This is a genomic window from Nocardiopsis sinuspersici (assembly GCF_001998325.1).
Taxonomy (GTDB): Bacteria; Actinomycetota; Actinomycetes; order Streptosporangiales; family Streptosporangiaceae; genus Nocardiopsis; species Nocardiopsis sinuspersici.
The window spans coordinates 5,957,982-6,003,997 of sequence record NZ_MCOK01000001.1 but is presented as its reverse complement, the minus strand read 5'-3'; the positions used below and the strand labels follow the sequence as shown (position 1 = coordinate 6,003,997).

At 70.6% G+C, this 46,016-nt stretch carries 37 protein-coding genes and 1 rRNA gene (1 of these 38 only partly in view); 16 read left to right on the top strand and 22 right to left on the bottom strand.

What is annotated here, in order from left to right; genetic code table 11:
• Nucleotides 1–98: 98 nt before the first annotated feature.
• Together NOSIN_RS26110 and pcrA are read right to left on the bottom strand one after the other, a co-directional pair.
• Nucleotides 99–1,630 (bottom strand): 16S ribosomal RNA (locus NOSIN_RS26110).
• A gap of 578 nt (nucleotides 1,631–2,208) precedes the next feature.
• Nucleotides 2,209–4,554 carry a DNA helicase PcrA gene (pcrA, locus tag NOSIN_RS26105; protein ID WP_077693265.1) on the bottom strand — a complete coding sequence of 782 codons (2,346 nt, stop codon included), beginning with the start codon at nucleotides 4,552–4,554 and terminating at the stop codon, nucleotides 2,209–2,211.
• A 178-nt stretch (nucleotides 4,555–4,732) separates the two neighbouring features.
• Between pcrA and NOSIN_RS26100 the strand changes: the two genes are divergently transcribed.
• Nucleotides 4,733–5,662, top strand: a complete 930-nt coding sequence (locus NOSIN_RS26100; RefSeq protein ID WP_077693264.1) for a nucleoside hydrolase — start codon at nucleotides 4,733–4,735, stop codon at nucleotides 5,660–5,662.
• A 172-nt stretch (nucleotides 5,663–5,834) separates the two neighbouring features.
• On the opposite strand, the gene NOSIN_RS26095 is transcribed toward NOSIN_RS26100, so the two are convergent.
• Nucleotides 5,835–6,524 carry a response regulator gene (locus NOSIN_RS26095; protein ID WP_218908737.1) on the bottom strand — a complete coding sequence of 230 codons (690 nt, stop codon included), beginning with the start codon at nucleotides 6,522–6,524 and terminating at the stop codon, nucleotides 5,835–5,837.
• Nucleotides 6,525–6,726: 202 nt separating this feature from the next.
• On the opposite strand from NOSIN_RS26095, the gene NOSIN_RS26090 reads away from it, so the two are divergent.
• Both NOSIN_RS26090 and NOSIN_RS26085 read left to right on the top strand, forming a co-directional pair.
• Nucleotides 6,727–7,203 (top strand): DUF2975 domain-containing protein, encoded by a 477-nt coding sequence (locus NOSIN_RS26090; protein WP_077693262.1) that lies wholly within the window; start codon nucleotides 6,727–6,729, stop codon nucleotides 7,201–7,203.
• Nucleotides 7,203–7,436, top strand: a complete 234-nt coding sequence (locus tag NOSIN_RS26085) for a helix-turn-helix domain-containing protein (protein WP_077693261.1) — start codon at nucleotides 7,203–7,205, stop codon at nucleotides 7,434–7,436. The genes NOSIN_RS26090 and NOSIN_RS26085 overlap by 1 nt, the downstream gene beginning before the upstream one ends.
• Before the next feature lie 169 nt (nucleotides 7,437–7,605).
• Here NOSIN_RS26085 and NOSIN_RS26080 read toward each other — a convergent pair whose 3' ends face one another.
• Complete coding sequence (locus NOSIN_RS26080; RefSeq protein ID WP_077693260.1) at nucleotides 7,606–8,811, bottom strand: ATP-binding protein; 1,206 nt, start codon at nucleotides 8,809–8,811, stop codon at nucleotides 7,606–7,608.
• 229 nt (nucleotides 8,812–9,040) lie between these two features.
• Here NOSIN_RS26080 and NOSIN_RS26075 point away from each other — a divergent pair, with 229 nt between their 5' ends.
• Together NOSIN_RS26075 and NOSIN_RS26070 are read left to right on the top strand one after the other, a co-directional pair.
• The gene (locus NOSIN_RS26075; protein WP_227015171.1) at nucleotides 9,041–10,462 is read left to right on the top strand and encodes a PspC domain-containing protein; all 1,422 of its coding nucleotides are present in this window, start codon (nucleotides 9,041–9,043) and stop codon (nucleotides 10,460–10,462) included.
• A complete protein-coding gene (locus NOSIN_RS26070; protein ID WP_077693258.1) occupies nucleotides 10,449–10,688 on the top strand; it encodes a hypothetical protein in 240 nt (79 codons plus the stop codon). The genes NOSIN_RS26075 and NOSIN_RS26070 overlap by 14 nt, the downstream gene beginning before the upstream one ends.
• A 3-nt stretch (nucleotides 10,689–10,691) precedes the next feature.
• Here NOSIN_RS26070 and rsmA read toward each other — a convergent pair whose 3' ends face one another.
• A complete protein-coding gene (gene rsmA, locus NOSIN_RS26065; protein WP_077693257.1) occupies nucleotides 10,692–11,579 on the bottom strand; it encodes a 16S rRNA (adenine(1518)-N(6)/adenine(1519)-N(6))-dimethyltransferase RsmA in 888 nt (295 codons plus the stop codon).
• 95 nt (nucleotides 11,580–11,674) lie between these two features.
• On the opposite strand from rsmA, the gene NOSIN_RS26060 reads away from it, so the two are divergent.
• From NOSIN_RS26060 to NOSIN_RS26050, 3 genes are all read left to right on the top strand, one after another.
• Nucleotides 11,675–12,769 carry a CaiB/BaiF CoA transferase family protein gene (locus tag NOSIN_RS26060; protein ID WP_077693256.1) on the top strand — a complete coding sequence of 365 codons (1,095 nt, stop codon included), beginning with the start codon at nucleotides 11,675–11,677 and terminating at the stop codon, nucleotides 12,767–12,769.
• Nucleotides 12,770–12,910: 141 nt separating this feature from the next.
• Nucleotides 12,911–15,331 (top strand): hypothetical protein, encoded by a 2,421-nt coding sequence (locus NOSIN_RS26055; RefSeq protein WP_077693255.1) that lies wholly within the window; start codon nucleotides 12,911–12,913, stop codon nucleotides 15,329–15,331.
• Between the two features lie 541 nt (nucleotides 15,332–15,872).
• The gene (locus tag NOSIN_RS26050) at nucleotides 15,873–16,226 is read left to right on the top strand and encodes an STAS domain-containing protein (RefSeq protein ID WP_077693254.1); all 354 of its coding nucleotides are present in this window, start codon (nucleotides 15,873–15,875) and stop codon (nucleotides 16,224–16,226) included.
• Between the two features lie 153 nt (nucleotides 16,227–16,379).
• Here NOSIN_RS26050 and NOSIN_RS26045 read toward each other — a convergent pair whose 3' ends face one another.
• Nucleotides 16,380–17,075: a M50 family metallopeptidase gene (locus NOSIN_RS26045; RefSeq protein WP_077693253.1), complete on the bottom strand. Its 696-nt coding sequence runs from the start codon at nucleotides 17,073–17,075 to the stop codon at nucleotides 16,380–16,382.
• A 269-nt stretch (nucleotides 17,076–17,344) separates the two neighbouring features.
• Between NOSIN_RS26045 and NOSIN_RS27415 the strand changes: the two genes are divergently transcribed.
• Entirely contained in the window at nucleotides 17,345–17,758 is a 414-nt protein-coding gene (locus NOSIN_RS27415) for a hypothetical protein (protein ID WP_170293741.1), read from the top strand.
• Between the two features lie 240 nt (nucleotides 17,759–17,998).
• Here NOSIN_RS27415 and NOSIN_RS26035 read toward each other — a convergent pair whose 3' ends face one another.
• From NOSIN_RS26035 to ectA, 11 genes are all read right to left on the bottom strand, one after another.
• Complete coding sequence (locus NOSIN_RS26035) at nucleotides 17,999–18,442, bottom strand: SRPBCC family protein (protein WP_077693252.1); 444 nt, start codon at nucleotides 18,440–18,442, stop codon at nucleotides 17,999–18,001.
• Between the two features lie 54 nt (nucleotides 18,443–18,496).
• Entirely contained in the window at nucleotides 18,497–19,507 is a 1,011-nt protein-coding gene (locus tag NOSIN_RS26030; RefSeq protein WP_227015175.1) for an NUDIX hydrolase, read from the bottom strand.
• Nucleotides 19,508–19,509: 2 nt separating this feature from the next.
• Complete coding sequence (locus tag NOSIN_RS26025) at nucleotides 19,510–21,621, bottom strand: RNA degradosome polyphosphate kinase (protein ID WP_077693250.1); 2,112 nt, start codon at nucleotides 21,619–21,621, stop codon at nucleotides 19,510–19,512.
• Between the two features lie 223 nt (nucleotides 21,622–21,844).
• A complete protein-coding gene (locus tag NOSIN_RS26015) occupies nucleotides 21,845–22,777 on the bottom strand; it encodes a CPBP family intramembrane glutamic endopeptidase (protein ID WP_171986641.1) in 933 nt (310 codons plus the stop codon).
• Nucleotides 22,778–22,951: 174 nt separating this feature from the next.
• On the bottom strand, nucleotides 22,952–23,776 hold the full coding sequence (gene ehuA / locus NOSIN_RS26010; RefSeq protein WP_077693248.1) for an ectoine/hydroxyectoine ABC transporter ATP-binding protein EhuA: 825 nt from the start codon (nucleotides 23,774–23,776) through the stop codon (nucleotides 22,952–22,954).
• Nucleotides 23,763–24,401: an ectoine/hydroxyectoine ABC transporter permease subunit EhuD gene (gene ehuD, locus NOSIN_RS26005; protein ID WP_077693247.1), complete on the bottom strand. Its 639-nt coding sequence runs from the start codon at nucleotides 24,399–24,401 to the stop codon at nucleotides 23,763–23,765. The genes ehuA and ehuD overlap by 14 nt, the downstream gene beginning before the upstream one ends.
• A complete protein-coding gene (ehuC, locus tag NOSIN_RS26000) occupies nucleotides 24,398–25,123 on the bottom strand; it encodes an ectoine/hydroxyectoine ABC transporter permease subunit EhuC (protein ID WP_077693246.1) in 726 nt (241 codons plus the stop codon). The genes ehuD and ehuC overlap by 4 nt, the downstream gene beginning before the upstream one ends.
• Nucleotides 25,124–25,130: 7 nt before the next feature.
• Entirely contained in the window at nucleotides 25,131–25,982 is an 852-nt protein-coding gene (ehuB, locus tag NOSIN_RS25995) for an ectoine/hydroxyectoine ABC transporter substrate-binding protein EhuB (protein WP_077693245.1), read from the bottom strand.
• Between the two features lie 654 nt (nucleotides 25,983–26,636).
• The gene (locus NOSIN_RS25990) at nucleotides 26,637–27,026 is read right to left on the bottom strand and encodes an ectoine synthase (RefSeq protein WP_077693244.1); all 390 of its coding nucleotides are present in this window, start codon (nucleotides 27,024–27,026) and stop codon (nucleotides 26,637–26,639) included.
• A 129-nt stretch (nucleotides 27,027–27,155) separates the two neighbouring features.
• Entirely contained in the window at nucleotides 27,156–28,421 is a 1,266-nt protein-coding gene (gene ectB, locus NOSIN_RS25985) for a diaminobutyrate--2-oxoglutarate transaminase (protein WP_077693243.1), read from the bottom strand.
• Nucleotides 28,422–28,508: 87 nt separating this feature from the next.
• On the bottom strand, nucleotides 28,509–29,009 hold the full coding sequence (gene ectA / locus NOSIN_RS25980) for a diaminobutyrate acetyltransferase (protein ID WP_077693242.1): 501 nt from the start codon (nucleotides 29,007–29,009) through the stop codon (nucleotides 28,509–28,511).
• An 812-nt stretch (nucleotides 29,010–29,821) separates the two neighbouring features.
• Here ectA and NOSIN_RS25975 point away from each other — a divergent pair.
• The 3 genes from NOSIN_RS25975 to NOSIN_RS27405 all read left to right on the top strand — a co-directional run bounded on the left by NOSIN_RS25975 (nucleotide 29,822) and on the right by NOSIN_RS27405 (nucleotide 31,571).
• Nucleotides 29,822–30,091 carry a WhiB family transcriptional regulator gene (locus NOSIN_RS25975; RefSeq protein WP_077693241.1) on the top strand — a complete coding sequence of 90 codons (270 nt, stop codon included), beginning with the start codon at nucleotides 29,822–29,824 and terminating at the stop codon, nucleotides 30,089–30,091.
• 188 nt (nucleotides 30,092–30,279) lie between these two features.
• A complete protein-coding gene (locus NOSIN_RS27410) occupies nucleotides 30,280–30,858 on the top strand; it encodes a copper resistance protein (protein WP_170293740.1) in 579 nt (192 codons plus the stop codon).
• 29 nt (nucleotides 30,859–30,887) lie between these two features.
• Nucleotides 30,888–31,571: a copper resistance CopC family protein gene (locus NOSIN_RS27405; protein ID WP_170293739.1), complete on the top strand. Its 684-nt coding sequence runs from the start codon at nucleotides 30,888–30,890 to the stop codon at nucleotides 31,569–31,571.
• 279 nt (nucleotides 31,572–31,850) lie between these two features.
• On the opposite strand, the gene NOSIN_RS25965 is transcribed toward NOSIN_RS27405, so the two are convergent.
• Nucleotides 31,851–32,612: a PP2C family protein-serine/threonine phosphatase gene (locus tag NOSIN_RS25965; RefSeq protein ID WP_077693240.1), complete on the bottom strand. Its 762-nt coding sequence runs from the start codon at nucleotides 32,610–32,612 to the stop codon at nucleotides 31,851–31,853.
• 824 nt (nucleotides 32,613–33,436) lie between these two features.
• On the opposite strand from NOSIN_RS25965, the gene NOSIN_RS25960 reads away from it, so the two are divergent.
• Nucleotides 33,437–34,714 carry a glycosyltransferase gene (locus NOSIN_RS25960; protein WP_077693239.1) on the top strand — a complete coding sequence of 426 codons (1,278 nt, stop codon included), beginning with the start codon at nucleotides 33,437–33,439 and terminating at the stop codon, nucleotides 34,712–34,714.
• Between the two features lie 131 nt (nucleotides 34,715–34,845).
• On the top strand, nucleotides 34,846–35,820 hold the full coding sequence (locus NOSIN_RS25955; RefSeq protein WP_077693238.1) for an anti-sigma factor RsbA family regulatory protein: 975 nt from the start codon (nucleotides 34,846–34,848) through the stop codon (nucleotides 35,818–35,820).
• Here the strand turns inward: NOSIN_RS25955 and NOSIN_RS25950 are convergent.
• Nucleotides 35,810–36,157, bottom strand: a complete 348-nt coding sequence (locus NOSIN_RS25950; RefSeq protein WP_077693780.1) for an STAS domain-containing protein — start codon at nucleotides 36,155–36,157, stop codon at nucleotides 35,810–35,812. The genes NOSIN_RS25955 and NOSIN_RS25950 overlap by 11 nt on opposite strands.
• Before the next feature lie 96 nt (nucleotides 36,158–36,253).
• The gene (locus tag NOSIN_RS25945; RefSeq protein ID WP_077693237.1) at nucleotides 36,254–37,024 is read right to left on the bottom strand and encodes an ANTAR domain-containing response regulator; all 771 of its coding nucleotides are present in this window, start codon (nucleotides 37,022–37,024) and stop codon (nucleotides 36,254–36,256) included.
• Nucleotides 37,025–37,135: 111 nt separating this feature from the next.
• Here NOSIN_RS25945 and NOSIN_RS25940 point away from each other — a divergent pair, with 111 nt between their 5' ends.
• Nucleotides 37,136–38,305 (top strand): GAF domain-containing protein, encoded by a 1,170-nt coding sequence (locus NOSIN_RS25940; protein WP_077693236.1) that lies wholly within the window; start codon nucleotides 37,136–37,138, stop codon nucleotides 38,303–38,305.
• A gap of 159 nt (nucleotides 38,306–38,464) precedes the next feature.
• Here NOSIN_RS25940 and NOSIN_RS25935 read toward each other — a convergent pair whose 3' ends face one another.
• Both NOSIN_RS25935 and NOSIN_RS25930 read right to left on the bottom strand, forming a co-directional pair.
• On the bottom strand, nucleotides 38,465–39,103 hold the full coding sequence (locus NOSIN_RS25935) for a response regulator (protein ID WP_077693235.1): 639 nt from the start codon (nucleotides 39,101–39,103) through the stop codon (nucleotides 38,465–38,467).
• Between the two features lie 6 nt (nucleotides 39,104–39,109).
• On the bottom strand, nucleotides 39,110–43,534 hold the full coding sequence (locus tag NOSIN_RS25930) for a HAMP domain-containing protein (RefSeq protein WP_077693234.1): 4,425 nt from the start codon (nucleotides 43,532–43,534) through the stop codon (nucleotides 39,110–39,112).
• 472 nt (nucleotides 43,535–44,006) lie between these two features.
• On the opposite strand from NOSIN_RS25930, the gene NOSIN_RS25925 reads away from it, so the two are divergent.
• Nucleotides 44,007–46,016, top strand: the 5' portion of a protein-coding gene (locus tag NOSIN_RS25925) for a SpoIIE family protein phosphatase (protein WP_077693233.1). Its footprint extends 159 nt past the window's final position; 2,010 of the gene's 2,169 nt are visible here — the first part of the coding sequence; the start codon lies at nucleotides 44,007–44,009; its stop codon lies off the right edge, out of view.

Sequence of the window (46,016 nt, the reverse complement as noted above, 5' to 3'; positions counted from 1 at the left end):
TACCAGGGCAGCCACTCCCGAGCACCCCAGAGGGTGACGGGTCCACTTTTGAGTCCGGCCGACCATAGGAAACAGTCGGCCTGCAAAAGACTCCTTAGAAAGGAGGTGATCCAGCCGCACCTTCCGGTACGGCTACCTTGTTACGACTTCGTCCCAATCGCCAGCCCCACCTTCACTCACTCCCTCCCCGAAGGGTTAGGCCGCAAGTTTCGGGTGTTGCCGACTTTCATGACGTGACGGGCGGTGTGTACAAGGCCCGGGAACGTATTCACCGCGGCGTTGCTGATCCGCGATTACTAGCGACTCCACCTTCATGGGGTCGAGTTGCAGACCCCAATCCGAACTGAGACCGGCTTTTAGGGATTCGCTCCACCTTGCGGCATCGCACGCCCATTGTACCGGCCATTGTAGCATGTTTGCAGCCCAAGACATAAGGGGCATGATGACTTGACGTCATCCCCACCTTCCTCCGAGTTGACCCCGGCAGTCTCCCATGAGTCCCCACCATTACGTGCTGGCAACATGGAATAAGGGTTGCGCTCGTTGCGGGACTTAACCCAACATCTCACGACACGAGCTGACGACAGCCATGCACCACCTGTCACCCGCCAACTAAATGACCCCACATCTCTGCAGGTCCACGGGTGATGTCAAACCTTGGTAAGGTTCTTCGCGTTGCGTCGAATTAAGCAACATGCTCCGCCGCTTGTGCGGGCCCCCGTCAATTCCTTTGAGTTTTAGCCTTGCGGCCGTACTCCCCAGGCGGGGCGCTTAATGCGTTAGCTACGGCGCGGAAACCGTGGAAAGTCCCCACACCTAGCGCCCAACGTTTACGGCATGGACTACCAGGGTATCTAATCCTGTTCGCTCCCCATGCTTTCGCTCCTCAGCGTCAGGTAAGGCCCAGAGACCCGCCTTCGCCACCGGTGTTCCTCCTGATATCTGCGCATTTCACCGCTACACCAGGAATTCCAGTCTCCCCTACCTACCTCTAGCATGCCCGTATCCACTGCAGAACCGGGGTTAAGCCCCGGTCTTTCACAGCAGACGCGACACGCCGCCTACGAGCTCTTTACGCCCAATAATTCCGGACAACGCTCGGACCCTACGTATTACCGCGGCTGCTGGCACGTAGTTAGCCGGTCCTTATTCCCCACCTACCGTCAACCCCCAGAGAACCGGGAGCCTGCGTTGGTGGTAAAAGAGGTTTACAACCCGAAGGCCGTCATCCCCCACGCGGCGTCGCTGCGTCAGGCTTTCGCCCATTGCGCAATATTCCCCACTGCTGCCTCCCGTAGGAGTCTGGGCCGTGTCTCAGTCCCAGTGTGGCCGGTCGCCCTCTCAGGCCGGCTACCCGTAATCGCCTTGGTAGGCTGTTACCCCACCAACAAGCTGATAGGCCGCGAGCCCATCCCCGACCGAAAAACTTTCCACCCACGGTCAGGAGACCATGGGTCGTATCCGGTATTAGACGGCGTTTCCACCGCTTATCCCGGAGTCAGGGGCAGGTTGCTCACGTGTTACTCACCCGTTCGCCGCTCGTGTACCCCGAAGGGCCTTACCGCTCGACTTGCATGTGTTAAGCACGCCGCCAGCGTTCGTCCTGAGCCAGGATCAAACTCTCCATAAAGGTCACTCAACCCTGCCCGGCGCGAGGCCTGGGCGGGTAAACCTAGAAGTAATCCTGACCAACCGGGTTGCCCCGGTTCATCAAAGGAACCCTCCACACCGAAGTGTGGTGGGGCCAAAACAAACATGGCTTAAAGAAAATCAAACACGCGCTGTTGAGTTCTCAAGAAACAACCGCTCATCCCGTACAAGCCCGACCCCTGCGGGTCTGTCGCTTTTCCGTGGAAGGCGCTGTTGTGCGTTTCCGCTTTGTTGTGTCTTCACTTTATCAGGTGTTCCGCATTCCGCCAAACCGGCGGTTTGTGTGTTCCTGATCGGGGTAAAGCCCGTTTCGCTTCCGCGTTTCCGTGGAGGCGCCCTCCGAGCTTACCGGCCCGAAAGCAGTGCTCGAACCAGTCAGTCAGAGGAAGAAGTGAACCGGCCCGTCCGCGGGAATCCGCGTCCGTCTCGCTCGGTCTGCCCCAACTCTACCCCCGCGGGGAAGTGCTTGGGACACCTTTGCCGAACCTTGCCGGTGTCGTGCCTTACACGGTCCGCCCCTAACGGGACGGACCGCCGCACAACCGGCAGTGGAACGGGTCAGAGCTTTTCGATCGGGGCGTACTTGACGAGGAAGTCCTTCTCCCCGATGTCCGCGCCGAAGTCGATCCGGGCCTTGGTCTTGTCGCCGGCGCCCTCCACCAGCTCCACGCGGCCCATGCCGAAGGAGTCGTGGTTGACCAGGTCGCCCACACTCAGCGTCGGAGCCTCCTTGGCCCCGCCGCGCGAACGCGGGCCTTTGCCACCGCCGAAGGTGCTGCCGAAGCCGCCTCCGCCGAAACCTCCCCGGCCTCCGCCGATACTGCGGCTGGGCGGAGCTCCCAGCGTGGACTCGGCCCGGCGCCAGTCCACCAGGGACGAGGGGACCTCGTCCAGGAAGCGGGAGGCGGGGTTGTAGGTCGGGGTCCCCCAGGCGCTGCGCACCGCGGCGCGGCTGACGTACAGCAGCCGCTGGGCCCGGGTCAGGCCCACGTAGGCCAGGCGGCGCTCCTCTTCCAACTGCGTCTTGTCGCCGAGCGTGCGGGTGTGCGGGAATATCCCGTCCTCCATGCCGGTGAGGAACACCGCGGGGAACTCCAGTCCCTTGGCGGCGTGCAGGGTCATCAGCGTGACCACTCCGCCCTCGTCGTCCGCGTCGGGGATCTGGTCGGTGTCCGCGACCAGGGAGATCCGCTCCAGGAAGTCGACCAGTGTGGGCGCGCCCGGGTCGACCGCTCCCGCGGCGGCGTCCCCGTCCTGGTCCTCGTCCGGGGGCTCCTCCTCCAGGAGGGCGGCGAAGGTGTGCTCGAACTCGCGGGCGACGTCGACGAACTCCTCCAGGTTCTCCACCCGGCTCTCGTCCTGGAGGTCCTTGGACTCGGCCAGCTCGGACAGGTAGCCGGTCTTGCCCAGCACCGCCTCGACGATCTCCGCCGGCGTGCCCCCGGGAACCGTCTCCGCGAGCTCGTCCATCAGCGCGTTGAAGTTGCGCACCGCCTTGACCGACCGGGTCGCCATCCCCGGGACCTCGTCCACGCGCCGCAGCGCCCGGGCGAAGGAGATGCGCTCGCGGGCGGCGAACAGCTCCACCGCCTCCTCCGCGCGCGCACCGATCCCGCGCTTGGGCACGTTGAGGATGCGCCGCAGGCTGACGGTGTCCTCGGGGTTGGCCAGGACGCGCAGGTAGGCGAGGACGTCGCGGATCTCCTTGCGCTCGTAGAAGCGCACGCCGCCGACGATCTTGTACGGCAGCCCGGTCCTGATGAACACGTCCTCGAAGACGCGGGACTGGGCGTTGGTCCGGTAGAACACCGCCACCTGGCTGGGGGTGAGCGTCCCGTCGTCGGTGAGCTTGTCGATCTCCCCGGCCACGAACGCGGCCTCGTCGTGCTCGTTGTCGGCCACGTAGCCGGTGATGGCCGGCCCCTCGCCCTGCTCCGACCACAGGCTCTTGGCCGGGCGGCCCTCGTTGCGGTCGATGACCGCGTTGGCCGCGGAGAGGATGGTCTGGGTGGAGCGGTAGTTCTGCTCCAGCAGGATCGTGCGCGCCTTGGGGAAGTCGCGCTCGAACTCCAGGATGTTGCGGATGGTGGCGCCGCGGAACGCGTAGATGGACTGGTCCGCGTCGCCGACCACGCACAGCTCCGCGGGCGGCACCACGCTGGTGTCGGAGTCCTCGGCCGCGCCCACCAGTTCGCGGATGAACGCGTACTGGGCGTGGTTGGTGTCCTGGTACTCGTCGACCATGACGTGCCGGAAGCGGCGCCGGTAGTACTCGGCGACGTCGGGGAACATCTGGAACAGGTTGACGGTGAGCATGATGAGGTCGTCGAAGTCCATGGCGCCCGCCTCGTGCAGGCGGCGCTGGTAGAGCTGGTACGCCTCGGCGAGCTTCTTCTCCTGCTCGCTCTGGGCCTGCCCGGCGAACGTGTCGTAGTCGACCAGCTCGTTCTTGAGGTTGGACACCTGGGCGGAGAAGGACTTGGGCGGGAACCGCTTGGGGTCCAGGTCCATCTCCTTGCACACCAGCTGCATCAGGCGCGCGGCGTCGGAGGAGTCGTAGATGGTGAAGCTGCTCGGGTAGCCGAGCCGGGACGCCTCCCTGCGCAGGATGCGCACGCACGCCGAGTGGAAGGTCATGGTCCACATGCTGTTGGCGGCGCGCACGCCCAGCAGTGCCTGGATGCGCTCGCGCATCTCCGCGGCGGCCTTGTTGGTGAAGGTGATCGCGAGGATCTCACCGGGGCGCACGCCGCGTTCGGCCATGAGGTGGGCGATGCGGTGGGTGAGGACACGGGTCTTCCCGGACCCGGCACCCGCCACGATCAGGAGCGGAACACCGCTGTGGGTGACGGCGTCGCGCTGGGGACCGTTCAGACCTTCGAGGAGCTGTTCTTGGGAGGACACGCCATCCAGGTTACGGCCGCCCGGTGACGGCACCGTCCCGTCCACAGGACGGTTCGCCGGGTCGGCCCGGATCGGCCCGACCCTCTGGTCGAAAACGCCCTGATCGGCGAATTACGCTGTTTCGGTACGGGTCCCCACCAGGGGACCGTCTCGTGTCTCTCTGGGAGTTTCCTTGACCATGCGTGTGTTCGTCGACTGCGACCCGGGGATCGACGACGCCGTCGCGCTCGCCTATCTGGCCGCGCGACCCGAGGTGGAGATCATCGGCGTCGGCACGGTGTTCGGCAACAACAGCGTGGACGTCACGGCGGACAACGCGCTGCGGCTGCTGGAGCTGTACGGCCGCCCGGACACGCCGGTGGCGGTGGGCGCCGCGCGTCCGCTGGTGCAGCCGCCGCGCCTGGCCGCCCACGTGCACGGCGGCAACGGCCTGGGGGACGTGGAGCTGCCCGAGCCCACGGGCAAGCCGGTCGGGGAGACCGCGGCCGAGCTGCTGGTGCGCCTGGTCCGCGAGAACCCGGGTGAGGTCGACGTGCTGGCGGTGGGCCCGCTGACGAACCTGGCGATCGCCCTGGGCCTGGAGCCGGAGCTGCCCCGGCTGGTGCGGCGCCTGGTGGTGATGGGCGGAGCCGTGCGCGTCCCGGGCAACGTGTCCTCGCACGCCGAGGCCAACATCGCCAACGACCCCGAGGCGGCGGAGGCCGTGCTCGCGGCCGGGTTCGACCTGGACCTGGTGGCGTTGGACATCACCATGAAGACGGTGGCCACCACGGAGTGGCTGGAGGAGCTGAAGACGGTCCCGGGCGAGCGCGCCGAGCGCACGTCGGCGTTCCTGGACTTCTACGCGGACTTCTACGCGGGGCTCTTCGGGGTCCGCCAGTGCGCGATGCACGACCCGCTGGCGGCGGCGGTGCTGGTGGACCCGGACCTGGTGACGGAGGCGTTCGAGGCGCCGCTGCGGGTGGAGCTGGCCGGCACGCTCACCCGGGGGATGACCGTGGCCGACCTGCGCCCCCGTCCGAGGGGCGACGACCGGCGTCCCGCGCGCGTGGTCACGGAGGTGGTCGAGGCCGAGTTCCTCGGGCGGATGCTCGACTCGCTGCGCTGATCGGCTTGGACGCGCTGACCGGGCCGGGGCCGGGTGACCGCGTCGAGGTCGTCCACGGGTCCCGGTGGGGGCCGGCGGCCCTCCCTGGTCCGGTGGTCCCATGTATACGGGGGTTCCCAGGGCCTTCCCGGCCTCGCCGTGCCCGGATCCGCGCACCGGGGCGCCCGGCGGGTCAGACGAGTCTGCGGGCGGTGGCCCAGCGGCTCAGCTCGTGGCGGTTCGACAGCTGGAGCTTGCGCAGCACCGACGACACGTGGGTCTCCACGGTCTTGACGGAGATGAACAGCTCCTTGGCCACCTCCTTGTACGCGTAGCCGCGCGCGATGTGCCGCAGGACCTCGCGCTCGCGCTGGGTGAGCCGGTCGAGCTCGGGGTCCACCGGCGGGGCGTCGGTGGCGGAGAACGCGTCCAGCACGAACCCGGCCAGTCGCGGGGAGAACACCGCGTCGCCGTCGGCCACCCGCACGATGGCGTCGGCCAGTTCCCTGCCGGAGATGGTCTTGGTGACGTAGCCGCGGGCGCCGCCGCGCACCACGCCGATGACGTCCTCGGCGGCGTCGGAGACCGACAGGGCCAGGAAGCGGATCTGCGGGTGCTGGGCCAGGACGCGGCGCAGCACCTCCACGCCCCCGCCGCCGGGCAGGTGGACGTCCAGGAGGACGAGGTCGGGCTGCTTCTCCCCGATGACGTGCACGGCGCTGTCGACGTCCCCGGCCTCGCCGACGACGTCCACGGCCTCTCCCAGCTCACCGCGCACACCGCTGCGGAACAGCCGGTGGTCGTCCACGATCACGACGCGGGGAAGCGCGCCACCGTCACTGAAGCTCGTGCTCTGGTCTGCCACACCGTGGACTCTACCCATGTCCGCGGCGGCCGGGACACCCGCACGTCCAGGTGTCCGCATCCGGCCGGGCCTCCGGTGCCGTTGCCGCCCGGTCCTCTCGGGGACGGTGCGCTCGGTCCCGCGTTCCGTACCGGAGTCCTTCCCTGCGGCTGATCCGATCTCTTGCCATATGTATCGAAAGTCGATAGATTCCCATCGTGATTCGATCGAAGGAGAGACCATGGGGAAACTAACGGTGCTCGCGCTGCGCGTCGTGCTCGTGATGCTGTTCGCCGGTTCGGTGTTCCTGCAGGCGGTGATGGTGCCGCTGCTGGCCGTCGACCTCGGCGAGATCGACCCGGACCTCGCGTTCCCGCGCGCACCGGTCCTCGTGATCGTGGTCCTGGGCATCGTGACGGCCCAGGTCGTCCTGGTCTGCGTGTGGCGTCTGGTGACGATGGTGCGGCGTGAAACCGTGTTCTCCCACGCCGCCTTCCGGTACGTGCACACCGTGATCGGCGCGTTCGTGGCGGCCGCCCTCCTGGTGTTCGCGCTCGCGGTCGTGCTGGCGCCGGGCGAGGCCGTGCCCCCGGGCATCGTCCTCTTGCTGTGCGGGGTCGTCGTGGCCATCCTGGGGGTCGCGCTCGTCGTGCTCGTGCTGCGGATGCTGCTCGCCCAGGCGGTACGGATGCGGGCCGAGCTGAAAGAGGTGATCTGATGCCGATCCGCGTCGACATCGACGTGATGTTGGCCAGGCGGAAGATGTCCGTGGGCGAGCTCGCGGACCGGGTCGGGATCACGCCCGCCAACCTGGCGGTGCTCAAGAACGGCCGCGCCAAGGCGGTGCGCTTCACGACGCTCGCCGCGCTCTGCGAGGCGCTCGGCTGCCAGCCGGGAGACCTGCTGCGCTGGGAGGCCGAGGACACCGCGAAGGACGCCGCGGACGCGTGACGTCAGCGGCGCACCACCTCACCGGTGGCCCGGTCCGGGGCGGTCGGGGGCGGCAGGCCGTGACGGCGCAGGATGCGGTGGCAGGCCGGTGCGGGCGGCCAGGCGTACCGGTCCGATCCGGTGCTCGGTGCGCAGGCGCACCACCTGTTGCCCGATCGGGACGGCACATCTAGGCCTCGGGGATGCGGGGCATGCGCAACTGCACCTCGGTGCCCTCTCCCGGACCGGTGCGGATGCGCGCCGAGCCGCCGTGCCGGTCCATACGGCCCAGGATGGAGCCGCGCACGCCCATGCGGTCCTCGGGGATGTCGTCCATGTCGAATCCCGCGCCGCGGTCGCGGACGAACACCAGCACCTCCTCCTGGTCGACCTCGCCGAACACGGAGATGTTCTTGGTGCCCGCGTACTTGGAGGCGTTGACCATGGCCTCGCGCGCGGCGCGCAGCATCGCGGCCAGTCCGTCGTCCATGGGGCAGTCGCCCACGCACACCACCTCGACGGGGACGCCGTGCTCCTCCTCGACCTCGGCGGCGACGCGTTCGAGCGCGGGCGAGACGGTGGTGTCGGCGTCGGCCGGACGCTGGTAGAGCCAGCTTCGCAGGGCGCGCTCCTGGACGCGGGCGAGGCGCTGCACCTCGCGGGGGTCCTCCGCCCGGCGCTGGATGAGGGTCAGGGTGTGCAGGACGGAGTCGTGGATGTGGGCGGCCAGCTCGGCGCGCTCGGCGTTGCGGATGCGCTCGCGGCGCTCCTGGTCGCGTTCGCGTATCAGGCCGATGATCCACGGGGCGACGATGAGCGCGATGCCCGCGAGCACGGTGAAGGCGAAGGTCAGTCCCGCGCGGGCGTTCTGGAGCTGCTCCTGGAAGACGAGGAAGCCGATGACGCCGACGACGACGAGCAGGACGCCCGCGATGGCGCGCATGATGCCCTTGCCCCCCGCCCCGCCGACCGTGGAGGTCATCCACTCGTCGCGCTGGGAGGGGTTGGCGTGCTGCCAGAGGATGACGCCGCCGAGGGTGCCGAAGACCACGAACCACAGCAGCGGGTCGAAGACGCCGCCGAAGAGCAGGAACAGGACGCCGAGCCCCACGGCGAGGCCGACGTAGGCGACGAGCTGGGACAGGTCGCGGCCCCTGCGGCGGCCGTCCGGTCCGTCGGCCCCCTTCTCCCTCTCCTCGGGGTCGACGGGGACGAAGAAGTACAGGGCGACGTAGACGGCGACGCCGATGCCGCCCACGGACAGCGCCATGAGTGCGAGGCGGACGACCACGGGGTCGAGTCGCAGGTGCCGGGCCAGCCCGGCGCCGACACCGCCGAGGAGTCTGCCCTCCACCGCGCGGGTGAGCCGCGGGGTGTCCGTGGCTGGTGCTGCCACCGCCCGATCACCGCTTCCGTTCGTTACGTTCGCGCGGCGGGGAACACACCGCGCCGCGCCCACAGGTCCTGTGGTGTCCAGGATGCCCTCCCCGGGTGCGTGCGGGCATCGGGGACGCGTCCCTGGTCCTGCCCCGGTTCCGGTCAGGGTGGCTTCAGGGTCGTCCCGGATGTCCTGGCGGGCGGTTACGGGTGACGATGGGCGTGTGAGGAAAGTGCGGTGAGTGACCATGACTGACGACCCGGCACCCGATCCCGGCGGAGCCTCCTCCGTGTCCGGTGCGCCGGAGGCCGGTGCCCCCGGGCGCGAACTGCGCAAGGAGGACGACGACCGGGTCCTCGCCGGTGTGTGCGCCGGCCTGGGCCGGTACACGGGGACCGACCCCGTGGTGTGGCGGACGGCCTTCGTGCTGACCGCGTTCGCCGGGGCGACGGGCCTGCTGCTCTACGTCGCCGCGTGGATGCTGATGCGCGACGCCCAGGGCGGCCCGGCGACGTTCGAGCAGATGCTGGACCGGGGCATCCCGCCCCGGGCGGTGCCCAAGCTGCTCGCGGTGGGGCTGGCGGTCGCGACGGCGCTCAGCCTGGTCGGCGGGTTCGGCTGGTCGACGCTGGTGCTGGCGGTACCGCTCGTGCTGGGGCTGTTGGCCGCGCGCGGCCGGGGTGTGGACCTGCGGGCCGCGTTCGCGGGGCTGCGCGAGGACCTGGGGTCGAGGCGGCCCCCGCCGACGGCGCCGTCCCCCGGGCCGACGCCGACCTACTACAACCCGGCCCAGCCGTGGGCGTCCGCGCCGCAAGGACCGGTGGACCTGGCCGTGGTCGCGGAGCGCTCCACGGCCGGCTCCCCCGGGGACGACGACGGGGAGGACGGCGCGGACCGGTCCGGCGGCGACGGGGGCGGAGGGCTCTCCGGGCACGGCCCCGAGGAGTCGGAACAGGCCTGCCGGAAGGGCGCGCCGCTGTCCTCGCTCGCCCTGTGGACGATCGTGGCCGGGGGCGTCCTGGTCCCCCTCCTCGTGTTCGGCTGGTCGTCCTCGCTGTGGAGCGCGCGGACGGTCGAGCTGCTGTTCGGGCCGGAGACGGGGGTGTTCTTCCTCGCCGGAGCCCTCGCGGTGATCGGCGTGTACGCGCTGGTGGGCACCTGGGCGGGCAACCCGCGGGGACTGGTGTTCCTGGGGCTGGTGGTCGCGCTGGCACTGTCGCTGGCGTCGGTGACCGACCTGACCCGGGTGCGGATCGGGGGCGAGGTCTGGCGGCCGGCCACGGTGGCCGAGGCCGAGGGCGGGGACCACCGGTTCACCCTCGGTTCGGGGGTGCTGGACCTGACCGGGCTGGCGGACCTCTCCCCGGGCGAGACCGTCGACGTCTCCCTGCGGGTGGACGTGGGACACACGAGGCTGGTCCTGCCCGAGGACGCACGCGTCGCCGTGACCTCCCGGGTCGGACTGGGTGTGGTGAATCCCGGCGGGGAGGAACGGGGCGGCGGCATGGCCGGGTACTCCCTGACCTACGAGGAGGTCCACGAGCCCGCGGCGGACTCCGCGGTGGAGGGAAAGCGGCCGGAGGGCGGCGACGGGGCCGGACCGCCGCTGATCAACGTACGCACCGACTCACTGTTCGGTGTCGTGGAGGTGGAGCATGGCGAAGCGTAGGACTGACTGGGGCTCGCTGGTCGCGGGCCTGTTGTTCCTCGGTCTGGCGGTCGCGTTCGTCGTGCGCGGCACGGGTGACTGGGAGTTCAACGTCGTGTGGGTGCTGCCGGTGCTGGCCCTGGGGCTGGGCGCGGCCGGGGTGGCCCGCGCCCTCACCCGGTCCCGGAGGAGGCGGCCGCCGCCGGAACGCGTGTCCGGCCCCGAGGCGTCGGCCCCCGGGGAGTGACGGTCACTCCTTCGGCCGCGGGCGGTGCTCGGCGATGGCCGCGAACGCCGTCACGTCCAGCGACTCCCCGCGTGCGGAGGGGTCGACACCGGCCGCGCGCAGGGCGGCCTCGGCCGCGGGCGCGGAACCGGCCCATCCGGCCAGGGCGGCGCGCAGGGTCTTGCGGCGCTGGGCGAAGGCCGCGTCGATCACCCCGAAGACCTCCTTCCGGTCGGCCTTCGTGTCGGGCTGCGGGCGGCGGACGAGTTCGACCAGGCCGGAGTCGACGTTGGGGGCGGGCCAGAACACGCTCCGGCCGACCGAGCCCGCACGGCGCGCGTGGGCGTACCAGGCGACCTTGGCCGAGGGCACGCCGTAGATGCGCCCGCCCGGGGTGGCGGTGATCCGGTCCGCGACCTCGGCCTGCACCATGACCAGCACCCGCCGCAGGCCGGGCAGCAGTTCGAGCAGGTGCAGAAGGACCGGAACGGACACGTTGTAGGGCAGGTTGGCCACCAGCGCCGTGGGCTCGGGCCCGGGTACCCCGGTGATGCGCATGGCGTCGCCGGGGACGACGGTGAGGCGGTCGGCGAGGTCGGGCGCGTGGTCGGCCACGGTGCCCGGGAGCGCCGCGGCCAGCGCCGGATCGAGTTCGATCGCGGTCACGTGGCGCACGTGCGGAAGCAGTGCCAGGGTGAGCGAGCCGAGCCCGGGGCCGACCTCGACCACGACGTCGGCGTCGGTGACCCCCGCGACCCGGACGATGCGGCGCACGGTGCCGTGGTCGATGACGAAGTTCTGGCCCAGGCTCTTGGTGGGCCGGATTCCGAACCGCTCGGCGAGGGCCCGCACGTCGGCGGGGGTCAGCAGGCGGGAGCGGTCGTCGGGAGCGGGTGTCTGTGTCACCCCCATATCTTGCCAGCTTCCGCCCACCGGACCGCGCAATGAACCGAACGTCGTTCTAGTCTGTGGTCCGTACACGTCCACCGCCTCCTTGGAGACCGCCCATGGGACCCCTCAACGGAATCCGCGTCATCGAGTTCACCGGGATCGGCCCGGCGCCGATGGCCGGGATGCTCCTCGCCGACCTGGGTGCCAGCGTCATCCGCCTCGACCGGCCGGCGGCCGCCGAGGCGATGAACGCCGGTGCCGGCGGCCCGCACATGAGCGAGGGGCGCACCGTCCTGCCCGCCGACCTCAAGTCCGACGAGGGCCGCGCGTTCGCCCGCGACCTGGTCTCACGCGCCGACGTGCTCCTGGAGGGCTTCCGCCCCGGGGTCATGGAACGCCTCGGGCTGGGCCCCGAAACCTGTCTCGAACTCAACCCGCGCCTGGTCTACGCGCGTGTCACCGGCTGGGGCCAGGACGGCCCGCTGGCCCGCGCCGCCGGGCACGACATGAACTACATCTCCGTCAACGGCGCCCTGCACGCCATCGGGCGGGCGGGCGGCCCTCCGGTTCCCCCGATCAACCTCCTCGGCGACTTCGCCGGGGGCACCATGTTCGCGGTCACCGGCGTCCTCAGCGCCCTGGTCGAGCGGCAGTCCTCCGACCGGGGCCAGGTCGTGGACGCCGCGATGGTGGACGGCAGCGCCCTGCTGATGTCGATGGTGCACGAGGACCGCTCGCGCGGCTCCTGGAACGACGAGCGCGGCACGAACTACCTGGACACCGGCGCTCCCTGGTACGACGTGTACGAGTGCGCGGACGGCCGCCACGTGTCGGTCGGCTGCATCGAGCCCCAGTTCTACGCCGCCTTCCTGGAGGGCATCGGCCTGGCCGGGGAGGACCTGCCCGACCAGTGGGACCGGTCGGGCTGGCCGCGGCTGCGCGAGCGCTTCGCCGAGGTCCTGCGCACCCGGACCCGCGACGAGTGGGGCGAGGTGTTCGACGGCGTCGACGCGTGTGTGGCGCCGGTCCTGTCCCTGGATGAGGCTCCCGACCACCCGCACGTGCGCGCCCGCGGCTCGCTCGTGCGCGACGGTGACCGGGTGGTTCCCGGCCCGGCGCCCCGCTTCGACCGCACTCCGGGCGGCGTGACCCGGGGCCGGAGGCTGCCCGACGCCGACGCGACCCTCCGGGAGTGGGGTGTGGACCGCTGACCGGCGCGTACCGTCCCGGGACGGTACGCGCCCGGACGTGCGAATCCCCCTGTCCGGAGCGGAGAATGGCTAGGGTGAGCGACCGGGGCGTGGGTCCGCGGACCACGCCCGAGGCTGAGCGCGCGACGGGGGGAGTCCGCCATGCCACGACGGCTCGTCACACCGGGGGCGCGCTGGGGCGCACGCCTGTGTGCCCTGCTGCTGTCCGCGGCGGTGCTCTCGTGCGCCGCGCTCGCCGCTCCCTCCGCGGCCGGTGTGCCCGCCACCGTCGGCCCCTCCACCGGCGGCCCGGTCGGTGCGTCCACGACCGCTCCGGGCGGCAGCGGACTCGACGTCGTCCGCCCCGACCAGCCCGGCCCCGGGGCCATCGGCCGGCGTAGCGGACCCGTGGTGCTCGTGGGGGTGCCGGGCCTGCTGTGGGAGGACGTCACCTCCGAGAACACCCCGACCCTGTGGAGGATGGCCGAGGAGGGCTCCATCGGCAACGTGTCGATCCGCACCGCCACCTCCCGCACCTGTCCCACCGACGGCTGGCTGTCGGTGTCGGCCGGGCAGCGCGCCCTGTCCATACGGGAGCGCTTCACGGTGTGCGAGGCCGCGCCGGAGCCCGAACGCGACGGCTCGGGCGCGGTCGTCCCCGGGTTCGGCTCCTACGTCCGGCAGAACGCGCGGTCCCCCTTCGGCGCGCCCGTGGGCCTGCTCGGGCAGACGGTGCGCGACGCGGGCGGGACCACGCTCGCCGTGGGCCACGGTGCCGCCCTGGGCGTGGCCGACCGCTCCGGCCGGGTGGACCACTACGTCGACGGGGTACACGGCCTGACCACCGAGCGCCTGGAGGGGGTCTCCCTGGCCGCGGTGGAACTGGCCGAGCTCACCCGGCTCTACCCCGTCTACCCGGACCCGCTGACGCCCGGCCGGGAGGACGATGGGGAGAAGGACGGCGCGGAGGCGCCGGTGGACGGGGAGAAGGACGGGGAGGAGGACGAGGAGCCGCCCGAGCCCGACCCCGACGACGTCCCGGAGTGGGAGCGCGACAAGGCGCTGTCCACCCTGGACGGCCGGCTGCGGGCCCTGGAGAACGTGCTGCCGCCGGGCTCGTCCCTGATGGTCGTCGGAGTGTCCATGGACACCGGCCCCTCCCAGCTCACGGTGGCCCTGTCCGGCGAGATCACCGAGGAGGGGTTCACCGGGGCGGAGTCGTTCCTGGCCTCGGAGTCGACCCGGCGCGCCGGGCTGGTGGTGCTCACCGACATCACGCCGACCCTGCTGACCTCCCTGGGGATGCGGGCGACCGAGCCGACCAGCGGTCGGCCCTGGCACCTGGCCGGACGGCCGCCGACGACCGACAAGGCGGTGGGGCGGCTGGTGGAGTTCAACACCGCCGCGATCGTGGTGGGCGCCGCCATCCCGGGCTTCTTCAGCGGGCTGGTCGCCTTCCAACTGCTCATCTACGCGGCGGCGGCCTGCGCCCTGCACCGGTACTCGAACCGGCAGCGCGGCAAACGCGCGCGCGTGCTGTCCCTGACCCGGATCGTGGCGCTGGCCGGCGCCGCCTTCCCGGTGGCCAGCTACCTGGCCAACCTCGTCCCGTGGTGGACCTCGTCCATACCGCCGCTGGCCCTGCTGGCCTGTGTCCTGTCCGCGGACGCCCTGGTGGTGGCGCTGGCCATGGCGGGACCGTGGCGGCGCACGGTCCTCGGGCCGATGACGGTGGTGGCGGGAGCGACCACCGGGGTGCTCTTCCTCGACCTGTGCTTCGGCGCGGACCTGCAGATGAACTCGCCCACGGGCTACTCCCCGATCGTGGCGGGCCGGTTCTACGGGATCGGCAACATCGCCTTCGCCACGTTCGCGACCGGCATGCTGATGGCGGTGGCGGGGATCTCCCACGAGCTGATCTCCCGGGGACGGCGCGGCGCCGCCGTGGTGACGACCCTGGTCATCGGGTCGGCGACGGTGCTGATCGTCGGCTGGCCGGGGCTGGGCACCGACTTCGGCGGGGTGATCGCGCTGTTCCCCGGCCTGGCGGTGACGACGATGATGATCGCCGGGATACGCGTCACCCTGCCCCGCCTGGCCGTGGTGAGCGCGGCCGCGGTGTCCGCGATCGCGCTGCTGGCGTGGCTGGACTACCTGAGGCCTCCACAGGCGCGCAGCCACTTCGGGGCGTTCGCGGGCCAGGTGGTCAACGGCGAGGCGGCGGCGGTGGTGTCCCGCAAGCTCAGCGCGATGCTGGGGACGCTGGGCAACTGGCAGTTGACCCTGTTGGCGGCGTGTGCGCTGGTGTTCCTGTTCGTGGTGCTCCAGCGGCCGATCCACTGGAGGTTCGGCGCCCTGCAGGGCGCCTACGAGTACGCGCCGACACTCCGGGCGGGTCTGACCGGTTCCCTGCTGACCGCCCTGGTGGGTTTCGCGGTCAACGACTCGGGGGTCGCGATCCCGGCGATCGCGCTGACGGTGGCGGTGCCGTTGACTCTGTCGGCGTGTGTGTGGGCCCTCCAGCAGCAGAACGGGGACCGAACCCCGGATCCCGAACCGGCCGAGAACGCCCAGCGGATGTGATGTGGGCCTCACCAAGCACAGGGGGAGCAAAACACACGAGCACGACCTTGCGTCTCTCACGTCACGAAACGGCCACGGCCCTATGGTAAAGTCCGTGGTCGGGCGACCCTCGTAGAGGAAGCCCGGCACACTGGAGCGGCCCCGGTACCACCGCTCCGGCCACCGCCCCGAGCCACAGGCGGGGAATGCCCGCCCCCGCGGGCGGGTTTGGTCAGTTGCAGAGGGCAGGGAGTGGCCCGACGCAGCACCCACCGGCACACCGCCGTCTCCGCCGTCCTCACGGCAGGGCGGGGCACACCCAGGAACTCCCGAGCCGGATCCGTACGTTCTCTGGACAGTCGTCCTCGTTGCGAACTCCAACGGACCCGGGTGAGAGGGGCGTTCCATCCCCGGACCGGGGCACCACGCAAGGAAATTGATGAACCATCAGCTTGGCCACCGCGGTAACGCGAAGAACGCGCCGGTCGGCACCCGCTCGTGGAGCGGCGTGCGACCGGCCGCGCCGACCTGTCGGGCACGTCCCGAATACGCCGGAGTCGCCATGCCCGACCTGACCATCTCCTCCACCCTGCACGACACCGGACGGGTTCTGGTGTTGGACGGGGAGATCGACATGGCCACCGAACACCACTTCCAGGAGGCGGTGACCGAGGCCATCGTCACCCAGCCCTCCGGCCGCGTGGTCCTGGACTGCTCCGACCTCCGGTTCATCGACTCCAGCGGCCTGCGCGTCCTGATCCGCGCGCACAAGGCGGCCAGGGAGCAGAAGGCGCTCCTGGCGATCGCCTCGCCCATCCCGAGGATTCTGCAGACCCTGCGGGTCACCTCGCTCGACACGCGCATCCCCGTCTTCACGACGGTCTCCGAGGCCCTCGCCGCGTCGCACTCCGGCTGACACCGGCGCCCGCGCCCGCGGCGCCTCCGCGACCGCGACACGGCAGGCCACGACACACCTTCGGGGCGCGCCCCTGCGGCCGCGCCCCTCTTCGTGTGCCCGGGGACCGTGCACCCCCGGGCCGCCTCGTGTGCCGGGGCCGCCCCGTGGCGCTCAGAAGAGCAGCAGCCACACGCCCAGCGCGGTCACCGCGACGTTCACCAGGAGGAAGACCGCCACCCACAGGGCGCCGGGCAGGCCGGTGAGCCGCGCCAACTGGTCGGCGTCGGAGTGCGGCGACGGGTTGCGCCTCCGCTGCGCCTGGAGCTCGAAGACCGGCCGCACGCCCGCGAAGAGCAGGAACCAGATGAACAGGTAGGCGAAGGCCGCCTGGACCTCCGCGGGGGTGAACCAGCTGATCCCGAACACCACCGCGCCGGTTCCCACCACCGACAGCACGCCGTAGACGTTGCGGATCATCAGCAGCATGGCGGCGAGCACGACGATGCTCAGCCACAGCAGGGCGGTGATGCGGTCCGACATCAGCATGAGGATGCCCAGGAGGCCGATGACCGACGGAGCGACGTAGCCGGCGAAGACGGTCAGGACCATGCCGACACCGGTCGGCCTGCCCTTGGAGACGGTGACCCCCGAGGTGTCCGAGTGCAGCCGGATACCGGTGAGCTGGCGGCCGCTGAGCAGGGCGACGAGGGCGTGCCCGCCCTCATGGGCGATGGTGACGACGTTGCGTCCGATCCGCCAGGGCGGACCCAGCAGCACCGAGGCCAGGGCCAGGACGGCCGCGGCGATGATGATCCACCGCTCCGGTTCGGGTTGGACGGACAGTACTTCCCGCCAGACCTCACCCAAGGTTGTTCCCACCGCTGCCCCCGACTCCTGGTTCGACCGGATCCGTGCGGGCCCCACCGGTTCGCGCCGCGGTTGCCGGGAGACGCGCAGAACAGGGGCCCTTGCCGAACTTTAGGGCATTTGGGCGAGCACCGTGTTTTCCGTCCGGGCGGGAACCGGGCTCCGACACCAATCTGGCCTTCCCGCGTCGATGGACTGGCCAAACGGGATGCGCCGACCTACATTCGTCACTGTCAGTTATTTTCCTGCTACCGAGAGCAAGGATTGTCGTGAAACGTATCGCTGGACTCGCCCTCATGACCATGGCCGCCGGTGCCGTCATCGGTGCCGCCTCCCCCGCCGTCGCGGACGACGAGCACGACGGCTACCACGGCCACCACGGCCACAGCTGCGGCTGGCACGACTCCGATGAGGGCGAGCGCAAGAGCCACAGCGGGGAAGAGGGCCACTGGGACGAGTACGGCCACGAGGACGACGAGGACGACTGCGACAAGGACAAGGACGGGGACAACGGCTGGAACCACGGCCACGGGGACGATGACGACGGCCACCGCCACGGCGACGACCACGGTGGGAAGAACGGCTGGGACCACGGCGACAAGGACCACGGCCACGACGACGACAAGGACCACTGGGACGGCTACTACGACCACGACCACGACCACGACAAGGACCACGCCTGACGCTGGTCGACGCCTCCCGGTCCACGTGTCCGGCTGAGCCGGGGACCCGGTCCGGGAGGCACTGGGGGCGCCGCCCGCGGAACGACGCGTTCCCGCCGTCCCGCACAGACGGCACACGCCTTCCGCGCGAGGAGGCGTGCGGCACCCCCCGGTGACGCGAACCCGCTCCTGTCGCGAAGCGCCGCCCACGGCCCCCGGCCGAGGGCGGCGCCCGTGTCCGCGCATGCCTTCGGGGAGCGGTCAGCTCCCCTCGGACTCCGCCGCGGCCTTGAGCCGCTCCAGGGTCAGCTCGATGCTCCGTCCGTTCCTGGCCGGCATCCCCATCAGGACGTAGAACGCCGGAAGGCCCCGGGAGTAGTCGAAGGTCTCGGTGACCCTGGTGCCTCCCCCGGACAGCTCCCGCAGCTCGTACCGCCAGCGGTGCGAGCCGAAGTGCCGCCAGGCGATGAGGCGGTCCTCCTCGTACTCCACCACCCGGTTGGTGATCCGGTAGCCGACGCCGAACAGCTTCATGTCCATGCCGAACTCGCTGCCCCGCTCCAGCCGGTCGGGGCCGAAGAGGTTGGCACGCACGGTCCCCGACCCGTCGAACTCGGAGTGCCGCGCCGGTGCCGCGATGATGTCGAAGATCCGCTTGGCGGGAGCGTCCACCACGACGCTCCGCGCAACCTTGTGTCTGACCATGACCGCATCATGTCACCGGACGCGGGGCACGCCCCGGGCGCCCCGGCCCGTCCCTCAGGCGCGGACCGCGTGCCGCTCCACCGCCGCCAGCCCACCGCCCCGCGAGGCCACGTGCACCACCCAGAAGGAGCCCTTGCGCAGCCCGAGCTGCTGGGTGAACGGCGCGTCCAACTGGGTGAGCGCCTCGGCCATCAGGTGCGGCACCAGCTCGCCGTGCGTGCACACCACCGTCGGCCGCCCCTCGGCCAGGATCTGCGCGAACGCCTTCCTGGCCTCCTCCACGCTGTGGGAGGGTCCCCCCGCCGCGGAGGAGCCGGCGGAGGGCTGGTGGACCGTGAACGCCCGCTCGGTGTGCGTCGGCGCGTCGAACTCCACCGTGTACGGCAGCACCGACTCGGTGCACCGCGCCGCCGCCGACGTCACCACCCGGGGCCGCCCGTAGGCGCCCAGCAGCCGGGACAGGGCCAGGGCGTCGGCGCGGCCGGCCCCGTCCAGCGGACGCAGCAGGTCCTCACCGTTCCAGGTGCGCTTCTCCCCCGCCGAGAGGTGCCGCAGCAGGATGACGGGGAAGGTGGTGGCGGGCCCGGCCAGGAAGTTGTCGACCACCTGCACGTCGTGGTCGTAGGTGAGCCGGTCGCGGGCCTCCTCCGCGCGCACCCACTCGACCAGCTCGACCTCCTCGTTGGGCGGGTAGTCGATCCCCCCGCCGGGGTCGGCGGGCGTGGCCGCCCACCACTCCACCTGCTTGGGCCATCCGTCCTTGAGGTAGCGCTGCGGCGGGAGCCTGCGGCCCAGCAGAGGGGTCAGGCCGGTCTCCTCCCGGACCTCGCGGACCGCGCCGACGATGGTGTGCTCGCGGTTCTTGAGCTTGCCCTTGGGCAGGGTCCAGTCCCCCCGGTCGGGCCTGCGGATGAGGACGACCTCGGTTCCTCCCGCCCCCTCGCGCCACAGCAGGGCGCCACCCGCGCGGATGGGTTCGAGGTAGCCCCCGACCGCCGTCCGGCGCGGGACGCCGCCGCCCACGCCCTCGACGGAGCCCTCGACGTCTCCCTCGGTTCCCGTCATGTTCATCCGCTCTCCACTACTCGCAGGTGTCGGTCTCCGCGCAGGCTCTCCTGCAGGTCGACGAGTGGCCGACCGTCGGAGCCGTGGGTGGCGCGGCTCCAGGTCCCGTCGGGTTCCAGCCGCCAGGACGAGGTGGTGTCGGCCATCGCCAGGTCCATGAGGCGGACCAGGCGGTGGCACTGCTCGGAGTCGGCCACGCGCACCAGCGCCTCGACCCGTCGGTCCAGGTTGCGGGGCATCAGGTCCGCGCTGCCGATCCACACCCGGGGCCGCCAGCCACCCGAGAAGACGAAGATACGGGAGTGTTCCAGGAAACGGCCGAGGATGCTGCGGACCCGGATGTTCTCGGAGAGCCCGGGCACCCCTGCGCGCAGGACACAGCTGCCGCGCACCCACAGGTCGACGTTCACCCCGGCCTGCGAGGCCCGGTAGAGGGCGTCGATGATCTCCTCGTCGACCAGGGAGTTGACCTTGATGCGGATGCGCGCGGGCTCGCCCTTGAGGCTGTTGTCGATCTCCGCGGCGATCTGTTCGAGCAGGCCCTCGCGCAGGGCGGCGGGGGCGACGAGCAGGCGCCGGTAGTGCTTCCTGCGGGAGAACCCGGTGAGGCTGTTGAACAGGTCGTTGACGTCCTCGCCCACCTCGGGGTCGGCGCTGAACAGGCCGAGGTCCTCGTACATGCGGGCGGTGCTCGGGTTGTAGTTGCCGGTGCCCACGTGGCAGTAGCGGCGCAGCAGCCCGTCGTCGTCCTGGCGGATGACCATGGAGAGCTTGCAGTGGGTCTTGAGGCCGACGACGCCGTAGACGACGTGGCAGCCCGCCTCCTCCAGCTTGCGCGCCCACTGGATGTTGTTCTGCTCGTCGAAACGGGCCTTGATCTCGACCAGGACCACGACCTCCTTGCCCTCCCTGGCGGCTTCGACGAGGGACTCCACGATGGGCGAGTCCCCGCTGGTGCGGTACAGGGTCTGTTTGATCGCCACGACCTTGGGATCGGTGGCGGCCAGGGCCAGGAAGCGCTCGGTGGTCGTGGCGAAGGACTCGTAGGGGTGGTGGACGAGGACCTCGCGCTCGCGGACGGCGGCGAACAGGTCTCCGGGTGCCAGGGCGTGCGGCTCGGCGGGGACCATGGGCGGGTAGCGCAGCTCGGGCCGCTCGGCGTCGGCGATCTGGGACAGTCCGGCGAGGTTGAGCGGCCCGGGGACGCGGTAGGTCTCCCCCTCCTCGGCGCCGAGCGCCCGGGTGAGGATGGCGAGCGCCCCGTCGCTGATGTCCTGTTCGACCTCCAGGCGCACGAGCGGGCCGAAGCGGCGGCGCAGCAGTTCGTCCTCCAGGGAGGTGACGAGGTCGTCGGTCTCGTCCTCGTCGACCTCCAGGTCGGCGTTGCGGGTGACGCGGAACGCGTGGTGCTCCAGGATCCGCATGCCCTCGAAGAGCTGGGGCAGGTGGGCGGCGACGATGTCCTCGACGGGGACGAACCGGCCGCTGCCCCCGCCTCCGGACTCGATGAAGCGGGGCAGGGAGCTGGGTATCTTGACGCGGGCGAACATGCTGCGGTCGTCGCGCGGGTCCTGGACGGCGACCGCGAGGTTGAGCGAGCGGCCGGAGACGTAGGGGAAGGGGTGCGCGGAGTCGACCGCGAAGGGGGTCACCAGCGGGTAGACCGAGCGCCGGAAGTAGCCGTGCAGGTCCTCGCGCTCGGCGGTCTCCAGATCGCTCCAGCGCACGATGCGGATCCCGACCCCGCGCAGGGCGGGCGCGACGCTGTCCTGGAAGCAGGCGGTCTGGCGGAGCATGAGCTCGTGGGTGAACCGGGAGATGCGTTCGAGCAGCGCGCGGGGGTGGTGCCCGCTGGAGGAGGCGACGTGCAGGCCGGTGGCCAGGCGCCGTTTGAGCCCGGCGACGCGGACCATGAAGAACTCGTCCAGGTTGCTGGAGAAGATCGCCAGGAACCGCGCCCGCTCCAGGAGGGGGACGTCCTCGTCCTCGGCGAGTTCGAGGACCCGTTGGTTGAAGCGGAGCCATCCCTCCTCGCGGTCCATGAACCTGTCGGCGGGCAGCCCGGTGGGCCTGGTGGCGTCACCCGATGGCGTTGGCGCTGTTTCCGTGCTCACAGTGAGCAGACTCCCTCTTTTCCATGACCTCCCGGTGACACCTCCGTGAGGGCGAGGTGACCGCCACGCGACCGCTGTGGACCTCTTCCGCCGACGCGCCGGGGACGCCGGGGTCTTCGCCGCGTGTACCCGGCGTGCGGGGCGGGCCGGTTCCGGGGAGGACCGGCGCCGGCGGAGTCGTCGGCCGGTAACGGTGGGGCCGTGGCCGGTGTCGGCGCGGCCCTCAGTTGAGACCGATCTGCAGGTCGGGCGGCATGATCATCAGGAACATGCCGACGCGCATGATCACCTGGAGCCAGGTGTTGCGAAAGCACGTCCACAGGTAGCCGTAGAGGAGGCTGGCCGTGGCGTAGGTCAGCAGGGCGAGGCCGGTGTTGTACACCAGGTCGGTCCCCGGAAGCTGGGAGACCGCGTCGTAGGGCTGGATGACCGCGTAGGTGACCGCGAAGACCACCGAGGTCGCCACGATCCCGCCCCAGCGGCCCATCTGGAGCTCCAGTCGGCTCTGCATCATCCCGCGGAAGAAGATCTCCTCGCACACGGCGATCACGGTGAAGGCGAGCAGGAAACCCAGCAGGGGGAGGGACGGCCCCGGCAGCCCGATGTAGGGGATGAGCAGGTAGCCGAGGAGGGTCAGCGCGACCCCGACCGGGATCAGCCCGAGCCAGCGCCAGGGCTCGGACACCCTCAGCGCGATCGCGGGCATGTCGGTGCCCTTGCCGTCCACGGTGACCCCTGAGCGGTCCATGAGCAGCAGCGGCAGGGTGAACAGGAACAGAAGCCTGGACACCAGCGAGGCGGACATGGCCAGGTCCGCGCCGATCTGCGCCCCGTAGGCGCGAAAGAGCAGGGACAGCGCCACCATGGACAGCACGAAGCAGACGAGGAGCAGCCCCAGCCAGGCCACCTCGCGCCCGACGGGGTGGCCCTCCATCGCCCGGACGATCCTGAGGTCCAGCCGGTCGCGTGCGCCGAAACCCCTGACCAGGGCCCAGGCCAGGATCCCGCCGATGAGCATCGGGGACCAGGAGACCATGAGGAGGACCATGGAGTCGCCCAGGACGTCGGAGCGCAACGCGGGGTGCGAGAGCATCGGTACCGCGATGAGCAGGACGGCGAGCAACGCCCCCCAGGCGAGTCCCCATCTTCGCACCATGGTCACAAGAGTCCCTCCTGTCGCAGAACTCTCATTCTGCCCAAGGGGAAACTAAAAGCTACTTAATGACTACGGTATGTCGTCACTCGTCTCGGCATACCAGGTCAGGACGTGGCGCGGGGCCGCTCCCGGCTCCGGAAGCGGCCCCGCGTCGGTCGGCGTACGCGCCGGCCCTCAGAAGCCGTTGTCCAGGACCGAGCGGAGGAAGGACTTGGTGCGGTCCTCCTTGGGATCGCCGAAGATCTGCTCCGGCGGACCCTCCTCGGCGATCTGGCCCTGGTCGAACATGAGCACCCGGTGCGACACGTCCCGCGCGAAGCCCATCTCGTGGGTCACGCACAGCATCGTGATGTCCGTGGTCTCGGCGACCTCGCGCAGCACGTCCAGGACACCGGCGACCAGCTCCGGGTCCAGGGCCGAGGTGACCTCGTCCAGCAGCAGGATCTCCGGCTGCATGGCCAGCGCGCGGGCGATCGCCACGCGCTGCTGCTGCCCGCCGGAGAGCTGGGTGGGGTGGGCGTCGATCTTCTCGCCGAGCCCGACCAGGTCCAGCAGCTCCTTCGCCCGGGCGTTGGCCTCGTCCTTCGGGGTGCCCAGCACGTGTACTGGCGCCTCGGTGATGTTCTGGCGCACGCTCATGTTCGGAAACAGGTTGAACTGCTGGAAGACCATGCCGATGCGCTTGCGGCGCTCGCGCATGTAGCCCTCGCTCGCACGGACCAGCCCCTGGCCCCGGCGCATGTGGCTGAACGGCTCGCCGCCCACCCAGATGACGCCCTCGGTGATCTTCTCCAGGGTCATCAGCAGGCGCAGGATGGTGGTCTTGCCCGAACCGCTCGGGCCGATGAGGGTGACCCGCTCGCCGGGAGCGACGGAGAAGTTCAGGTCGTCGAGCACGGTGAGGTCGCCGAAGCGCTTGACCACGTCGTCGAAGACGATCAGGGACTGGCCCTCGACACCCGGGGACTCTGCGTTCACGGGGGTATCAGACGGCGGCATAGCGTCGCTCCAATCGTCGGAGGAGGATGGCGGACGGGATGCTCACGAGGAGGAACAGGAATCCGACCACGGTGTAGACCTCGACGACGCGGAAGCTCGCGCTGCCGATCCGCTGGGCCTCGGTGAGCAGCTCGGCCACACCGATCGCGATGAGCAGCGGCGTGTCCTTGAACGTCGCGATGAGGTAGTTGCCCAGCGCGGGGATGACCTTGCGGATGGCCTGCGGCAGCACGATGGCACCCCAGGTGCGGCGGGCGGGCAGGCTCAGTGCCCGGGCCGCCTCCCACTGCCCCTTGGCCACGCCCTCGATGCCCGAGCGGTAGACCTCGGCCGTGTAGGCCGCGTAGTGCACGCCGAGGACGACGACGCCCACGGTCATCGGGGTGATGTGGGCCGGGGTCAGGAGGAAGACGAACACCAGTTGGATGACCAGCGGTGTCGTACGGATGAACTCCGTGGCCGCGTGCAGGACGGCGCCGAAGAACGGCGTCCGGCGGGCGATGGCGATCAGCAGCCCCAGGACCAGAGCGATCAGGTAGCTGAGGAAGGTGATCTGGACGGTCGTCCCCAGGGCGCCCAACAGGTCGGGCAGGATCTGGAGGGTCCATTGGAAGTCCCACATCAGAAGGTCCCTCCCGCGCTACCGACCGGTGTGGACTGGGCGAGGGACTTCAGGCTCTTGCCGCGCGGCGGGGTACGGCCCAGCTTCCGGTTGGCGCGGCGTTCGAGCATTCGCATGCCGAAGATGAGGACCTGCGCGATCAGGTAGTAGAGGATGAAGGCGCCGATGAAGGCGACCACCGTCTCACCCGTGGACTCGCGCATGTTCTGCGCGACGGCCGTCAGGTCGGCCACACCGATGAGGTAGACCACCGCGGTGGCCTTCATCAGCTCGATGACGAGGTTGCCGAACGTGGGCAGCATCTGGGCCCACGCCTGGGGCAGCACGACGAGGCGCGTCCGCTGGAACCAGGAGAGGTTCAGCGCGACCGTGGCCTCGACCTGCGCCTTGGGCACGGCGTTGATGGACGACCGCACGACCTCGGCTCCGTAGGCCCCCACGTTGAGGCCCAGGGCGAGGATCGCGGCGAACATGTCGTCCAGTCGGAACCCGCTCAGCTGCGGCAGGGCGAACGCCATCCAGAACATCAGCACCAGGGCGGCGATGCCCCGGAACACCTCCACGTAGACCGTGGAGATGGCCCGGGGCAGCCAGTGCCTGATCGTCCCCATGATCCCGAAGACCATGGCCAGGACGAAGGCCAGGGCACAGCCGCCGAAGGTGAGCTGGATGGTGATCCACGCGCCGTCGATATAGAGCGGTAGTCGCTGGATCAGGAAGTCCACTGCGGGTTCATTCCTTGCAGAGTTCGGCGGTGGTCATGTCGTCGGGCAGGTCGGCCTCGGTGAAGCCCCAGTCCTGGCCCAGCTCCAGGAGGCGTCCGCTCTCCTTGAACTCGGCGATCACCCGGTTCATCTCCTCCAGCAGCGTGGTGTCCTCCTGCCGGACGCACAGGCCGCCCCAGCCCTTCTCCTCCTGGCCGTCGATCACGGGGAAGAACGGCTCGGTGACCTCGAAGGGGCCGCCCCGGTCCTGGAGGAGGTACTCGTGGGACACGCTCAGCATGGACATCGCGTCGACGCGCCCCGCCTCCAGCAGCTCGTAGCCGGCGGTCTGGTTGGGGATGAGCTCCTGCTGGTCCTCGGGCACCTCGAAGTAGTTGGCGTAGGTCTGCTCGACCGAGCCGTTGAGGACCGCGAGCTTGAGGTCGGGGTTCTCGGCGAAGTCCTTGAAGTGCTTGATGCCCTCCGGGTTGCCCTCCTTGACCATGAAGGCCTCGGGGGAGGTGGCGGTGGGCTCGGTGAAGGCGACCTGCCCGCAGCGCTCGGGGGTGATGAACATGCCGGCGGCGATGACGTCGAAGCGGTTTGACTTCAGGCCCGGGATCAGTCCGTCCCAGTTCACGGAGGAGGCCTGGATCTCGGGGACGCCCAGCTCCTCGAAGACGGCCTTGGCCACGGCGGGGGACTGCCCGGCGGGGTTGCCGGAGTCGTCGACGAAGCCGAAGGGGATCTCGTTGGCGAGGCCGACCGCCACGAAGCCCTGCTCGCGGAGGCGGTCCAGGGTCGATGTGCCCTCCTCCCCCTCTCCCCCTCCGCCGTCGACCCGGCTGCAGGCGGCGAGACCGAGGGTGGCCAGCCCCACTCCACCCAGGCGAAGTGCGTCTCGGCGGCCCCAGGCTCCTCGGCTGACAGCTGGTACCTGCTTCTTCACGACTGCTCCTCGAAAGACTTGGGGGGAGCGGCGCACTCGTCCGGGGGGACGGCTACGCCGCACATGCGGATCGGTGGGACGCCCGGTGTGGGCGGGTCGCGGCCCGCTGTACCGCGGCTGCGGCCGCCGTCCGGTGCAGGGCACGACGGCCTGGTACGGGGTTCTGTCCCGAGCATGCTCAGCCTCCCCCAAGCATGCTCGACAGTAACGAGACCCGATTAGTCCGTTATGCACTGGTTATGCGTGCGCGGCCCCCGGGTGATCGCATCTTCGCCCTGCTCAGGGCGGGTCACCTGTGCTTTGTGACGCTGAGTCCGAGGCTCCGTCACCCTGGGGCGCCTCCCCCGTGAAAGCACTGTGGGCGGGGTCTCGCGACCCCGCCCACAGTGTGTTCGTCCTGCTCGTCTCGCCCGCTCCTCGGAGGGTCCCGGAAGGAGACGCCCGTGGCGTGCCCCTGCCGTCCGGACGCCTCCAGGACGGGAACCCACCCCCCGGCGGTTCCCGGTGCGGGACCGGGCCCGGGCCTCGTGCCCCAGGACCCCGACCTCGGGTCCCGGGCCCGGACCGGGCTCTCCGGTGCTGTCGTCAGTCCTCGACGATGAGCGGGTAGACGCCGTTCTCGTCGTGGACCTCGCGCCCGGTGACGGGCGGGTTGAACACGCACAGCACGCGGAAGTCCGTCTTGGGGCGGACGGTGTGCTTCTCGTGACCGTTGAGCAGGTAGAGGGTGCCCGGGGTGATGATGTGCTTCTCCCCCGTCTCGTCGTTGGTCACCTCGGCCTCGCCCTCGATGCAGTGCACGAGTTCGATGTGGTTGGCGTACCACATGCTGGTCTCCGTACCCGCGTACAGGACGGTCTCGTGGAAGGAGAAGCCGACCTTGTCCTTCGCGAGGACGATCCGGCGGCTGCGCCAGGTCTCCGTCTTGATGTCGGCGTCGGTGTCGTTGACCTCGTCCAGGCTGCGAACGATCACTGGTTGTCTCCTTTACGCGCTCTGCGGCGCCTTTCGATGGTGGTGCGACACGGGGGCGGGGCCGGACGGCGTCCCGAAGGTCGCCGCCGGCCCCGCACCGCGTGGTGTGGAACTCCGCAGAGGAAGTTCCTAGGCGGGCTGTGCCACCTTGACCGCGGCACGGACCGCGTCAGCCATGATGTCAAGTCCCGCCGTGAGCTCCTCCTCGCTCGCCGTCAGCGGCGGCAGGAGTTTGGCGACCTCGTCCTCGGGACCGGAGGTCTCCAGGAGCAGGCCGCGGTCGAAGGACTCGGCGGCGACCTTCTTGGCGATGCCGTCCTGCTCGAAGGCCAGGCCGCGGGCCAGGCCGCGGCCGCGCACGTGCGCGCCGAACTCGGCGTGCTCGGCGGCCATCTCGGCCAGGCGCGCGGCGACCATGTCGCCCTTGGCCTTGACCGAGTCGGCGAACGAGGAGTCGCTCCAGTAGCGGCGCAGCGCCTCCGAGCCGGTGACCATGGCCGGGTTGAACCCGCGGAAGGTGCCGTTGTGCTCACCCGGCTCCCACACGTCCAGCTCGCGCTTGAACAGGGTGAGGGCCATGGGCAGGCCGTAGCCGCTGATGGACTTGGACAGGGTGACGATGTCCGGGACGATCCCGGCTTCCTCGAAGCTGAAGAAGTCCCCGGTACGGCCGCAGCCCATCTGGATGTCGTCGACGATCAGCAGGATCTCGTACTCGCGGCACAGCTCCGAGAGGTCGCGCAGCCACTGGGCGCTGGCGGCGTTGATGCCGCCCTCGCCCTGGACCGTCTCGACGATGACGGCGGCGGGCTTGTCCAGGCCACTGCCGCTGTCGTCCAGCAGGCTGCGCAGCCACAGGAAGTCCGGCGTCTTGCCGTCCATGTAGTTGTCGAACGGCATCGTGGCGACGTGGCCCAGGGGCACGCCCGCGCCACCGCGCTTCATCGAGTTGCCGGTGACGGCCAGGGCGCCCAGGGTCATGCCGTGGAAGCCGTTGGTGAAGTTGACGATGGTCTCGCGACCGGTGTACTTGCGGGCCAGCTTCAGCGCGGCCTCGACCGCGTTGTTGCCCGCGGGGCCCGGGAACTGGATCTTGTAGTCCAGGTTCCGCGGTTTGAGGATGATCTCCTCGAAGGTTTTCAGGAACTCGCGTTTGGCCACGCTGTAGGCGTCGAGGCTGTGGACGATCTTGTCGTCGGTCAGGTACTCGATGAGCGAGGTCTTCAGCTCCGGGTTGTTGTGCCCGTAGTTGAGCGAACCCGCTCCTGCGAAGAAGTCCAGGAAGGGCTTGCCGGTCTCGTCGTAGACATGGCTTCCGACGGCCCTGTCGAACACGACCGGCCAGTTCCGGCAGTATCCGCGGACTTCGGACTCCAGGCGCTGGAAGGTATCCATGGTGTGTTCCTTGGTTCCTTTCCCCAGGTTCGTGGGCTCATGGCTTGGACGATGGGGTGGGTTGGTGGATCCGGTGCGGATGGTCGGTCACACTTCCGGCTCGGGATTGAGGGGACCGATGCGTACGAGGTCTTCGGGATCGTGCGGTGTGTCGTCGTCCGCAGGGAAGTGTTCCCCGCCGAAGAGCGGACTCCACACGGCTTCGGCCCCCCTGTCCCGGGCAAACGAGGCGAACAGGGCTCGGGATGCGGTGTTGTCGGCGGTGACGGTCGCTTCGAGGTAGCGCAGGCCACGCTCGGTGATCCGGTCACCGATGAAGTCGAGCATCCGGCGGGCCAGCCGCTGTCCGCGGAACGCGGAGTCCACGGCCACCTGCCAGAGGAAGTACGTGTCGGGGCTGTCGGGCCGCACGAAGCCGGTGACGTAGGCCGCGACACGGCCCTCGTCATCGCGGGCGACGACGCTGGTCTCGGCGAAGTCCCGGCACCAGAGCGCGTAGGCGTACGGGGAGTTGACGTCCATGCCCGTCTCCCCCGCCAGCCGCCACATGTGCGGTCCGTCCTCCAGGGACGGGTGCGACAGGCGCACGCCTCCACGGCCCGCGGCTCCTGGTGTCTCGGTGCTCGGGGCCCCGGCGTCAGTGCGGTCGCGTGCTTGGAGGTTCGTTCGTTGATGTGGCACGTCGATCGAACTTAGCGAACGAATACCAACGAGATTTCAGGGAGGCTCCGTGTAGATGTTTCGACACGCTCTCATCGGGTAGGACTTGTTCATTTAACAGTGCTTCGACGCCCTGAACAGGGCCTTCGTCCGAAGCTCCGAGGCGGTCCGCCGACGCGCTCACGCCTTGCCCATCAGGGGATTTCGCGTCACGGCCACGGGCGGATCACCCGGGGCGCGGGCGCGCACCGCGCGGCGGCCACCTGATGAGGTCAACAACCCTCAGGGCCAAACATAGGCCCTCAACAGGCAATATTAAGCGTGCGTTAAGTCACATTGATTCGGTGGAAACCTCGCGACATAACGGGGCCCGGGCCGCGTTTCACGCCACACGGTACGTTCCGGGGCACCGGAAGGATCGCCGAAGCGCCGGTGGGCGCGAGGATCCGGCGGTCCGGCGCGGCCCGGGAGCCGCCGCGACGGGGCACCGCCGACCTCCTCGCCCGCGTCCACTGCGGGACACAGTGGCCCGCTACCCGGAACGTCCTTGAGAAATCACGGATTTTCTAGCAGACTTCGCGTAGTACTACACAAGGTCGTACTACACTTGGTCGCATCGCTGCGCCGCGATTCTCCGGGCCGACCGCCCGTGAACGGCGGGGCGGAGGATTCCTGACCCCGCCGTGAGAGCACGGTGCGGGCCACTGACCACGGATCACAGCCACGGATCGGAGGCGCCCGTGAACCGCCTGTACCACGAGAGCGAGGACTGGGTCGAGCAGGGCAACTGCCGCTCGTACGACCCGGAGATCTTCTTCCCGGTGAGCACCACCGGGATCGGGCGCGCCGACACCGAGCAGGCCGTCGCCGTCTGCCGCAGTTGTACTGTTCGCCAGGAGTGCCTGCGGTGGGCCCTGCGGGCCGGAGAGGCCCACGGGGTCTGGGGTGGCACCACCCCCGAGCAGCGCCGCTACATGCGGCGCGAGCTGGTTCCGGCCGGCAGGAGCTGATCGGGAGCGCCCGGGGGGCCGCGCCCGGTGGCCCCCCGCCTTCCCGCTCCCCGCCCGACCCCGTTCCGAGGGAGACACCATGACGCGGACGAGCGCCGCCCCGGCCCGCCGGGCCGGTCCACGCGGTGCGCGACCGGTGACCCCGCGGCACCTTGCGGCCCCGTGGGGCACGGCCTAGGTTCTTTCTCGTGCGACCCGCCCACGGCACACTCCGCCTCCTGCGCACGGCACTCCTCGCCGCTGCGTGCACGGGGCTTGCCTGGAGCGGCCACAACGTGTGGGCCGCGTCCCCGGCCTCCGCCGGCGGGTTCGCGGCCGCGGCCGCGGTCCTGTTCCCCCTGCTGTGGTACTTCACCCGCACGATGCGCGGCTTCGGCGACATCTTCGCCGTCATGGCCTCCGTCCAGGTCCTCCTGCACCTGATCCTCCTGGGATCGGCCCAGCCGCTCCCGGGGATACCCGGCGCCGGCGCGGACCACGCCGGACACGGCCTGTCCGCCCACGCTCTCGGCCTAGCGCCGGGCATGCTGTTCGCACACCTGTGGGCCGCCCTGCTGGCCTCCGCGCTGCTCGCCCACGGCGAGGCGGCCCTGTGGTTCCTGGCCGCCCTGCTCTGCCGCGCGCTGCCGTCGCTGCGCGTGCCCGACCTCGCGTTCACCACCCCCGTACGGATCCCGTGTGCCGCCGTCCCGACGGCGCCCTCCCCCGTCGTGCTCTCGGCGAACGGTCCCCGCGGACCTCCCCGGCCCCGGGGCGCCTTCGCGTAGACCGACCGAACCGAACGCTGAGAGAAGACATGACCACTGACCACAGCATCCCCACCCGCGGCGGCACAAGACCCTCCCGCCTGCTGCCGCGTGCGGCCGCCGCCCTGCTGACCCCGCTCGCGGCCGCCGCCCTGGCGCTGGCCCCCTCTCCCGCCCTGGCCCACGACGCCCTGACCGGTTCCGACCCCGAGGACGGCCAGACCCTGGACAGCGTCCCCGAGGAGGTCGTGCTGACCTTCAGCAACGCCCCGATGGAGGGCGGCAGCGGCAGTGCCGTCGTCGTCACGGGCCCGGACGAGGAGACCACCTACGAGGAGGGCGAGCCCACCTTCGACGGCACGGACGTGTCCGTGGGGCTGCGCACGCTGGACCAGGCCGGCGAGTACACGATCGGCTTCCGCGTGGTCTCCTCCGACGGACACCCGATCCAGGACACCCTGACGTTCTCGGTGACCGAGGAGGCCGTCGCCGCGGCGGCTCCGGAGTCCGCGCCCGAGGAGACCGCTCCCGAGGAGGAGGCGGCGACCGGGGCCGCGGAGGAGGAGACCGCCGGGGAACCGGCCGGGGAGGCGCCCGCCGACGAGGCCGCGGCCGCGGAGGAGGTCTCGCCCGTCGCCCTGGCGGTACTGGCCGTCGTCGCCGTCGGCGGTGTCGCCGCGGTCGTACTCGTGGCCGTGCGCATGCGCAAGCGCTCCGGCGCGGGCCGGGAGTAGGCGAAGCCGCCTGCGGCCGGCGACGGACGAGGGGCCCGTACACCGTTCCCGGACTCGGAGACGGTGGACGGGCCCCTTCCGTGTCCGGCGCCCCGGCGGCGGAGGGCAGGAGTCACGGACAGGCCGCGGTGGCCGGTGGAGAAGCGCGGGAACGGTGGAAGCCGTGTGGGGGGCGGGGGTGTGGGAGCTCCGGAGGTGGCGGAAGCCGTGGAAACGGCGGGAAGCGCGGACGGGGATGGACGGGGGGCGTGTTCGTCGGGGTCGGGGTCGGGTGCGGGATCAGACGCGCCGGGCCAGCAGGATGCTGATGTTGTCCTTGCCGCCCGCCTCCATGGCGGCCTGCCACAGGGCGTGCACGGCGGCCTCGTCGCTGCCCGCCTCGGCGATCATCCGCTCCATCTCCTCGGTCAGGACCAGGTCGGACAGGCCGTCGCTGCACATGAGCCAGGCGCTGGGGTCGGCCGCGTCGTCCCGGCCCACGTGCGGGACCATCGTGCCGCCCGAACTGCCGCCCAGGGACTGGGTGATGAAGTTCGTGGTGACCGGACGGCCGTCCTCGGACGGCGGCAGGGCCGGTGAGTCGTCCTCGGAGAGCTGCCTCAGGCGGCGTCCCTCCAGGCGGTAGGTCCGGGAGTCCCCGACGTTGAACCAGAAGTTGCCGTCGTTGTTGAGCAGGACTCCCGCAACGGTGGTCCCCATCCCGGAGAACTCGGTGTGCTGCGTGGCGTGGTCCTTGATCTCCTCGTCGATGTTGCTCAGCAACTGCGCGATCTCCTCCACGCCGTCCAGGCGCGGCCCCATCTCGGCCATGCGGTGCACGGCGTGCTCCGAGGCGATCTCTCCCGCGGCCTGACCGCCGATCCCGTCGGCGACCGCCAGGATGACGGGCTCGCTCACCGGGAGCACACAGCGCACAGGCGAGGTCATGTTCGCACTGGCGACGGTCAGGGCACCCATGACGACGGCGTCCTCGTTGGCGGGACGGATAGCGCCCCGGTGCGTGAGGGCCGTGACAATGACTTCCCCACCAGCGACACCCATACGCCCTTCCTCCCGTTTCATCGGCCGTGGCCGGTTGCCCGGCGCACAGCGCCAGACCTTGGTCGAGTCCCGTTCAACGTCTGGATTCTGTCACCGTACCGAGCCACCGCCGGACTGGGTCAAAATCCGCGTACATCATGGCGGAAAACACCCGGATATGCAGTTCCCTCCCCGGTTCCCACCGCCAAAAGTGTCGTGGCGTACGGGCCCTCGGTGCACGTTGTGCCGCCTGGTGTTCCGGTCCGACAGTAGCGGCGGCGGCGCGGCCCCGACAGGGGCCGTGCGCCGACAGGACGAAGTCGCAGCCCAGAGAGGGCGGAACAGGGTTACGGACCACCCCGAAACCCCCCTTTCGCCGTGGCGCGGGATCGTCCGCGCGTTGTCGAGGACGGGACCGTCTGGCAGAATGGAGTCCGTTGGGTGTCTAAGACGCAGACACACACGACCCGCCCCGTGCGCCGCCCTCCGGCTGTCCACGGTGGCCCACGTCTTCCTCGACCGGTCGTTTGGTGTGATCTCCGTGCGTCTGCCCTTCTCTCCCTCCCCCTCGCTCCACAGCCTCCGTATCCGCTACGCGCCTACGGTTTCCAGTGCTGCCGAGCGGCCTCCACCGGCGGGTCGATCCACGGCACCCCGTGCCCCCTCCCCCTGACCACGCCTCCCCTCTCAAGCGCCACGTGTCGTGCGCCGCTCCCAGGACTCCGAGGACCGGCGCACCGACCCCAGCCCCGCCCGGGGGAGATTCCGATTCCCCGCTCCGGAGTCACCTCGGGCCCGCCCACGGACGGACACCAGACGAAACCGTGTCCAAGGAGTGCAGCCCAGTGAAGATCGCCATGGTCGCCGAACACGCCAACCCCCTCCCCGCCCACAGGGGTGAGCCAGCCTGCCCCGCGAGCCTGCACGCGTGCGCCCTGTCCCGGCAGCTCGCCAAGCGCGGGCACCGCGTGACGGTCTACGTCCGCCGCAGCGACCCCGACCAGCCCGACGGCCGCACCCGCATGGCGCGCGGCGTCTCCGTCATCCACCTGGACGCCGGCCCGGCCCGGCCGATGCCCGACGACAGGCACGCCGAGCACACCGGCGCCTTCGGCACCGCGCTCGCCTCCGCCCTGAACGAGGACGCGCCCGACGTCCTGCACGCCATCGGGTGGACCAGCGGCCTGGCCGCCATGCACGCCCAGGCGCACGGCGGAAGCGACCAGAGCAGCACACCCATCGTCCAGACCTTCCACTCCCTCAACGCCAGCGAGCAGCGCAGCGGCCTCGCCCACCAGCCCGAGCGCGCCCGCATGGAGACGGTCCTGGCCTCCCGCGCCGACCACGTCCTGGTCAACTCCACCGACCAGCAGGGCGAGCTGGCACGCCTGGGCGTGCCCCGCCGGCACGTGAGCGTGGTGCCCTTCGGCGTGGACCCCGAGCACTTCAGCGTGGAGGGCAGCGCCTCCACCGAGCACTGGAACTCCCGGCGCGAGGAGCGCGCACGCCTGGTCGCGGTCACCTCCCTGACCGGGTCCGGCGGCGCCGACCGCCTCGTGGAGGCCATGACCCGCCTGCCCGAGGCCGAGCTGCTGCTCGTCTCCACCACCGAGGGCCTGGACGTGGCCCTCGACGAGAACGCCCGCCGGATCGAGCTCCTGACCAAGGAGGCCGGGGTGAACGACCGCGTCCACCTGACCGGCCCGATCGAGCGCAAGGAGCTTCCCCGCCTGCTGCGGTCGGCGGACGTGTACGTGTCCGCCGCCTCCTACGACCCCTACGGAGGGGCCGTGCTGGAGGCCATGGCCTGCGGCCTGCCCGTGGTGGCCACCGCCACCGGCGCGATCCCCGGGGCCGTCCTGCACCGCACCAGCGGTGTGCTGATGCGCTTCGGACGCCCCGACGAGGTCGCGCGCTCGGTGCGCGCGGTCCTCGGCACGCCCACCATGAGCACCGCCTACGGCATCGCCGCGGTGGACCGGGCCCGTTCCCGGTTCACGTGGCAGAGGATCGCCATCGAGACGGAGCTCGCCTACAAGCGGTCCCACCCGCAGCAGAACGAGCGCGAGGACGTGGAGGAGGACGAGGTGGACGGCCTGCTGCTGTCCGGGACCTTCCGCTGACCCGTGCCCGCACCCACCCCGCACCCGTACCGCCGGTCCCCCGGAGTCCCTTCCGGGGGACCGGCCCGGGTACACAGACCGCGGCGCTCGGGCGCCGTACGGCCGACCCCGAGCGCGGACACCACGAACCGATGACCTTCGAACACCAGGGCCTGCTCTTCCGCCGCGAGCAGCAGTTCCACGAGGTGGCCCGGGAGCGGCTCCGGTCGGCCGTACGCGAAAACGCCCGTGCGGTGCTCGCGGTCACCGGAGAACGGGCCGAGGCGCTCACCAGCGCGCTGTCGCCGACCGAACGAGAGCGGGTGCACGTCCTCGACCGGGACGGGCTCTACGACGCTCCCGGGCGTACCCTGGCGGCCCTGCACCGCCTGGCACTCACCCACGACCCCGTGCCCGTGGTCGTCGTGGCCGAGCCCCCGCTGCCCTCGGCCTCGGGGACGGAGCTGCGCGAGTGGCACCGCCTGGAGTCGGTGCTGTGCACGGCGCTGGCCCCGCAGCGGATACGGCTGCTGTGCGCCCACGACGTCCGGACCCTGGCACCGCGGACCCGGTCCGCGGTGCTCGCCACCCACCCGGTGCTCACCGAGCCGTGGGGAACCCGGTCCAACCCCGCCTACCTGGGTACGGCGGCGTTCGGTGCCAGGCCGGTCGCCCCGGACCCGCTTCCGGTCACCGGGCCCGTCCACCGGTTGGAGATCGGGCTGTCCCTGCCGCGGCTGCGCGGCGAGCTGGTGGCGCTCGGCGCGGACGTGGGGTTTCCTCCCGAGCGGATCGACAGCCTGGTGGTGGCGGTGAACGAACTGGCCGCCAACGTGCTGGAGCACGGCGCGGGCAAGGGCACCGTGCAGGTCTGGCGCGGGCCCGGGCGCTGGGTGTGCGACGTGTTCGACGAACGCGGGGGGCTCTACGACCCGCTGGCCGGATACCGTCCGGCCGACGGCGTGCGCCCGCGCGGGTACGGACTGTGGATCACCCGGCAGACCTGCGACTTCCTGGAGATCAGCGGGACCGGCGAGGGGTCGCTGGTACGGCTGCACTTCGTGGACCGGGCCCGCGAGGCCGGTTTCGCGGAGGAGGCGGGGACACGGGCCCCGCTCAGGCCCTGAGGGAGTCCACCGCGGCGCCGGTGCTCTTCGTGATCGGGATGACCTGGTCGATCCCGGCGATCACCAGCAGACGGTTGACCTGCGGCTGGGGTTCGGCGACCACCAGGCCCACGCCCATGTCGCGGGCCTGCCGGTAGGCGGCGACGAGCACCCCGATGCAACGGGAGTCGCAGAAGCCGACCTTGGCGAGGTCGACCACCACGCCCTGGGGCGGGTCGGCGGCCAGAACACCGTCGAGTACGTCGGCCAGCGCGGGAGAGGTCACCGCGTCCATCTCCCCCACGGGGGCGACGACGACGACACCATCCTCGCGAAGGATCGAGATGTCTGACGTCACGGTCACTTCTCCTTGTCGTTCCGGGACGGGCCCGAACCCTCATCATGGCGCTTCCCGGTCACGCTCGGGACTCGCCGCCCGGTGCCGCCCGGTCGTTCACCGGCCGTCCGTACCGGCCCGGCGCGTCCGCGGCTGCGGTCCGGTGTTCTCCTCCACGAGGTCGCGGGCCACGTCGACCACCCTCTTGCGGTTGCGCTGGGCGACCTCGCGCAGCGCGGTGAAGGCGGTGTCCGCGTCACAGCCACGGGCGTGCATGATGATGCCCTTCGCCTGGTCGATCACCGTACGCGCCGACATGGCCCGGCGCATGTGGGCGGTCTCCCTGGCCGCGTCGGCCTGGCGCCCGGCGCTGCGGAGCGACACGGCGGCGTGCTCGGCGAGCAGGACCGTCAGGGGCGCGACGACGTCCTCGCCGAAGGCGTCCGCGCGGCCGGAGTGCACCCCGAAGGTGATCACCCGGTCGTCGTCCTCACCGGGCATCGGGCTGGGCAGGGTGACGGAGGACCGGTCCCCGCACTGGACCGCCATGCTGGTGTAGCGGGGCCACCGGTGGGATTCGCGCAGGATGTCGCCCACCCGCACCTGGCGCATCTCGCGGACGGCCTCCACAGTGGGGCCCTGGTCACTGGTGTACTGGTGCTCGAAGGCGGCGGACAGGTCGGCGTGGGAGGCGCCGTAGTCGGTGACGACGTGGCGGGCGGACCCGTCGGGCGCCCCGACCTCGCGCCAGACCACGACGAGCGCGGCCGAGCATCCGGGCACGTCCAGGGCCGCGGCCCTGCTCATCTGGTCGAGGGCGCGCTCCAGGGTGGTGCCGTCCTCCTGCCCCAGCGCGCCGATGTCGCGGGCCAGGCGTTCGAACCACATGATTCGGCCTCCTTCCGCGTCCGGACTCCACTAACCGTAACCTTGGGAGACCCCGGCGGCGGACATCCGCTAGCTTCGGGAGGAACGCCATCCACGACGGGAGACCTGCGCGTGTCGGAGAACCTCGCGGGGTTGCAGCGCGAGACCAACGCACTGAGAGAGCGCGTCGCCGCCCTGCGCAACACGCACACCATGTATCCCGACGACTCCAGGAGCACCGCGGAGGCCGCCCTGGCCGAACTGGAGTACGCCGAGCGCCTGCTGGGCGACGCCGGGGGCCAGCTGGCGCGGGCCCACGCCGGTCCGGAACCGCGCCGCCGGGGCGACGACGGCGACCGGACCCTGCTGCGTGCGATGTTCCAGGAGCTGAGCGTCCCCGTCGTGCTGCTGGACCACGAGGGCTACATCCGGCGGATCAACAACGCCGGGGCCGCCCGGCTGGGCAGCGCGCCGGGCTACCTCACCGGCAAGCCCTTCGCCCACTTCGTGGACCTGCGCAAGCGCGCGGCGATGCAGTCCTGGCTGGCGGCGGTGCTGCGCGGCGACGGGAGCGCCGCGCTGGAGTCGCGGCTGGCACAGCGCGGCTGGGCCGAGGACGTGCACCTGACCCTGACCCGCCTGGAGCTGCCCACCGAGCCCAACCCGCTGGTGCTCGTGGCGATGTCCCCGCCGATGAACGGCGCCGAGGAGGAGGGGCCCGCCCCGCTGGAGCCGGAGGTGGAGGACCAGGTGGTGGTGCTCGCCGCCCGCAGGCTGGACGTGCTGACCCGGATGACGCGGCTGCTGCTGCGCTCGGCCGGGCCGGGGGGTGCCGGGAAGCCGCTCGCGCTGGCCGACGCCGCCGACCTCCTGGCCGACTCCTACGCCGACTGGGTGGTCGTGGACGTGTGCGACCTGCCCACCGGCCCCGACGCGGCCCGGCGCGCCGTGGTCGCCGGCCCCGCCGACGCTCCCGCGGAGCACAGGGAGGCGGTGGCCGCGGCGGCGCCCGGTGCCTCCGACATCCCCGGCGAGGTGCTGGACCGCGGCCAGTCGCTGCTGTTCCCCCTGATCGAGGACGACGCCGTGCTGGGCCACACCGCGTCGGGGGCTCCGCTGCTCGCGATGCTCGGCGCTGGCTCGCTGCTGTCGGTCCCCCTGCTCGGCAGCCGGGGCGTGCGCGGCGCGCTCACCCTGATCCGCCGCAGCAACCGGGGGAGCTTCCGCCTGGCCGACCTGGGCCTGATCGAGGAGATCGGCGAGCACATCGGCCTGGCGCTGCCGCCCCGCCCGTCGGCCTGAGCAGTGTCTTCTTTGGGGCTCCGCTCCGCTTCGCCCCGTGTCCGTGCGCCCTACAGGCGGGAACCTTCGGCACCTCCCGTGCGATGGCTCGTTCCTCGCGACCACACGTCCGGCACCTCCAGAACCCCGCCGACGCACGAGCCACAGCCCCCCGAGCTGTTACTGGGGGCCGTGCAGGGTGTCCACCAGGGTGGTCAGCCGGGACACCGAGCCGTCCATGCGGCGCACGCCGTCCACCAGCGGCTGGTCCACGTCCTGGTAGTTGGTCACGATGTGCTCACGCAGCCGGGTCAGGTCGGCCTGCACCTGGCGGGCGCGCTGCGAAAGCTGCTCGGCCAGGGCCTTGCCGGGCTCCCCGGTCTCCTGCCCCAGGTCCCGCTGGAGGGTGCGGGCCTGCTCGCGCATCTGCGCCTTGAGCTGGTGCAGCTCCACGAACACCTCGACCTTGGAGCGCAGCACCCAGGGGTCGAACGGCTTGAGCAGGAAGTCCACCGCGCGCGAGGCGTAGCCGCGGAAGACCTCGTGCCGGTCGATCTCCTGGGCCGTCAGGAAGATGATCGGCACGTCCTTGGTCTTCTCGCGCTGCTTGATGTGGGCGGCGGTCTCGAAGCCGTCCATTCCCGGCATGACCACGTCGAGCAGGATGACCGCGAAGTCCGTGCCCAGAAGGTGCTTGAGCGCCTCCTCACCCGAGTTGGCCCTGACCAGGTTCTGGTCCAGGGAGGTGAGTGCGGCCTCCAGCGCTATCAGGTTCTCGTCGCGGTCGTCGACAAGAAGGATGTTGGCCTTCTGGGTCACTTCGGGTTACTCCAGGTCCTTGTTCGGGGTGCTGGTGCCAGTGTCCCCGTTCTGGTCGTTGTCATCCCCGGTGGGTTCGTCCGTCGCGCCATTGTGCCTGTCCGGCGTCGCCCCCGGCGCATTGGCCCGGCCGTTTCCGGTCTCGTCGGCCGCGGCACCGGCGATGGTCTCCTCCCTGTCGGCGGTGAGCCAGCGCCGCATGACGTCGAGCAGGTGGTCCAGGTCGACCGGTTTGGTCACGTAGTCCGTGGCCCCCGCCGCGAGGCTGCGCTCCCGGTCCCCCTGCATCGCCTTGGCGGTGAGGGAGATGATCGGCAGGTCGGCGAACTGCGGCATCTCCCGGATCCGCTGGGTGGTCTGGTTGCCGTCCAGCTCGGGCATCATCACGTCCATCAGGACGAGTGAGATGTCCTCGTTGGCCTCCAGCATGGAGATCCCGGTGTGCCCGTTGTCAGCGTAGAGGACCTCCAGGCCCTGCGCCTCCAGAGCGCTGGTGAGCGCGAAGACGTTGCGCACGTCGTCGTCGACGATGAGCACGCGCTGGCCGCTCAGGATCGCCTGGCGCTCGGGGTCGGTGCGCGGCTCGCCCTCGGCGGCCTCCTTGGGCTCCCCGTTCCCGGACGCGCCCGCGGAGGTCTCGGGCACCTTGAGCACCGGCACCGTGGGCAGCGGCTCGTTGGTGATGTCGGTGAGTGCGGCCACGGCGGCGTCGAAGTCCTCGTCCGGCATGGAGAAGTCGTCGCCGAGCGCGGAGCCGTCTGTGTCCGTGCCGCGTCCGGAGTCGATCATCGGCACCGAGTCCACACCGCCCAGGGAGGCGGCGTCCTCGGCCCGCTCCACGGCGTCCTCGGGCAGGCGCACCGGCAGCAGCAGCGTGAAGGTGGAACCCTGGTTGGCCACGCTCTGCACGCGGATCTCGCCGCCCAGCAGGCGGGCGAAGTTACGGCTGATGGACAGGCCGAGACCGGTCCCGCCGAAACGCCGGGAGGTGCCGCCGTCGCCCTGGTGGAAGGCCTCGAAGATGACCTGGAGCTTGTCCTCGGCGATCCCTATGCCGGTGTCGGCGACGGTGAAGGCGATGACCTCCTCGTTCTCCACGAACATCTCCAGGTCGGTGTCCTCCAGAGCCCACGCGGGCTCGATGATCAGCCGGACCTCGCCCTGCGGGGTGAACTTGACCGCGTTGGAGAGCAGGTTGCGCAGTATCTGCTGGAGCCGCTGCTCGTCGGTCCACAGCGTGCCGGGGATGTCCGGCGACACGTCCACCGCGAAGGCCAGCCCCTGCTCACCGGTGACCGGGCGGAAGGTGGCCTCGACGTAGTCGACCAACTGGGCGATGGAGACCTCGCTGGGCTGCACCTCGGCGCGCCCGGCCTCCACCTTGGACAGGTCGAGGATCTCGTCGATGAGCAGCAGCAGGTCGCTGCCCGCCTTGTGGATGGTCTGGGCGAACTCGACCTGCTTCGGGGACAGGTTCTGCTCGGCGTTGTCGGCGAGCAGGCGGGCCAGGATCAGCAGGCTGTTGAGCGGCGTGCGCAGCTCGTGCGACATGTTCGCCAGGAACTCCGACTTGTACTTGGAGGAGACCTGGAGCTGGTGGGCGCGCTCCTCCAGGGCGTTCCTGGAGCGCTGGATCTGCTGGTTCTGGAGCTCGATCGCCCTGTTCTGGTTGGCGAGCTGGGTCGCCTTCTGGCGGAGTTCGGCGTTCTTGCCGCGCAGCTCCTCCTGCTGGCGCTGGAGCTCGTTGGACCGCTCCCTGAGTTGGCTGGTGAGCTGCTGGGACTGTTCGAGCAGGTCCTCGGTGCGGTTGTTGGCCAGGATGGTGTTGATCGTGGTGCCGAGCAGGGCCACCAGCTGGCGCAGGAAGTTCTTGTGGATCTCGCGGAAGTCGTCGTAGGAGGCGAACTCGATGGCGCCCAGCGAGCGCTCCTCGGAGACGATCGGCAGGATGTACAGGTTGCGCGGCGAGGCCTCGCCCAGGCCCGACTCGACCTTGACGTAGCCCGCCGGGATGTTGCCGACCTGCTGCTCCACCTGCTGTGCCAGGGCCTCGCCGACCAGGCCGACGCCCTTGCGGACGCGGCGCCGCTCCTCCCCGGGGTCGAAGCCGAAGCCCGCGTAGAACAGGAAGTTCTCCTGGTCGTCCTGGTCCTCGGGCAGGTAGCAGGCGCCGTGCTGTGCGCCTATGAGCGGCGTCACCTCGGTCATGATGAGGCGGGCCAGCTCCTTGAGGTCGCGGTGGCCCTGGATGTGCCCGGAGATACGGGCCACGTTGGACTTGAGCCAGTCGGCGTCGCGCTGGGTGGCGGTGGTCTCGCGCAGGTTGGACACCATCAGGTTGATGTTGTCCTTGAGCTGTTCCATCTCACCGCGGGCGTCGACCTGGATGTTGCGGGTCAGGTCGCCCTTGGCGACGGCGTTGGCGACCTCGGCGATCGCCCGCACCTGTGTGGTGAGGTTGCCCGCCAGGCCGTTCACGCTGTCGGTGAGCTGCTTCCACGTGCCCGAGACGCCCTCGACCTTGGCCTGTCCGCCCAGCTGGCCCTGGCTGCCCACCTCGTGGGCCACACGGGTCACCTCCGTGGCGAACGCCGAGAGCTGGTCCACCATCGTGTTGACCGTCGTCTTGAGCTCCAGGATCTCGCCCTGGGCGTTGACGTCGATCTTCTTGGTGAGGTCGCCCGCGGCGACGGCGGTCGTGACCTCGGAGATGTTGCGCACCTGGGTGGTGAGGTTGTGCGACATCGAGTTGACGTTCTCGGTGAGGTCGTTCCAGATACCGGAGACGCCCTTGACGTCGGCGCGGCCGCCCAGCTTGCCCTCCGTACCGACCTCACGGGCCACACGCGTGACCTCGTCGGCGAAGGCGGACAACTGGTCCACCATGACGTTGATGGTGTCCTTCAGCTCCAGGATCTCGCCCTTGGCGTTGACCGTGACCTTCTTGGTCAGGTCGCCCGCGGCCACCGCGCGCGTGACCATGGAGATCTGGCGCACCTGGTAGGTCAGGTTGTTGGCCATGGAGTTGACGTTGTCGGTCAGGTCCTTCCAGACCCCGGACACGTCGCGCACGTGGGCCTGGCCGGCCAGCTTGCCCTCGGTGCCCACCTCGCGCGCCACACGGGTCACCTCCCCGGCGAAGGAGTCGAGCTGGTCCACCATCTTGTTGATGGTGTCCTTCAGGTCGAGCATCTCGCCCTGGGCGTCCACGGTGATCTTCTTGGTGAGGTCACCGGTGGCGACCGCCGTCGTCACCTGGGAGATGTTGCGGACCTGGTAGGTGAGGCTGTTGGCCATGGAGTTGACGTTGTCGGTCAGGTCCTTCCAGATGCCCGACACGCCCTTGACGTTGGCGCGACCGCCCAGCTTGCCCTCGGTGCCGACCTCACGGGCCACACGCGTGACCTCGTCGGCGAAGGAGTCGAGCTGGTCGACCATGGTGTTCACGGTGTTCTTGAGGGCGAGCATCTCGCCCTGCACGTCGACCTGGACCTTCTGGGTCAGGTCGCCACGGGCCACGGCGGTCGTCACCTGGGAGATGTCGCGCACCTGGTTGGTGAGGTTGTCCGCCATGGAGTTGACGTTCTCGGTGAGGTCCTTCCAGATGCCCCGCACGCCGCGCACGTTGGCGCGGCCGCCCAGCTTGCCCTCGGTACCCACCTCGCGGGCCACACGCGTGACCTCGTCGGCGAAGGTGGACAGCTGGTCCACCATCGTGTTGACGGTGTCCTTCAGGTCGAGCATCTCGCCCTGCACGTCGACCGTGATCTTGCGGCTCAGGTCGCCCCGGGCCACGGCCGTGGTCACCTCGGAGATGTCGCGCATCTGGTCGGTGAGGCGGGAGGACATCTGGTTGACCGACTCGGTGACCTCGCGCCAGGCGCCGGAGACGCCCACGACCTGAGCGGTGCCGCCGAGCTTGCCCTCGGTGCCCACCTCGCGGGCCACCCGGGTGACCTCCTCGGTGAAGCCGCTCATCTGGTCGGCCATCCGGTTGACGGTGGTGGCCAGGCGCAGCAGGTCGCCCTTGAGCTCTCCGCGGCGGCCGTCGGTGGAGGCACGGCGGCTGAGCTGTCCCTCGGCGACCGAGTCCAGGACCCGGGCGACGTCGGTCACGGGTTCGGCGACCTCGTCGAGCAGGACGTTGAGCGCCTGAGCGCTCTCGCCCCAGGCGCCACGGGAGGGGTTGACGTTGACGCGCTCGTTGAGCCTTCCCTCGTTGCGTACGACGTCACCGACGCGCTGGAGCTCGTCGCTGAGCTGCTCGCTGTGGTCGACCACCTCGTTGAAGACGGAGGCGATCTCCCTCATGGTGCCGCCGCCGCGCTTGCGGAGGCGGACACTGAAGTCGCCGTCGCGCATGCGGTACAGGGCACGCAGAATCTCGTCGAGCTGGTCGTCGGCCGCCAGTTCCTTGACCGCCTCGGGCATCGAACCCCCTCCTCAGCCTGATCTGCCACCTCGACATTCCCCTCCGGCCACCCGTCCGGGCCGGGTCGGCCGCCGCTGGGGGCGGCGGGCGGACCCGTGGACGGCGCGCACAGGACAGGGGGCACGCGGCAGCACCGCGTACCCTGGTGACACCCCGTCACGCTACCCGTGCGAGGTACCACCCGAAAGAAGCGGATGTGTCGGTGACTTACACTAACCGGCCGAGCCGACCTGCACAGGTGGGTTCCCGAGGTTGTCTCCCCGCGGCGGCCCCGATCCGGGCGCTCCGGACCGTGCGCTCCGACCGCCGTTCCCCCGCCGTCCCTCCGTCGCCGCTCCCGGCCGCCCGGATTTGCGGATGAGGCTTCGGGCGGCACCGCTCGCCACGGCACGCGTATCGTGGCACTGACCACCACCCCCACGTACGCACCCAGTGACGAAGGACACCGACGGCTTGCCAGCACAAGACGCGTTGAAGGTCGCTCGACGAGAGTTCCCTCCCGCCCCGGAGACCGCGGCGGCGGCCCGCGAGTTCGTTCACGACACCCTCCTGTCGTGGGGTGTGCCCGACCCCTCCGACGATGTGATCCTGCTGGTCAGCGAACTGGTGACCAACGCCGTCATCCACGCGAGGTCGCCCCTGGACGTGACCGTGCGCCGGGGCGAGGGGTCGACGGAGGTGATGGTGACCGACTCCGTGCCCGAGCGGGCCGTACCGCAGGCGGGGCCGCTGTCGGTGGAGGCCTCGGCGTCCCGGGACAACGGACGCGGCGGCGGTCTGGGGCTGGCCCTGGCGTCGGCGATCGCGTCCAGTTGGGGCGTGAGCTACGGGCGCAACGACAAGGCCGTGTGGTTCCGGATCGAGGACACCACCGAGGAGCACCCGTCACTGGAGTCACCTCCGGTGCGTAAGAGCCCCGCCCGCCCCACGCGTCCCGCGCCGTGGTCGGCGCTGGACTCCGCCCTGGGCTCGCGGCTGAGGCTGCCGCAACTGCTGGAGCGCACCGTGGAGTACGCGACCACGGTGCTGGGCGGGGACGCGGCCTACATCACCCTGGCCACGTCCGACGAGACCATGTGGGAGGTGCGCTCCGCGGTCGGGCTGACCCCGGGCGGTGCCCCGTGGCGGTCGCTGCGGGTGCGCACCGAGGAGATCTTCCCGTCCGCGGCGCCGGAGCCGAACGCGGTGATCAACGACGACCTGATGATCGCCCGCACCGGTCGAGGGCGACTGCTGCGTGCGGGGATGCGCTCGCTGGTGACGGCGCCGCTGATCGTGGACGGACGGGTCACCGGCCTGCTGGGGGTGGCCTCCAAGCGGGCCCGGCACTTCGGGCCGGCGGCGGCCAGGCGGCTCCAGGAGGGCGCGGACCTGATCGCGCTGCCGGTGGAGCGCGCACGCCTGGCGGAGGTGGAGCTGAGCAGGCGCGCGTCGCTGAGCTTCCTGGCCGAGGCCAGCGACCTGTTGGCGGGCACCCTGGACGAGCGGATGACCGGTGCCCTGGCGGCGCAGCTGATCACCTCCCGGCTGGGGCGGTGGTGCGCCATCGAGACCATCAACGAGATGGGCGCGTCCCAGCTGATGCACGTGGTGCACAGCGACGAGAACTACAACGACATCCTGCGGGCGCTGCTGACGGGGCTGCCGCCGCACGAGCAGCGGGAGCCGCAGCCGCTGTGGTCCCCGGCCGAGCTGGCCAAGGAGGGCCTGGACGAACAGCTGATCCGGGAGCTGGCGAGCGGTCCGGCGATCAGCATCCCGCTGGTGGCCCACGGGCGCGCGCTGGGCCGGATGACGGTCGGCAAGAACGAGTCCGACGACTTCACCCGCGACGAGGTCGACGTCGCCGACGACCTGAGCCGCCGGGTGGCCTCGGCGATGGAGAACGCGCGGCTGCACGAGAAGCAGTCCGCGATGAGCGACGCCCTACAGCGCAGCCTCCTTCCCGCGAAGGAGAAGGAGCCGGTGATCCCGAACGTGGACCACGCGGTGTTCTACCGTCCGGCGGACGAGCGGAACGTGGTCGGCGGGGACTTCTACGACGTGTTCGCGGCGAGCGGGCGGTGGTGCTTCGCGATCGGCGACGTGTGCGGGACGGGCCCGGAGGCGGCGGCCGTGACCGGTCTGGCACGGCACACGCTGCGGGCGCTGGCCAAGGAGGGGTTCACTCCCTCGCACATCATGCAGCGGCTGAACATGGCGATCCTGGACGAGAACACCTCCACCCGGTTCCTGACGATGCTGTACGGGGAGATGACCCCGGCCACGGACGGCGGTGGCGGGATGCGGCTGCGGATGGTCTCCGCCGGTCACCCGCTGCCGATGCGGCTGAACCAGAAGGGCGAGGTGAAGTCGTTCGGGGCGTCACAGCCGCTGCTGGGCGCGTTCGAGGACGTGGGGTTCACGACCGAGAACGTGGACATCCGCCCGGGCGAGGTGATGCTGGCGGTGACCGACGGCGTGACCGAGCGGCGCAACAAC

Bases quoted from the DNA above. Each gene is read 5' to 3' on its own strand.
- NOSIN_RS26060 (WP_077693256.1), top strand. From the start codon at position 11,675: ATGGGACCCCTCAACGGAATCCGCGTCATCGAGTTCACCGGGATCGGC.
- NOSIN_RS26090 (WP_077693262.1), top strand. From the start codon at position 6,727: ATGGGGAAACTAACGGTGCTCGCGCTGCGCGTCGTGCTCGTGATGCTG.
- NOSIN_RS27405 (WP_170293739.1), top strand. From the start codon at position 30,888: ATGACCACTGACCACAGCATCCCCACCCGCGGCGGCACAAGACCCTCC.
- NOSIN_RS26030 (WP_227015175.1), bottom strand. From the start codon at position 19,507: ATGACGGGAACCGAGGGAGACGTCGAGGGCTCCGTCGAGGGCGTGGGC.
- rsmA (WP_077693257.1), bottom strand. From the start codon at position 11,579: ATGGGGGTGACACAGACACCCGCTCCCGACGACCGCTCCCGCCTGCTG.
- NOSIN_RS26095 (WP_218908737.1), bottom strand. From the start codon at position 6,524: ATGGGTAGAGTCCACGGTGTGGCAGACCAGAGCACGAGCTTCAGTGAC.
- NOSIN_RS26035 (WP_077693252.1), bottom strand. From the start codon at position 18,442: ATGGTCAGACACAAGGTTGCGCGGAGCGTCGTGGTGGACGCTCCCGCC.
- NOSIN_RS26085 (WP_077693261.1), top strand. From the start codon at position 7,203: ATGCCGATCCGCGTCGACATCGACGTGATGTTGGCCAGGCGGAAGATG.
- NOSIN_RS26055 (WP_077693255.1), top strand. From the start codon at position 12,911: ATGCCACGACGGCTCGTCACACCGGGGGCGCGCTGGGGCGCACGCCTG.
- ehuA (WP_077693248.1), bottom strand. From the start codon at position 23,776: ATGCCGCCGTCTGATACCCCCGTGAACGCAGAGTCCCCGGGTGTCGAG.
- NOSIN_RS26070 (WP_077693258.1), top strand. From the start codon at position 10,449: ATGGCGAAGCGTAGGACTGACTGGGGCTCGCTGGTCGCGGGCCTGTTG.
- NOSIN_RS26075 (WP_227015171.1), top strand. From the start codon at position 9,041: ATGACTGACGACCCGGCACCCGATCCCGGCGGAGCCTCCTCCGTGTCC.
- ectB (WP_077693243.1), bottom strand. From the start codon at position 28,421: ATGGATACCTTCCAGCGCCTGGAGTCCGAAGTCCGCGGATACTGCCGG.
- NOSIN_RS26050 (WP_077693254.1), top strand. From the start codon at position 15,873: ATGCCCGACCTGACCATCTCCTCCACCCTGCACGACACCGGACGGGTT.
- NOSIN_RS25930 (WP_077693234.1), bottom strand. From the start codon at position 43,534: ATGCCCGAGGCGGTCAAGGAACTGGCGGCCGACGACCAGCTCGACGAG.
- NOSIN_RS25945 (WP_077693237.1), bottom strand. From the start codon at position 37,024: ATGTGGTTCGAACGCCTGGCCCGCGACATCGGCGCGCTGGGGCAGGAG.
- NOSIN_RS26015 (WP_171986641.1), bottom strand. From the start codon at position 22,777: ATGGTGCGAAGATGGGGACTCGCCTGGGGGGCGTTGCTCGCCGTCCTG.
- NOSIN_RS25965 (WP_077693240.1), bottom strand. From the start codon at position 32,612: ATGGGTGTCGCTGGTGGGGAAGTCATTGTCACGGCCCTCACGCACCGG.
- NOSIN_RS26100 (WP_077693264.1), top strand. From the start codon at position 4,733: ATGCGTGTGTTCGTCGACTGCGACCCGGGGATCGACGACGCCGTCGCG.
- NOSIN_RS25955 (WP_077693238.1), top strand. From the start codon at position 34,846: ATGACCTTCGAACACCAGGGCCTGCTCTTCCGCCGCGAGCAGCAGTTC.